61 protein-coding genes and 1 riboswitch (2 of these 62 only partly in view) are annotated in these 57,671 nt (G+C 39.5%); of the genes, 48 read left to right on the top strand and 13 right to left on the bottom strand.

What is annotated here, in order from left to right; translation table 11 throughout:
- From U5921_RS06170 to putP, 6 genes are all read left to right on the top strand, one after another.
- Positions 1-936: the 3' portion of a phosphoenolpyruvate carboxykinase (ATP) gene (locus U5921_RS06170; protein ID WP_324825588.1), read on the top strand. 714 nt of this gene lie to the left of the window's left edge; only the last 936 of its 1,650 coding nucleotides appear in the window; the start codon falls outside the window, past its left edge; it ends in the stop codon at positions 934-936.
- 21 nt (positions 937-957) lie between these two features.
- Positions 958-3,867: a UPF0182 family protein gene (locus U5921_RS06165; protein WP_324825587.1), complete on the top strand. Its 2,910-nt coding sequence runs from the start codon at positions 958-960 to the stop codon at positions 3,865-3,867.
- A gap of 188 nt (positions 3,868-4,055) precedes the next feature.
- On the top strand, positions 4,056-5,963 hold the full coding sequence (locus tag U5921_RS06160) for a glutamine synthetase (protein WP_324825586.1): 1,908 nt from the start codon (positions 4,056-4,058) through the stop codon (positions 5,961-5,963).
- Positions 5,964-6,023: 60 nt separating this feature from the next.
- Entirely contained in the window at positions 6,024-7,301 is a 1,278-nt protein-coding gene (gene serS, locus U5921_RS06155) for a serine--tRNA ligase (RefSeq protein WP_324825585.1), read from the top strand.
- 36 nt (positions 7,302-7,337) lie between these two features.
- Positions 7,338-7,541 (top strand): DUF951 domain-containing protein, encoded by a 204-nt coding sequence (locus U5921_RS06150; protein WP_324825584.1) that lies wholly within the window; start codon positions 7,338-7,340, stop codon positions 7,539-7,541.
- Positions 7,542-7,561: 20 nt separating this feature from the next.
- Positions 7,562-9,031 (top strand): sodium/proline symporter PutP, encoded by a 1,470-nt coding sequence (gene putP / locus U5921_RS06145; protein WP_324825583.1) that lies wholly within the window; start codon positions 7,562-7,564, stop codon positions 9,029-9,031.
- A gap of 118 nt (positions 9,032-9,149) precedes the next feature.
- Here the strand turns inward: putP and U5921_RS06140 are convergent, their stop codons facing one another.
- The gene (locus tag U5921_RS06140; protein WP_324825582.1) at positions 9,150-9,608 is read right to left on the bottom strand and encodes an Lrp/AsnC family transcriptional regulator; all 459 of its coding nucleotides are present in this window, start codon (positions 9,606-9,608) and stop codon (positions 9,150-9,152) included.
- A 211-nt stretch (positions 9,609-9,819) separates the two neighbouring features.
- Between U5921_RS06140 and U5921_RS06135 the strand changes: the two genes are divergently transcribed.
- Both U5921_RS06135 and U5921_RS06130 read left to right on the top strand, forming a co-directional pair.
- Positions 9,820-10,374 carry a chromate transporter gene (locus U5921_RS06135; RefSeq protein WP_324825581.1) on the top strand — a complete coding sequence of 185 codons (555 nt, stop codon included), beginning with the start codon at positions 9,820-9,822 and terminating at the stop codon, positions 10,372-10,374.
- The gene (locus U5921_RS06130; RefSeq protein ID WP_324825580.1) at positions 10,374-10,925 is read left to right on the top strand and encodes a chromate transporter; all 552 of its coding nucleotides are present in this window, start codon (positions 10,374-10,376) and stop codon (positions 10,923-10,925) included. Before U5921_RS06135 ends, U5921_RS06130 begins: the two co-directional genes overlap by 1 nt.
- A gap of 86 nt (positions 10,926-11,011) precedes the next feature.
- Here U5921_RS06130 and U5921_RS06125 read toward each other — a convergent pair whose 3' ends face one another.
- Both U5921_RS06125 and U5921_RS06120 read right to left on the bottom strand, forming a co-directional pair.
- Positions 11,012-11,668 (bottom strand): nitroreductase family protein, encoded by a 657-nt coding sequence (locus tag U5921_RS06125; protein WP_324825579.1) that lies wholly within the window; start codon positions 11,666-11,668, stop codon positions 11,012-11,014.
- A gap of 65 nt (positions 11,669-11,733) precedes the next feature.
- Complete coding sequence (locus tag U5921_RS06120; protein WP_324825578.1) at positions 11,734-13,179, bottom strand: PLP-dependent aminotransferase family protein; 1,446 nt, start codon at positions 13,177-13,179, stop codon at positions 11,734-11,736.
- Positions 13,180-13,335: 156 nt separating this feature from the next.
- Between U5921_RS06120 and U5921_RS06115 the strand changes: the two genes are divergently transcribed.
- The 28 genes from U5921_RS06115 to cobS all read left to right on the top strand — a co-directional run bounded on the left by U5921_RS06115 (position 13,336) and on the right by cobS (position 42,060).
- Positions 13,336-14,139, top strand: a complete 804-nt coding sequence (locus U5921_RS06115; RefSeq protein WP_324825577.1) for an ECF transporter S component — start codon at positions 13,336-13,338, stop codon at positions 14,137-14,139.
- A 224-nt stretch (positions 14,140-14,363) separates the two neighbouring features.
- On the top strand, positions 14,364-15,494 hold the full coding sequence (locus tag U5921_RS06110) for an MGDG synthase family glycosyltransferase (protein ID WP_324825576.1): 1,131 nt from the start codon (positions 14,364-14,366) through the stop codon (positions 15,492-15,494).
- Entirely contained in the window at positions 15,484-16,578 is a 1,095-nt protein-coding gene (gene cbiG / locus U5921_RS06105) for a cobalt-precorrin 5A hydrolase (RefSeq protein WP_324825575.1), read from the top strand. Before U5921_RS06110 ends, cbiG begins: the two co-directional genes overlap by 11 nt.
- A 95-nt stretch (positions 16,579-16,673) precedes the next feature.
- A complete protein-coding gene (gene hemB, locus U5921_RS06100) occupies positions 16,674-17,651 on the top strand; it encodes a porphobilinogen synthase (protein WP_324825574.1) in 978 nt (325 codons plus the stop codon).
- The gene (gene hemL, locus U5921_RS06095; protein ID WP_324825573.1) at positions 17,651-18,958 is read left to right on the top strand and encodes a glutamate-1-semialdehyde 2,1-aminomutase; all 1,308 of its coding nucleotides are present in this window, start codon (positions 17,651-17,653) and stop codon (positions 18,956-18,958) included. Before hemB ends, hemL begins: the two co-directional genes overlap by 1 nt.
- Positions 18,959-18,995: 37 nt before the next feature.
- Positions 18,996-20,243 (top strand): precorrin-6y C5,15-methyltransferase (decarboxylating) subunit CbiE, encoded by a 1,248-nt coding sequence (cbiE, locus tag U5921_RS06090; protein WP_324825572.1) that lies wholly within the window; start codon positions 18,996-18,998, stop codon positions 20,241-20,243.
- 1 nt (position 20,244) lies between these two features.
- Positions 20,245-21,666, top strand: a complete 1,422-nt coding sequence (locus U5921_RS06085; protein WP_324825571.1) for a cobyrinate a,c-diamide synthase — start codon at positions 20,245-20,247, stop codon at positions 21,664-21,666.
- Positions 21,653-22,735, top strand: a complete 1,083-nt coding sequence (locus U5921_RS06080) for a DMT family transporter (protein WP_324825570.1) — start codon at positions 21,653-21,655, stop codon at positions 22,733-22,735. Before U5921_RS06085 ends, U5921_RS06080 begins: the two co-directional genes overlap by 14 nt.
- A 68-nt stretch (positions 22,736-22,803) precedes the next feature.
- A riboswitch (cobalamin riboswitch) is annotated at positions 22,804-22,991 on the top strand.
- Between the two features lie 140 nt (positions 22,992-23,131).
- Positions 23,132-23,881, top strand: a complete 750-nt coding sequence (locus U5921_RS06075) for an energy-coupling factor ABC transporter permease (protein ID WP_324825569.1) — start codon at positions 23,132-23,134, stop codon at positions 23,879-23,881.
- Between the two features lie 2 nt (positions 23,882-23,883).
- Positions 23,884-24,183, top strand: coding sequence for an energy-coupling factor ABC transporter substrate-binding protein (locus U5921_RS06070; RefSeq protein ID WP_324825568.1), 300 nt, complete (start codon positions 23,884-23,886; stop codon positions 24,181-24,183).
- A gap of 30 nt (positions 24,184-24,213) precedes the next feature.
- Positions 24,214-24,996 (top strand): cobalt ECF transporter T component CbiQ, encoded by a 783-nt coding sequence (gene cbiQ, locus U5921_RS06065; protein WP_324825567.1) that lies wholly within the window; start codon positions 24,214-24,216, stop codon positions 24,994-24,996.
- The gene (locus tag U5921_RS06060) at positions 24,996-25,835 is read left to right on the top strand and encodes an energy-coupling factor ABC transporter ATP-binding protein (RefSeq protein ID WP_324825566.1); all 840 of its coding nucleotides are present in this window, start codon (positions 24,996-24,998) and stop codon (positions 25,833-25,835) included. Before cbiQ ends, U5921_RS06060 begins: the two co-directional genes overlap by 1 nt.
- A 12-nt stretch (positions 25,836-25,847) precedes the next feature.
- Entirely contained in the window at positions 25,848-26,636 is a 789-nt protein-coding gene (locus U5921_RS06055; RefSeq protein WP_324825565.1) for a sirohydrochlorin cobaltochelatase, read from the top strand.
- 31 nt (positions 26,637-26,667) lie between these two features.
- Positions 26,668-27,825 carry a cobalt-precorrin-5B (C(1))-methyltransferase CbiD gene (cbiD, locus tag U5921_RS06050; protein WP_324825564.1) on the top strand — a complete coding sequence of 386 codons (1,158 nt, stop codon included), beginning with the start codon at positions 26,668-26,670 and terminating at the stop codon, positions 27,823-27,825.
- A gap of 16 nt (positions 27,826-27,841) precedes the next feature.
- The gene (gene cobI / locus U5921_RS06045) at positions 27,842-28,552 is read left to right on the top strand and encodes a precorrin-2 C(20)-methyltransferase (RefSeq protein WP_324825563.1); all 711 of its coding nucleotides are present in this window, start codon (positions 27,842-27,844) and stop codon (positions 28,550-28,552) included.
- 1 nt (position 28,553) lies between these two features.
- Positions 28,554-29,309 carry a precorrin-4 C(11)-methyltransferase gene (gene cobM / locus U5921_RS06040; protein ID WP_324825562.1) on the top strand — a complete coding sequence of 252 codons (756 nt, stop codon included), beginning with the start codon at positions 28,554-28,556 and terminating at the stop codon, positions 29,307-29,309.
- The gene (gene hemA, locus U5921_RS06035) at positions 29,310-30,605 is read left to right on the top strand and encodes a glutamyl-tRNA reductase (RefSeq protein WP_324825561.1); all 1,296 of its coding nucleotides are present in this window, start codon (positions 29,310-29,312) and stop codon (positions 30,603-30,605) included.
- Positions 30,602-31,327, top strand: a complete 726-nt coding sequence (gene cobJ, locus U5921_RS06030) for a precorrin-3B C(17)-methyltransferase (protein ID WP_324825560.1) — start codon at positions 30,602-30,604, stop codon at positions 31,325-31,327. Before hemA ends, cobJ begins: the two co-directional genes overlap by 4 nt.
- A gap of 21 nt (positions 31,328-31,348) precedes the next feature.
- Positions 31,349-32,746: a precorrin-6A reductase gene (gene cobK / locus U5921_RS06025; RefSeq protein WP_324825559.1), complete on the top strand. Its 1,398-nt coding sequence runs from the start codon at positions 31,349-31,351 to the stop codon at positions 32,744-32,746.
- Positions 32,727-33,629: a hydroxymethylbilane synthase gene (gene hemC, locus U5921_RS06020; protein ID WP_324825558.1), complete on the top strand. Its 903-nt coding sequence runs from the start codon at positions 32,727-32,729 to the stop codon at positions 33,627-33,629. Before cobK ends, hemC begins: the two co-directional genes overlap by 20 nt.
- Entirely contained in the window at positions 33,614-35,176 is a 1,563-nt protein-coding gene (gene cobA / locus U5921_RS06015) for a uroporphyrinogen-III C-methyltransferase (protein ID WP_324825557.1), read from the top strand. The genes hemC and cobA overlap by 16 nt, the downstream gene beginning before the upstream one ends.
- Complete coding sequence (gene cbiB / locus U5921_RS06010) at positions 35,173-36,153, top strand: adenosylcobinamide-phosphate synthase CbiB (RefSeq protein WP_324825556.1); 981 nt, start codon at positions 35,173-35,175, stop codon at positions 36,151-36,153. Before cobA ends, cbiB begins: the two co-directional genes overlap by 4 nt.
- The gene (locus tag U5921_RS06005; protein WP_324825555.1) at positions 36,141-37,244 is read left to right on the top strand and encodes a threonine-phosphate decarboxylase; all 1,104 of its coding nucleotides are present in this window, start codon (positions 36,141-36,143) and stop codon (positions 37,242-37,244) included. Before cbiB ends, U5921_RS06005 begins: the two co-directional genes overlap by 13 nt.
- Positions 37,245-37,255: 11 nt before the next feature.
- Positions 37,256-38,788, top strand: a complete 1,533-nt coding sequence (locus tag U5921_RS06000) for a cobyric acid synthase (RefSeq protein ID WP_324825554.1) — start codon at positions 37,256-37,258, stop codon at positions 38,786-38,788.
- Between the two features lie 84 nt (positions 38,789-38,872).
- Positions 38,873-39,532: a precorrin-8X methylmutase gene (locus U5921_RS05995; protein WP_324825553.1), complete on the top strand. Its 660-nt coding sequence runs from the start codon at positions 38,873-38,875 to the stop codon at positions 39,530-39,532.
- A 40-nt stretch (positions 39,533-39,572) separates the two neighbouring features.
- On the top strand, positions 39,573-40,652 hold the full coding sequence (cobT, locus tag U5921_RS05990) for a nicotinate-nucleotide--dimethylbenzimidazole phosphoribosyltransferase (protein ID WP_324825552.1): 1,080 nt from the start codon (positions 39,573-39,575) through the stop codon (positions 40,650-40,652).
- 15 nt (positions 40,653-40,667) lie between these two features.
- Entirely contained in the window at positions 40,668-41,237 is a 570-nt protein-coding gene (gene cobU / locus U5921_RS05985) for a bifunctional adenosylcobinamide kinase/adenosylcobinamide-phosphate guanylyltransferase (protein ID WP_324825551.1), read from the top strand.
- A 100-nt stretch (positions 41,238-41,337) separates the two neighbouring features.
- Positions 41,338-42,060, top strand: coding sequence for an adenosylcobinamide-GDP ribazoletransferase (gene cobS / locus U5921_RS05980; protein WP_324825550.1), 723 nt, complete (start codon positions 41,338-41,340; stop codon positions 42,058-42,060).
- Here the strand turns inward: cobS and dapD are convergent.
- The 4 genes from dapD to U5921_RS05960 form a co-directional block, all read right to left on the bottom strand.
- The gene (gene dapD, locus U5921_RS05975) at positions 42,057-42,761 is read right to left on the bottom strand and encodes a 2,3,4,5-tetrahydropyridine-2,6-dicarboxylate N-acetyltransferase (RefSeq protein ID WP_324825549.1); all 705 of its coding nucleotides are present in this window, start codon (positions 42,759-42,761) and stop codon (positions 42,057-42,059) included. The two genes, cobS and dapD, sit on opposite strands and share 4 nt — an antisense overlap.
- Before the next feature lie 65 nt (positions 42,762-42,826).
- Positions 42,827-43,549 (bottom strand): 4-hydroxy-tetrahydrodipicolinate reductase, encoded by a 723-nt coding sequence (gene dapB, locus U5921_RS05970; RefSeq protein ID WP_324825548.1) that lies wholly within the window; start codon positions 43,547-43,549, stop codon positions 42,827-42,829.
- 284 nt (positions 43,550-43,833) lie between these two features.
- Positions 43,834-45,021: a class I SAM-dependent methyltransferase gene (locus U5921_RS05965; RefSeq protein WP_417765053.1), complete on the bottom strand. Its 1,188-nt coding sequence runs from the start codon at positions 45,019-45,021 to the stop codon at positions 43,834-43,836.
- A 67-nt stretch (positions 45,022-45,088) separates the two neighbouring features.
- The gene (locus U5921_RS05960; protein WP_324825546.1) at positions 45,089-45,676 is read right to left on the bottom strand and encodes a TetR/AcrR family transcriptional regulator; all 588 of its coding nucleotides are present in this window, start codon (positions 45,674-45,676) and stop codon (positions 45,089-45,091) included.
- A gap of 485 nt (positions 45,677-46,161) precedes the next feature.
- Here U5921_RS05960 and U5921_RS05955 point away from each other — a divergent pair, with 485 nt between their 5' ends.
- From U5921_RS05955 to U5921_RS05925, 7 genes are all read left to right on the top strand, one after another.
- On the top strand, positions 46,162-46,416 hold the full coding sequence (locus U5921_RS05955) for a hypothetical protein (protein ID WP_324825545.1): 255 nt from the start codon (positions 46,162-46,164) through the stop codon (positions 46,414-46,416).
- The gene (locus U5921_RS05950; RefSeq protein WP_324825544.1) at positions 46,410-47,108 is read left to right on the top strand and encodes a hypothetical protein; all 699 of its coding nucleotides are present in this window, start codon (positions 46,410-46,412) and stop codon (positions 47,106-47,108) included. Before U5921_RS05955 ends, U5921_RS05950 begins: the two co-directional genes overlap by 7 nt.
- A 40-nt stretch (positions 47,109-47,148) precedes the next feature.
- Positions 47,149-47,310 (top strand): hypothetical protein, encoded by a 162-nt coding sequence (locus U5921_RS05945; protein WP_324825543.1) that lies wholly within the window; start codon positions 47,149-47,151, stop codon positions 47,308-47,310.
- Entirely contained in the window at positions 47,307-47,798 is a 492-nt protein-coding gene (locus U5921_RS05940; protein ID WP_324825963.1) for an amidase domain-containing protein, read from the top strand. Before U5921_RS05945 ends, U5921_RS05940 begins: the two co-directional genes overlap by 4 nt.
- Positions 47,799-47,876: 78 nt before the next feature.
- The gene (locus U5921_RS05935) at positions 47,877-48,767 is read left to right on the top strand and encodes a copper amine oxidase N-terminal domain-containing protein (protein WP_324825542.1); all 891 of its coding nucleotides are present in this window, start codon (positions 47,877-47,879) and stop codon (positions 48,765-48,767) included.
- Positions 48,757-49,011, top strand: coding sequence for a hypothetical protein (locus U5921_RS05930; RefSeq protein WP_324825541.1), 255 nt, complete (start codon positions 48,757-48,759; stop codon positions 49,009-49,011). The genes U5921_RS05935 and U5921_RS05930 overlap by 11 nt, the downstream gene beginning before the upstream one ends.
- On the top strand, positions 48,999-49,730 hold the full coding sequence (locus U5921_RS05925; RefSeq protein WP_324825540.1) for a hypothetical protein: 732 nt from the start codon (positions 48,999-49,001) through the stop codon (positions 49,728-49,730). Before U5921_RS05930 ends, U5921_RS05925 begins: the two co-directional genes overlap by 13 nt.
- Before the next feature lie 134 nt (positions 49,731-49,864).
- Here U5921_RS05925 and U5921_RS05920 read toward each other — a convergent pair whose 3' ends face one another.
- From U5921_RS05920 to U5921_RS05910, 3 genes are read right to left on the bottom strand one after another with little or no spacing between them, the layout of a single operon-like run.
- The gene (locus U5921_RS05920) at positions 49,865-50,335 is read right to left on the bottom strand and encodes a hypothetical protein (RefSeq protein WP_324825539.1); all 471 of its coding nucleotides are present in this window, start codon (positions 50,333-50,335) and stop codon (positions 49,865-49,867) included.
- On the bottom strand, positions 50,328-50,756 hold the full coding sequence (locus tag U5921_RS05915) for a DUF6120 family protein (RefSeq protein WP_324825538.1): 429 nt from the start codon (positions 50,754-50,756) through the stop codon (positions 50,328-50,330). The genes U5921_RS05920 and U5921_RS05915 overlap by 8 nt, the downstream gene beginning before the upstream one ends.
- Before the next feature lie 24 nt (positions 50,757-50,780).
- The gene (locus U5921_RS05910) at positions 50,781-51,167 is read right to left on the bottom strand and encodes a PadR family transcriptional regulator (RefSeq protein WP_324825537.1); all 387 of its coding nucleotides are present in this window, start codon (positions 51,165-51,167) and stop codon (positions 50,781-50,783) included.
- Positions 51,168-51,455: 288 nt separating this feature from the next.
- On the opposite strand from U5921_RS05910, the gene U5921_RS05905 reads away from it, so the two are divergent.
- From U5921_RS05905 to U5921_RS05895, 3 genes are all read left to right on the top strand, one after another.
- Positions 51,456-51,650, top strand: a complete 195-nt coding sequence (locus U5921_RS05905) for a hypothetical protein (protein WP_324825536.1) — start codon at positions 51,456-51,458, stop codon at positions 51,648-51,650.
- A gap of 309 nt (positions 51,651-51,959) precedes the next feature.
- Positions 51,960-52,340, top strand: coding sequence for a BlaI/MecI/CopY family transcriptional regulator (locus tag U5921_RS05900; RefSeq protein WP_324825535.1), 381 nt, complete (start codon positions 51,960-51,962; stop codon positions 52,338-52,340).
- Positions 52,333-54,003 (top strand): M56 family metallopeptidase, encoded by a 1,671-nt coding sequence (locus tag U5921_RS05895; RefSeq protein ID WP_324825534.1) that lies wholly within the window; start codon positions 52,333-52,335, stop codon positions 54,001-54,003. Before U5921_RS05900 ends, U5921_RS05895 begins: the two co-directional genes overlap by 8 nt.
- Positions 54,004-54,081: 78 nt before the next feature.
- Here the strand turns inward: U5921_RS05895 and U5921_RS05890 are convergent, their stop codons facing one another.
- Complete coding sequence (locus U5921_RS05890; protein ID WP_324825533.1) at positions 54,082-54,564, bottom strand: methylated-DNA--[protein]-cysteine S-methyltransferase; 483 nt, start codon at positions 54,562-54,564, stop codon at positions 54,082-54,084.
- Between the two features lie 149 nt (positions 54,565-54,713).
- Positions 54,714-55,847 (bottom strand): alanine racemase, encoded by a 1,134-nt coding sequence (alr, locus tag U5921_RS05885; protein WP_324825532.1) that lies wholly within the window; start codon positions 55,845-55,847, stop codon positions 54,714-54,716.
- 219 nt (positions 55,848-56,066) lie between these two features.
- Between alr and ymfI the strand changes: the two genes are divergently transcribed.
- Positions 56,067-56,813: an elongation factor P 5-aminopentanone reductase gene (ymfI, locus tag U5921_RS05880; protein ID WP_324825531.1), complete on the top strand. Its 747-nt coding sequence runs from the start codon at positions 56,067-56,069 to the stop codon at positions 56,811-56,813.
- Positions 56,814-56,958: 145 nt separating this feature from the next.
- Entirely contained in the window at positions 56,959-57,342 is a 384-nt protein-coding gene (locus U5921_RS05875; RefSeq protein WP_324825530.1) for a putative ABC transporter permease, read from the top strand.
- 1 nt (position 57,343) lies between these two features.
- Here the strand turns inward: U5921_RS05875 and U5921_RS05870 are convergent, their stop codons facing one another.
- Positions 57,344-57,671 carry the 3' portion of a hypothetical protein gene (locus U5921_RS05870; protein ID WP_324825529.1) on the bottom strand. Its footprint extends 350 nt past the window's final position, so only the last 328 of its 678 coding nucleotides appear in the window; its start codon lies off the right edge, out of view — the gene reads right to left on this strand; its stop codon occupies positions 57,344-57,346.

Raw genomic sequence — 57,671 nt, 5'->3', positions numbered from 1 at the left:
GGCGGGCTGAAGCGCATGATTCGAAAGGATGGGAGAACACATGTTATGGGAGTTTTCGGCCTTTCTGGTTCTGGGAAATCCACACTGACTCATGCAAAACACAATGGGAAATACGAAGTAACAGTATTGCATGACGATGCTTATATCATTTCTACTGAAAATGGTTCAACCGTCGCATTAGAACCATCCTATTTTGATAAGACACAGGATTATCCTTTGACTTCAAAGGATAATAAATTTTTAATTACTATGCAAAATTGCGGGGCGACGATTGATGAAGATGGAAAACTCGTACCTGTGACGGAAGATATTCGAAACGGAAATGGACGAGCAATCAAATCAAAACTCTGGGCAACAAATCGAGTGGACAAATTAGAAGAGCCAATTAATACCATTATTTGGCTTATGAAGGATAATTCTCTGCCACCCGTTTTAAAGCTGGAAGACCCAACATTAGCGTCAGTTATGGGTGCTTGCTTAGCAACAAAGAGAAGCACGGCAGAAAAAATTCTACGAGGTATAGATCGAAATAAATTAGTTTTTGAACCCTATGCAAACCCGTTTCGGACCTATGCATTAAAAGAGGATTACCATAAATTTAAGGCTTTATTTGAAAAAAGAGGAGTTGAATGCTATATTTTGAATACAGGTTACTTCTTAGACAAAAAGATTCCAAAAGAAGTTACGATCAGCATTATTGAAAAAATTGTGGATGAAAATGTTCAAATGAAGCCATTTGGACGCTTTGAGGGAATGTGTACAATGGAAGTAGAAGGCTTTGAACTGAATTTTTCCAGTAGAGCCTACAAAGAGTTGCTGAGAGGAAGTATTGAAAACCGTATTAAATATCTGGATTCATTAAGGGAATTGAAAGGGGGAAGAGATGCGCTTCCGGAGGAAGCAGTTGATTCTTTACAGAAACTATTATTAATGTAATGAAACAAAAGAGGTGATGATTTGAAAAAGAACAGGATGGGACTTGGAATTTTTATTATTATTTTAATGATATTAATTACCGGATTTGGAACCTTAATCCGCTTTGCGGTGGACTATTTATGGTTCAGTGAAATGGGTTATACCAGCGTATTTTTCACGCAATTATTTACACAAATGAAAATAGGTGTTCCTACATTTATTGTCTTAACGATTCTAACGTATTTGTATCTCCAGTCTCTTAAAAAAGGTTATTACAAAAAAGTTAAGATTGGAGGATATACTGCCAAAGAAGAAAAGACGCTCAATCATATTTCATTGGGATTGAGTGCGTTGTTTGGTCTGATTGTTACTCTATCTACAGTTACAAAGCTATGGTTCCAAATTTTGCAGTATCAAAATAGTACGAACTTTGGCTTGGCAGACCCGATTTTTAATCACGATATTTCATTCTATGTTTTTAAAATGGAATTCCTTTCACAGTTAAACCAAATTGCTTTAGGCCTAGTCGTTGCATTTTTCATTGTTACACTGTTATTTTACTTTATTCTTTTAGGAATGCGTAAACCTACAATGTTTGAAGAAGAAGAGCCGCAGCCATTTACACAGGAAGATGATGGGACACGCAGATTCACTGGTAACTTTAACAATTTCGGCCCATTTGGTGATATGTTTGGACAGATGGCCAATGGGAAATTTGGTAATCGGAAAGCAAAAAAGCAATTTGATAAGAATAACTTTAACCAGCTTTTATCTATTGCGTCCAAGCAAATTGCAATTATGGGTGTTGTTTTCTTTCTAATGATAGGTACAAATTTATTCATTAAACAATTTAGCTTGCTGTACTCACAGACTGGTTTACTCTATGGAGCTGGGTTCACAGATATTAACGTAACTCTATGGATTTATCGTGTGCTGATGGGACTTGCGCTGTTTGCAGCAATATTCTTTGTTATCGGACTGAGAAAACGAAGTTATAAGACCATGCTTTCTGTACCGGTTCTCATGATTTTAATTTCAATTGGCGGTACGGTTGCAGCAGGTTTGGTGCAAAGTTTGATCGTTTCTCCGGACGAAATCAGTAAGGAAAGTAAATATCTGGAGAATAATATTGCATTTACGCAAAAAGCATACGATTTACAAGACATTGAAATTAAAAATTTCCCAGCAACGAATACTTTGACAAAGGATGATATCCTAAATAACATGGGGACAATTTCAAATATTCGAATTAATGACTTTACCCCTGTAGAGCAATTTTATAATCAAACACAAAGTATTCGATCTTATTATACGTTTAACGATGTTGATGTAGATCGTTATATGGTAAATGGAGAGTATACACAAACATTTTTGTCAGCGCGTGAGATTGATGAATCTAAAATTACAGAACAGTGGTTGACAAGGCATATAAAATATACCCATGGTTATGGCATTACGTTATCCCGCGTTGATAAAGTAACGGCCAGTGGGCAGCCTGATATGATGATTAACAGCATTCCTCCGGTTTCAGAGATCGAAGAAATTAATATTGCAAGACCGGAAATCTATTTTGGTGAAAAAACAAATAATTATATCATTACAAATACAACAGAAAAGGAATTTGATTATCCATCCGGTACAAAAAATAAATATACTACCTATGAGGGGAATGCGGGAATTAAATTAAATATGCTCAATCGCATTTTATTTGCAATACGGGAGCAAAACTTGAAGATATTAGTTTCGGGCAACATTGACAGTAATTCAAAGGTTATCATTAATCGAAACATTAAGGAACGTGTTCAAAAAATTGCACCATTCCTTGCGTATGATAAAGACCCTTACATCGTAACTGTGGATGGGAGGCTCTATTGGATTTTAGATGCATACACAGCAAGTCAATATTACCCATATTCTGAACCGTTTTCTGAAGATTCTAAGGCGAATTACATCCGGAACTCTGTTAAAGTGGTAGTGGATGCTTATAATGGAGATGCGACCTTCTATCTTGTGGATGATAAGGACCCAATTGCAAACACTTTAGCTAAGATCTATCCGAAGCTGTTTAAGGACTTTAGCCAGATGCCAGAAAGCTTACAGTCCCATATTCGATATCCGAATTTCTTGTTCAATATACAGGCAAACGTCTATAAAAAATATCATATGAGTGACGTCAATGTCTTTTATCAAAGTGAAGACTTGTGGGCGATTGCAAATGAGGTATTCGGAACCGAAGAAATTGCTATGGAGCCAACCTATTATGTTATGAAGATGCCAGGTGAAGAGAATGTTGAGTTTATTAACTCTATCCCATATACACCGAATGGAAAACAAAACATGACAGGGCTGCTGGTTGCTAGGAATGACGGAGAGTATTACGGAGACCTGGTTTTGTATCAATTGCCGAAGGATCGTGTTATTTACGGACCGCGTCAAATTGAAGCGCAGATTGACCAAGATACTACAATTTCAAAAGAATTTTCTTTGTGGAGTACAGCAGGTTCCAAATACAGCCGTGGTAATATGTTTGTAATACCAATTGAGAATTCGATCATGTATGTAGAACCGGTTTATTTGGAAGCTTCCAATAATAGTTTGCCGGAAGTAAAACGTGTGATTGTCTACTACGGAGACCGCATTGCTTATGAACCGACATTGGCGCAAGCATTGGATAAGATGTTTGGAGAAGGAGCAGGAGCGCCTTTGAATTCCGCTAAACCGAGCTCGGAAGGAACCGATAGCAGCAGCGGCGTAGACAGCAATGTTCTATCGAATACAGAGCTTGCAATTTATGCAAATGATGCCTTTAATAATGCACTTGCCGCACAGAAAAATGGTGATTGGGGAGCATACGGTGAATATTTAAAGGAATTAGAAAAATATCTGACATTACTCAATCCGACTGGAGAAACAGCAGAACAAGCACAGAAGAATGATTCAACGATTGATTAATTTCGAAAAAACAGTAAAAGGACAAAAGCACTGGTTTCTACAGTGCTTTTATCTTATACAAAAGACTTATGATGAATTAGATTTTTCATATAAAAAGCTTGGCAAGAACTGTGTTTTCAAGGTATAATAATGTTTTAGAATTAATAATTGAATAAAAATACAAAGAGCAATATAGGAGGGAGCGATTTATGGAACTAGATAAAATGTTGTTTAACATACCGGCTGAAAAGCACAGTGTGAAAGAAATCACAAATATATTAAAGGCACATCCGGAAATATACTTTGTATCATTGGTGGGATTAGATATCGGAGGTCATGATACAGATGAAAAGATTCCGGTGGATTTATTTATTGAGGATATGGAAAAATACTTGTCACAAGGTGTACAGACAGATGGTTCCAGTGTAGTTCTGCCAAAGATCGCGGCTTTGAATAATGCAAAAGTAGATATCATTCCAGATGTAAATATAAATTGGTATGTAGATTATAATTTCTACCATTTAGATAAAAAAACGGGTATGCCGGTAGGAACCTTACGGATTCCATCATTTTTGATCCACAATGATACTGCGGAGGTTGGCTCTCGTGTGATACTAAGAGATGCGGTAAATACCTTTAAAAAAGAAATTCTAGAATTACTGAAGCAAAATCCATATGTTTTTGAATATCTACCACTAGATAGCGTAGATGAGATTGATGAGATATTATTGACGGCTGCAACTGAATTGGAATTTTGGGTAAAAACGCCGGATGACAAGGCGGATCGAGAACAGCTTTCTACATCACAGGTATTGAAGGAACAATATTGGAAACGGACCATTGGTCCAGTAAGAACCGCTTTAGAGAAATCCTTATTGCTTTTAGATAAATATGGTTTTGAAGTAGAGATGGGCCATAAGGAAGTTGGTGGTGTTAAAGCAAAGCTTGGAAGCTCCGGAGAATTTGACCACGTTATGGAACAGCTTGAAATTGATTGGAAGTACAGCTCCGCCTTACAAGCTGCAGACAATGAAAATCAAGTAAAATATGTGGTTCGAGACATCTTTCGCTTATACGGCTTAGAGGTCACCTTTATGGCAAAGCCGATCGACGGAGTAGCGGGTAGCGGAGAACATACACATATGGGAGTTGCAGCAAGATTAAAGAACGGGAAAATAATTAACTTGTTTGCGCCGCTTGATATGCAACAAGATTTTATGAGCCCAATTGGGTTTGGCGGCCTAATGGGTATTTTGAAAAACTATGAAATTATAAATCCTTTTGTTACATCATCCAATGATGCATTAAACCGTTTGAAGCCTGGGTTTGAAGCTCCTATTTGCATCGTAACGTCTCTTGGTCATACAGCGAAGAATCCATCCAGAAATCGTACCGTTTTAATCGGTTTAGTTCGAGATGAGAAAAATCCGCTTTCCACTCGCTTTGAGCTTCGGGCACCGAATCCAAAGAGCAATACATACTTAGTGCTTGCATCTGGGTTTATGACGATGCTTGATGGCATCAAAGAGGTTCTTTTAGCAGGGAAAACACCAAAGGAATTAGAGAAAGCGATTTCAAAAGAACATGATGAAGAAGCCTTTTATTTAGAGAAGGAAAGAGTTTATCGCAGCGAAAAGGATGTATTTGAAGATTATACAAAGGAAGAAAGAAACAAATATTTTGGTAAAGCACCGGCTACCGTCTGGGAAAATATTTGTGCATTTGATCAGTACCCAGACAAATTAAAGGTTTTGATGAGAAATGGAGTCATGACGCCTCTAAGCTTGGAGTCCTATAAAGAGGCTACGATTGCACAGTGGGCAACGGAGCTTCATAATCGAATTATTTTAAATACCATGGAGCTCGTTCGGGAGTGCAAAAAGTGTCATAGCCCGGAAGATTCCACAGATTTAGATGATAAAAATTGGCAGGAAATTCAATTGATGCGGACGTATTTAGCAAAAGATAGTATTCGGGAAAAATCTTTGCTTACCCGTATTAAAAATGCTTTAGATGAGGGTGACTATCAGCTGGCTTCCGATTTGCAATTAGAAATGCAGGAGAAGGAGCAGGCATTAATCGATGCTTACATTACGTATAAGAAAAATTTGTTTTAAATATTAACTGCATAAAAAATGAAAAAATAGGACAGATTTTGCCCTGAGAGGAGAACCGAAATGTTAGATATTAAACGTATCAGAGAAGAATATGAATCGATTAAAAAGGCAGTGGAATCCAGAGGCCATGGAGACTTTGGATTGAGTACGGTACTGGAATTGGATGACAAAAGAAAAAGTATACTTGCTGAAGTAGAAGCGATGAAAAATAAACAAAATCAGGATTCAAAGCAGATTCCGAAGCTGAAAAAAGAGGGTGTTGATACGACGCAGCTGATGGCAGAGATGAAAACTCTTTCTGAGAAGATTAAAGGTTTGGATGCGCAAGTCAGCGAAGTCGAAGTAAATTTAAGAAATGCACTTTTAAATATTCCAAACGCACCGTGTGAACTCTGTCCGGTCGGAGCGGATGATTCAGCAAACCTTGAAGTTAAAAAGTGGGGAGAACCGAAAAAATTTGATTTTGAACAAAAAGCACATTGGGATATTGGAAGCGATTTAGATATTTTAGATTTTGAGAGAGCTGCTAAAATTTCGGGAACTCGTTTTACAGTCTATAAAGGATTAGGAGCACGTTTAGAACGTTCTGTAATAAATTTTATGTTGAACTTACACACCAGTGAACATGGATATACGGAAATACTACCTCCATTTATGGTGAATCGTGATGCGATGACCGGCACAGGACAGCTTCCGAAATTTGAAGATGATATGTTCCATATTCCGGCCAAAGATTTCTTCCTAGTGCCGACTGCCGAAGTTCCTCTTACTAATCTTCGTGCACAGGAGATTTTAGATCCAGAAGAACTTCCCGTTTATTATACGGCTTATACACCTTGCTTTCGTAAAGAAGCCGGCTCTGCGGGAAGAGATACGCGCGGATTGATTCGTCAGCACCAATTTAACAAGGTTGAACTGGTAAAGTTCTGTAAACCAGAGGAATCTTATAAAGAATTAGATTCTTTGCTTGCAGCAGCAGAAAGTGTGCTTCAAAAGCTGGAAATTCCTTATCGCGTGGTACGTTTGTCTACAGGCGATCTGGGCTTTTCTTCTGCAGAGACTTATGACATTGAAGTTTGGATGCCAAGCTATGGAAGATATGTCGAGATTTCTTCCTGCAGTAATTTTGAAAGCTACCAGGCAAGGAGAGCAAATGTCCGTTTCCGAAGGGGACCAAAAGAAAAGCCGGAATTTGTTCATACCTTAAATGGTTCAGGTTTAGCTGTTGGGAGAACTGTAGCCGCAATTTTGGAAAATTATCAGCAGGCAGATGGGTCTGTCTTAATTCCGAAAGCATTGCAAGACTACATGGGGACAGATAAGATAGAAAAGAAATAGACATAGAGTATTCACTCAATCTATGGAGGTGAGATAATGCCGCTAAAGATAAATGTAGGAGATCGGCTGGAATTAAAAAAAACTCACCCTTGTGGTGGAAATACATTTGAGGTTATGCGGACAGGCATGGATTTTCGTTTGAAATGCCTGACTTGCCAAGCCCAGATCTGGCTGGATCGCCCACATTTGGAAAAAAGGGTGAAAAAAATCAACTCAGAGGCGATCAGGCGTTCTGAATAGAAAAAGGAGTGAATTTTTTAATGACCATAGCAGTGATCTTTGCTATTTACTTAATCAGCCAGGCATTCATTGGTGTCATATTCTATAACAAAACGAAAAATATGTCAGACTTTGCTTTGGGAGGAAGAAAGCTGAATAGCTGGGTAACAGCAATGTCAGCACAGGCATCCGATATGAGCGGATGGCTTTTGATTGGACTTCCAGGACTTGCCTATATTGTTTACCAGGGTACCTCGGAAGCTTTGTGGATTGCAATTGGATTAGCACTGGGAACTTATTTGAATTGGCTGTTTGTAGCAAAAAAATTGAGAAAGTATACGGAAATATCAAATGATTCCCTTACTCTTCCTGATTTTTTTGAAAATCGTTTTCAAGATAAAAAGCACATCCTACGTGGAATATCAGCTATATTTACTGTTATATTTTTCTTGATTTATACAGCAGCACAGTTTTCGGCAGGTGCAAAATTGTTTTCTACCATATTTGGATTGCCATATACAGTGGGTCTGATTATAGGAACGTTGATTATTTTGTCTTATACTGCATTTGGAGGATTCTCTGCCGTATGCTGGGCAGATACTGTACAAGGAACAATTATGTTTTTTGCATTGATTATTGTTCCGATTATCGCCTGCTCGGATATGGGCGGCTTTTCACAGGTTGCAGCCCGCCTTTCTGAGATCGCAACAGATTCTTGGAGCCTGCTACCGATGAAACAGGGAAACTTGGATACGCTGTTACTCGCGTCTGCTTTGGGATGGGGGCTCGGTTATTTTGGACAACCGCACATTTTAGTACGATTTATGGCAATTGAATCACCGGATCAAATAAAAAAATCTCGAGTCGTTGCAATGGTCTGGGTTTTGATTACATTAAGTGCAGCAGTGTCCATCGGATTGATTGGGAAAGCCTATATGCCGAATTTAGCGGATGGAGAAACTATTTATATGGATATGATCCACTTTATGTTTAATGATGTGGTTTCAGGACTCTTGCTTATTGCGATCTTAGCGGCTATCATGAGTACAGCGAGTTCGCAGTTATTGGTAACTGCATCGTCTGTATCTACTGATCTTTATGGATTGATATCGAAAAAGAAAATGGATGAAATGACTATGGTCTGGATGAGTCGCTTCACCGTTATCGTGGTCGCAGCCGTCGCAATTTTACTAGCACTAAATCCGAATAGCTCCGTATTTAGTTTGGTATCCTGTGCGTGGGGAGGCTTTGGTGCTGCATTTGGCCCGCTCATTTTATTTTCTCTTTTCTGGAGACGTGCAACAGTACAGGGCGCAATTGCTGGTATGGTTGCAGGAGGTATCAGCGACTTATTGTGGTATTATTTAAAAAATATTGCAAAGCTAGGCGGCATATTTAACATTTATGAGATTATACCAGGATTTATCATTGCTTCTCTTGGTATTGTAATTGTCAGTCTAATCACGACACCGAATGAAAAAGTATTAGCTGAATTTGATAGTGTAAAATAATTTATAACAAAAAATGGCCGTCTCTTGGATTATTTTCTTTGAAAAGAAAAGACTAAGAGAGGGTCATTTTATTATTTAAACGAGAAATGTATGATTCTTTTTTAGTGAAATAATACAGCTAAACACGGATACCTTTTCGTGTTTTAAGCCTTGAGATAATCAGCTCACTTTCAATATGCTCAATACCAGGAAGCTTATAAATTTTATCTAAAAGAAAGGTTTCTAAATTTTCATTGATACCTAAAACTGCATGAACATGAAGATTTGAGGAGCCTGTCATTAAATACATATCCGTTATAGATTCTTCTCCACTAAGCGTGTCAATAATAGAGTAAAGAGCTTCCGGCTTTGCTTGTATACTGAAAAATACAGATACATTTCTTCCTATTTTTTCTGGGTTTAAAATGACGGTATAGCGTTCAATGACACCTGAATTTTCTAAAGACTCTATGCGATTTTTCACAGAGATACGAGATAAGCCGACTTTCTCAGCAATTTCAATGTAGGACATACGGGAATTTTCAATTAATAAATTAAGAATCCTTTCATCTGTTTGGTCATAATTTTTAATTTTCATAGAATCACCTTCTTTCATTATGACTGGTTGATAGAGTGAAAATTAACTTGCAATAAACATATTGTATAATAAAAATTACATAAAATCAATATTTAAACTGTATTATATATAATTTGTATAATCAAATGTATCATATTGATAATTTTATATAAAAAGTATATAATGTAATTAAATAAGTAGAGGATGCAAAATAATAGAAAGGAAGTAAGAGATGCTGCTTGAAATATTTATGGTATTTTTTAAAATAGGAATGTTTACGATAGGTGGCGGGTATGCAATGCTGCCTATTATTCAGAAAGAAATTGTAGAATCAAAAGGCTGGATGAGTGATCAGGAATTTTTAGATGCAATTTCATTGACGAATAGTTTACCGGGACCTTTAGCCCCAAATGCAGCTACATTTGTAGGCTACAGTATAAAAAAAGTGCCAGGTGCACTAGCTGCGGTGCTTGGAGCAGTTAGCCCTTCGATATTGATTATTTTGTTCATTGCTATGATTTTTAAAAATGCGATGCAGTATTCTATCGTGGAATCCATCTTTAATGGAATCCGTCCCGCAGTTGTTGCTTTGATTTTGTATTCTGTCATTAAGCTTGGAAAATCTGCAAAAATAAAAGAAGAAAAAAAATGGATATTAGCATTAGCTGCTTTTATTGCAGTTTCTATTTTAAATATACATCCAATTCTAGTGATTGTAACTGCGGCACTGATCGGAATTTTTTTCAAAAAAACGAAACAGCAGGGCAGAGAAGGAGAAAATGAGTAATGGAGCTTTGGTTAAAAGTTTGTTTATCATTCATAAAAATCGGTGCATTTTCATTTGGAGGAGGCTATGCAGTATTATCTTTCATTCAACAAGAAGTAGTAGAAGGGAACAACTGGATTCTTCCGGAAGACTTTGTAGATATTGTGGCGATTGCTGGAATGACGCCCGGACCAATTGCTGTCAATTCATCTACTTTTGTAGGATATAATTTGTTTGGACCTGTTGGCGGACTTGTTTGTACACTGTGTGTCATATTAGTTCCATTTTCACTTGCCTTGCTGGTTTCCGTGTATTTTACAAAGTTTAAAGAAAATAGAATCGTAAAAAATGCATTAAATGGGATTCGTCCAGCAGTGATTGGCTTGATTGCGACATCCTGTTTTAGTATTGGAAAAATATCCTTTGTAGATGGATACAGTATCCTCTTCTTTGCGATTGCCTTTTTCTTAGTTTATAAGATAAAAGTGAACCCAATCATTACATTAATGCTTTCAGGAATGTTGGGCGCTGTGCTGTTTGAGGTCGTTCTACCAATATTAGAAACCGCATAAAAAATATTAAAAAATTCAAAATGAAAAATAAAGCCTTTGTGAGATTAGAAATTTTCTATACCAAAGGCTCTTTTTATGTTGTAATTTTATTTAATTAAAGTATAGATGTCTTCTGCATCCTTTTTTCTTGGGCTCTTTAAATCGCTTTCCGGTACGCCTAAGGCCAGCATTGTTGTTAAGTAGTAGTTTTCCTTCTCTAAGGCAGTCTCTTCTTTTACAAGAGCTTCAATCTCATCTGCGGCATAGTTTTGGCTTGTAAGCCAGCAGACTCCGTAACCTAAATCAATAGCACGAAGTGTTAAATTTTCTAATGCAGCACCGATGCCCTGCATTCCCGGGTTTTTTTGAAACAGATTGTCCCCAAGCTGCTTTGGAGCTTGAATTAAATGATATTCGTCGTACCCGCTTGGAACATAGTCTTTCGCATAGGTTAAAATTAACACAGGGGCATTTAGATAAAATACGGTAAAGTTTTTTGCAAATTTACGAAAACGAGATGCTTTTTCTTCATCGACTTTTTCCAATTTTAATGCAATTTTTTCATTTTTTTCTAAAATCGTATCCGCAATTTTTTGCATTAACTGACGATTTTTAATGACGACAAAATGCCAATTTTGACAATTCTTACCGGAAGGAGCAAGACCTGCAGCTTCAATCAGCTTTCGGATGTCTTCGTCCGGTATATCCTGTGCTTTAAACTTTCTGACACTTTGCCGTTTTTGTATCGCTTGTAATACTTCCATCGTTTTTCTCCTTAAAAATATGATACTTTTTATTAACAGATAAGGAAAAGTTTTTTTCCCTCCCTTTATCTTATCATTTTAAAATCATGAATCAAGACATCTGCAAAGGTTTTAATTGCTGCATCCAATTCTTCAAGAGGAACTCTTGTGTAGTAAAAGATAAGAAGTGCATGATTTTTATCCGCTTTTTCAGTTTGTTTTGTCAAAATAGGTGTAATAGGAAGCCGTTTTTTTACTGCTGTTTCACAAATCATATCGACGGTTAGATGCGCAGAAAGGGGAATTTCTAAAAGCATATGAAGTCCTGACGTATTGCTCAGAAGCTTTACCTGATCTTTAAAATATTTTTTCAAGCTCTGTGTTGCAATCTGTATTTTTTGTGAATAAAGACTTCTAAGTTTTTTTATATTCGTTTGATAAAACCCTTTTTCCATGTAAAGTGCAAGTGTGAGCTGCTCTGTTTTTGAGCAAGTTTGGTTATAACCGCCGAGTATTTCTTCAAAGAGCTTAAGCATGGGCTCGGGAAGGACCATATAACTTATTTTAATGGAAGGGAACAAAGTAGAAGAAAAAGAGCTTAAGTAAATCACTCTCTTTTCTTCATCCAATCCTTGTAGGGAAGGAACGGCTTTTCCAAAATATCGAAGCTCACTGTTATAATCGTCTTCAATGATGATGCTATTATTTTGAGAGGCCCATTCTAATAAACCATAGCGACGGCCGATCGGCATGATAGAGCCAGTAGGAAATTGATTGGAAGGACTGACATAAGCGACCGACTTTATATTTGCAGGAAGCTTTTCGATTTGAATCCCTTCTTTTGAAACAGGAACCAGCGACATTTTAAAACCTCTTGTTTGGAAGATATCCTGGATCGGGACGTAACCGGGTGCTTCAAAGGCAACATACTCAATCCCTAAACGATTTAAGATAATACATAAAAGACCAGTCAATTGCTGTGTTCCTGCGCCGATTACAATTTGATCCGGTGTACAGCGGACACCTCTAGCTTGATAAATATATTTTGAAATTTCATAACGTAAAGGCGCCTCACCCCGCGGGTCGCCTTCCAATAAAAGAAAATTTGAATAATCGGTAAGAACTTTATTGGTGCATTTTTTCCACTTAATAAAATCAAATGTAGCAGGATCATAAGATGCAGCTTTCAGTACAGAGTGGTCAAAATAAGAAAGACTTTCGAAATCAGTTCCGTAACTTTTGAAAATAGAAGTTTTTAACACCCTGCTTTTATCCGTATCGGATGGAATGCTGCAAACGTAATAACCAGATTGTGGTTTGCTGAAAATATAGCCCTCGGTCAATAATTGATTATATGCAAGATCAATGGTTGTGACGCTTAGGCCAAGCTGTTTTGCCATCATGCGGAGAGATGGAAGTTTTTCTCCGGGAAGAATACCTTCGGATAAGATGGCGTTTCTAAGATAAAGATAGAGCTGTAAATATAAAGGAGCCGTACTTTCATAATCGAAATTTGGTGCTATCAGCTGCATAAAAAAATCCTTTCATAACAAAACTGTTATTATATTTGAAATTTATTTGCGTTTTTTCTTAGTATATCACAAACTGTATATAAATAAATAGTTTAGACTGATCATTTTAATGACTACAATAATTGGTTAAGATAAAAAAGAACAAGGAGGTACGGTATGGCTGTAGATAATAAAATAAATAAGATGATTTTAACAGGGCTCATGATGGCCTTGATTACAGTTGCAACGCTGATAGTACAAATTCCGATTCCGTTTACCAATGGATACATTCACTTGGGTGACAGCATGATCTTTCTTTCCGTATTGATTTTAGGGTGGCGTTACGGCGCACTCGCTGCTGCTTTCGGCTCGGCACTTGGCGATTTGATACCCGGCTATATTCACTGGGTTCCGTGGACCTTTTGTATCAAAGGGCTGATGGCAATTTTTATGGGAATAGCAATTGAGAAATGTATGAATAGTAGAAAAAATACAGCGATTCTAGCGATAATCACTGCTTTTGTATGGATGGGATTTCAAGTAGCGGTTCAATGGATTTTGAAGGGGACAGCAGTAAATGAGCCACATTCCTTATTGGGGGATGAAGTCGAAAACCTGAGTGAATTAGGTACTTTTTTAACAGGTGTGCAGGGAAAACTAATGTTTACGACCGTTTTGATTCCCGTTTTCCTGATTATCATAGCAATTTATGTACGAAAAAAAGAACATCTGGTTATCCCTGTTTATGAAATATTAGCCATGACAATTTCTGGATTGTGGATGGTAATGGGGTATTATGCGGCGGCTGGAATCATGTACGGAAATTTTGCAGTTTCGGCCTTTAGTATTCCGTGGAATGTCGTTCAATTTGCATTGGGATTTTTCCTTGCAATGGTGATCGCGGCAGCCTTGTTGAGAACCTCGGCATCCAAGTATTTTACGTATGGATTGGTAAGAAAAAATAAAAGCGAACGGAATTGATTTTCAGAAAAAAAAATGGTATCGTATACATAAGTATGATTCACTGTATACGATACCATTTTTTTATAGAAGAGTATTATAAAATAGAGAGACTTGTCCCAATTTGTAGAACAAATTGATGGAAAGTCCTCCGTCAGCAATTCATGTGCTTTAGCGCATAGAATTGTACGGCGAAATAAAGGAGAAGAGAAAAAATTGCTTTTAATGAAAAGAGGGAAAAGAGCATGAAGGCATTAATATTAAGCATATCTACAGGTCAGGGGCATCATGCGACGGGACAAGCGATCGAAGAGCAATTTGAAAGCATGGGAGTAGAATGCCGTACTTTGGATGCTTATGAGTATATTGAACCGCTATTGAAAACTTTCATCTCAAAGGGTTATTTAATATCTACGACGTATATACCTAAGATTGCATCAAAGTTTTACGAAATAGCCGTGAAAAAAACGAAACCTGCCGCAGAATTTTCAGTAACAAAACTAACGAATACTTTTATGGCAACAGAACTTCGCAGCTACTTAGACGAATACCAGCCGGACATCATTATATGTACACACGTGCTGTCGTCTGCAATGATAAGCATATTAAAAGAGCGCAGGGAATGCAAGAGCCTTACGGTCGGAGTAGTGACAGACTTTACGGTTCACCCTCTTTGGGAAGAAACACGTTGCTTGGATTACTACGTAACGCCGAGTGAACTGCTTGAATATCAGATGGCGCATAAGGGATTGGATGTAAGTAAAATGCTGCCTTTTGGGATACCGATTAAACCGGAGTTTTCAAAGAGTATAAAACAATTGGAAGCCAGAGAAAAGCTGGGTCTGGATTTGTATAAGCCAACCATACTTTTGATGAGTGGAAGCATGGGTTACGGAAAAATTGATGTTTCACTTAAAAAAATAGATAATTTGTATTTTGATTTTCAGATTATCGTAGTATGCGGAAATAATAAAAAGATGTATAAAAAAATATGTAAAATGCAATCCCAGATGAAAAAGAAGATTCAAGTATACGGATATGTGGATAATGTTTATTTGATGATGGATGCAGTTGATTGTATTATCACAAAACCCGGAGGGATTACCTCGTCAGAGGCCTTAGCAAAGGAGCTGCCTATGATCATGGTAAATCCGATTCCCGGGCATGAGCAGAGAAATGCCGAATTTATGTTAAATAATGGATTGGCTCTCTATGCAACAAAATCCTTTCCGATTGACGAAGCACTTTTTTCTTTGTTTAAGCATCCAGAAAGAGTAGAGGATTTACGCCATACGATTAGTTTGTACGGAAAAAAACACGCTGCAAAAAGATTGTGTGAGTTCTTACTCGAGGAAATAGGAAAAGATGCATCCTGATTCATGGTCTGGATGCATTTTCGTTATAGGAAAGGAAACAGTTGTGAGAGAAAAAGAGATTGCATTGGTGTCTTTTACGAAGAATGGCGCCCTAACTGCACAAAAGATAGCATGTTTTATAAAGAGTATTGGGTATATACCGGAAGCTTATGCAAAAAAGATAGACCAGAATGAGGATGCGGTTCTTCCATTGGAGCAAAGCTTAAGTGAGTGGACAGAAGCGCACTTCTCAAAAGATGCCTTGATTTTTATCGGGGCGACAGGTATTGCCGTTCGAGCTATCGCTCCCTTTATAAAAGGAAAAACAGTTGATCCTGCAGTTATTGTTGTAGATGAAAAAGGGAGATTTGTGATTTCTTTGTTGTCTGGACACATCGGTGGTGCAAATCGTCTTTCGGAGCAGATTGCCGTGGGAATAGGTGCTGTGCCGGTGATTACAACTGCAACGGATATCAACGGGAAGTTTGCAGTCGATCAGTGGGCAAACGAGCAGAATCTTTTTATCAGTGATATGAAGCTGGCAAAAAAGATAGCATCGGCTCTTTTGGAAGAAAAAAAGGTTGGATTTTTTAGTGAAATTCCTATTTTGGGAAAAATTCCTTCGGAGTTGACGCAAGTTGAACCATGTAGTCTCGGTATCGCAGTGACCACCAAGGAAAAGGTAAATTTATATGAAGAAACGTTATATTTGGTTCCACGCCGCCTTACGTTAGGAATTGGATGCCGAAAAGATACTTCCTTTGAAAAATTAGAACGATTTACGAATGAAGTGCTAGAAAGAGAAAATATTCGCTGGTCTGCCATTGACAGGATTGCTACAATTGATATAAAACAAGAAGAGAAGGGCCTGATTACCCTTTGCGAAAAACACAACCTGCCTTTTGAAACGTATAATGCAGAGGTTCTTTCTTCTCTTGCAGGTGACTTTACTCCATCAAAATTTGTCCGTTCGATCACCGGAGTCGATAATGTTTGTGAACGTGCAGCTGTGCATGCTTCCAAAGGTAAGTTGATTTTAAAAAAAGAAGCAAGAGACGGGATGACAATTGCGATCGCCGAAAAGGAATTATCGATACGATTTTAGGTAGAAAATAGTAAAAAATAAAAGACGCTATATAAAAATATTTTTACATGCTTGTGATAGATACAATGGAATTAGAAGGAAAGGAACGAAGGAATATGTTAAAAAGAGCTAGAAGATTGCGCATGGACGAGAGCGTCCGAACGATGGTACGAGAAACAAGAATGAGCCAATCCAGTTTGATCTACCCTATTTTTGTAGAAGAGGGCAAGGGGATTATAAAAGAGATTGAAGCGATGCCGGGACAAAACCGTTACAGCTTGGACACCTTGCCGCGTGCATTAGAGGAAGTTGTAGACTCCGGTGTTGAAAGTGTCATGTTTTTCGGTATTCCAAAAGAAAAGGATGCATGCGGAAGCCAGGCTTATGCGGAAAACGGGATTGTGCAGGAAGCGTTTCGCATTGCCCGAAAAGAGGTTCCCGAGCTTTATTACGTTGGTGATGTCTGCATGTGTGAGTATACATCACATGGGCATTGCGGCATTATAAATGGCGATTCGGTAGACAATGATAAAACCTTGCCGCTACTTGCTAAAACTGCGGTTTCTCAGGTAAAAGCCGGAGCCGATATGGTTGCTCCGTCAGATATGATGGACGGAAGAGTCCGTGCCATTCGAGATGCACTTGATGAAGCGGGCTATATCGATACGCCAATTATGTCTTATGCTGCAAAATATGCTTCTGCTTTTTACGGTCCATTTCGAGAGGCAGCTGGATCAGATAACTTTAAGGGAAATCGAAGGACCTACCAAATGGATTACCATAACCGAAGAGAAGCATTAAAGGAAGTGGATTTGGACTTAGGAGAAGGGGCTGATATCATTATGGTAAAACCGGCCATGTCCTATCTGGATATTATCCGGGAAATACGAGATCGTGTAGATGTTCCGGTGGCTGCGTACAGTGTCAGCGGAGAATACGCGATGATAAAAGCAGCAGCACAGGCAGGGATGGTAGATGAAGCTGGGATTGTGGCAGAGACTGCAACGAGTATTTTTCGAGCAGGTGCAGATATTCTAATCACTTATTATGCGAAAGAAATTGCCGCAATGATAAAAGAAGGGAGAATCGGGTGATGAATCAAAATAAAACAGAACGCTCCGTAGCTTTTTTTGAAGAAGCAAAAAAATATATTCCGGGCGGGGTTAACAGTCCTTGCCGTGCATATCTTGCTGTTCAGGACACACCTCGTTTTATTGAAAAAGCGAATGGATCGTATATTTACGATGTTGATGGAAATGCGTATATTGATTATATTGGCTCTTGGGGGCCTATGATTCTAGGAAATAATCATCCGATTGTGCTGGATGCGGTGAAAGAAGTCATCGAAAGCGGACTGAGCTTTGGTGCAGCAACAGAGCGGGAAATTCAAATGGCAAAATTAGTTTGCGGATTGGTGCCTTCCATGGATATGGTTCGCATGGTCAATTCCGGAACCGAAGCAACCATGAGTGCTTTACGTACAGCAAGGGGGTACACTGGAAGGGATAAGTTCATTAAGTTTGAGGGCTGTTACCACGGACATAGTGATGCCCTTTTAGTAAAAGCAGGTTCCGGGTTGATTGCAAACGGTGGGGCGCCGGACAGTGCTGGTGTGACGGAGGGCTGTGCAAAAGACACATTAACAGCAGTCTATAATGACTTTGAAAGTGTGCAAAAATTATTTGAAGAAAATAAAGGTGAGATTGCTGCGATTATCATTGAGCCGGTTGCGGCAAATATGGGCGTAGTACCTCCTAATCCAAGATTTTTAAAGCAGCTGAGAGAAATCTGTGATGTGAATAAAACTGTATTGATCTTTGATGAAGTCATCACCGGATTTCGTTTGGCCTTAGGCGGTGCGCAGGAATTATTTGATGTAAAGCCGGATATGACGACATTCGGAAAGATTATCGGCGGCGGAATGCCGGTCGGTGCCTATGGCGGGAAGCGGGAAATCATGGAGATGGTAGCACCGTGCGGCACTGTGTATCAGGCAGGCACGCTGAGCGGAAATCCGGTAGCAATGGCAGCAGGTATTGCACAGCTCTCTTATTTAAAAGAGCATCCGGAAGTTTATACGCACATTAATAAACTGGGGAAGCTCTTGTATGGCGGTCTTCGCAAACTTGCTGAAAAGGCGGATGTGCCTTGCAGTGTCAATGACATCGGTTCCATTGGTTCTTTGTTTTTTACCGGACAAGAAGTAAAGAATTATCTGTCTGCCAAAACCGCCGATATCACTGCTTACGGAACTTATTTCCGTCAGATGCTCCTAAAGGGTATTTACCTTGCTCCGGCACAGTTTGAGGCAATGTTTATTTCCTATGCACACACGGAGACGCAAATAAAAGAAACCTTAGAAGCGGCGGAAGATTGCCTGACAAATCTAAAACGCGTCTAAGTCAAGCTGCATTTAAAATGAGGAAGACGGAGGCCATATGAAACAAATATATGTAGTTGGGATCGGGATGGGAAATCCAGAAACTTTGACGCTTGGCGGGAAAAAATGTATTGAAACGAGTCAGGCGTTGATAGGTGCTAGGCGGATGGTAGACAGCTTTCCACAGGGAAACAAGAAAAAACATTATGCAATTGCACCCGAAGAAATCACGGCATGGATTTATGAACAAACAGATATAGATTGCATTTCTGTTCTGATGTCCGGCGATGTTGGTTTTTTCAGCGGCACGAAAAAATTATGTACACTTTTAGAGGAAAAAAATAAAGAAAGATGCGCAGAAGGAAAATCTCCTTTTTGTAAGGTGGAGTGCGTCGCAGGAATCAGCTCCCTTCAATATTTCTGTTCGAAGTTGAATACCTCCTGGGAGGATGCTAAAATTGTCAGTCTGCATGGACGGGAGGCAAATGTAGCCGGTACGGTGCAGACAAATGAAAAAACGTTTTTTTTAACGGGAAGCGACCATCCGGCACAGGAGATTTGCAAACGGCTGATCGAAGCCGGATTAGGACAGGTTGAGGTTGCCGTTGGAGAACGCCTTTCTTATGAAACGGAGCGGATTGTGCTTGGGAGTGCAGAGGAACTGGGAAGGCAAAGCTTTGATTCTCTCAGTGTGGTTTTAGTACAAAACAATAAGATACAAAGACGCCAAAAACAATCCTATGGATTTTCAGACGAGGATTTTTTACGTGGTGATGTGCCGATGACAAAGGAAGAGGTACGCAGTGTCAGCCTTTCAAAATTACAGATATTAAAAACGGATGTTATTTACGATGTGGGTGCCGGCACCGGTTCGGTATCCGTTGAAATGGCACTGTTGGCGGAAGAAGGACAAGTCTATGCTGTAGAGACCAACCCGGAGGCGGTAGAACTTATTCGTTCCAATCGAGAAAAATTTGGTGCTTGGAACTTACAGATCTGTGCAGGGAAAGCACCGGAAGCATTGAACGATCTGCCGAAGCCGGATAAAGCCTTTCTTGGAGGAACGAAAGGAAATATGGAAGAGATCATTTCTTTACTTGTCCAAAAAAATCCACAGATACGTATTGTTATTAATGCGATTGCCTTGGAATCCATGTGGGAAGCGATGCAAGTGTTAAAAAAGTATGGATTTGAACACGTAGAAATCGTACAGCTGTCTTTGGCTAAGGCGAGAGAGGTAGGAAGCTTGCATATGATGACAGGGCAGAACCCCATTTTTATAATTAGTTCACAGAAAGGACAATAACATGCAGCGTAATATTCCGAGACTGATGATTGCAGCTACATCGAGCGGGGGCGGTAAAACAACAATTACCTGTGGTTTGCTGCAAGCTTTTATAAATCGTGGGATAGAAACCATTTCATTTAAATGCGGGCCGGATTATATTGATCCGATGTTTCATACAGAGGTGCTAGGGTTAAAGTCGAGAAACTTGGATCTTTTTTTCACAGATGCACAAACGACGAAAAATTTGTTTTGTAAAAATGCAAAGGGATTTGAGCTGGCAGTAATAGAAGGTGTTATGGGCTATTATGATGGGCTTGCGGGCATATCAACAGAAGCAAGTTCTTATGATTTAGCAAGAACGATGCAAACGCCAGTGATCTTACTAATTGACTGTAAAGGCAAATCTGTTTCCATCTTGGCTGAGATCAAGGGATTTCTGGAGCTTTGCCCAGACAGCAATATCAAGGGAGTTCTGTTAAATCGCTGCAATGCAATGCTGTATCCTGACCTTAAGAAACAGATTGAAAAAGAATTGGAAATTGAAGTTTACGGCTATGTACCCCAAAGGAATGATATTTCTTTGGAAAGCCGCCATTTGGGATTAGTCACCGCAAAAGAAATCGGAAACTTAAAACAAATCCTTAACCGCATTGCTGAACAAATGGAAGCAACCGTTGATTTAGATCGTTTATTGGTACTTGCTAATTCGGTAAAGCCGATTGTTTGTGAGGTAAAGGAATGCGTTCCGGGTAACTGGAGGATTGATGAGCTGTCACACGTGCAAGAAGATAAGGCGCGTATTGGTGTTGCAATGGATCAAGCCTTTTGCTTTTATTATCAGGATAATCTGGATTTACTTGCTGAACTGGGAGCGGAAATTGTACCGTTCAGTCCACTGAAGGAAGAAACACTTCCTGAAAATCTACACGGGCTTATTTTTGGAGGAGGCTATCCCGAGCTTTATCTTGAAACGCTTTCTTCGAATAAAAACTTGTTAAAAGAAATTAAGGAAACCATATCCAATGGAATTCCGTGTCTTGCTGAGTGCGGCGGATTTATGTATCTGCATGAGTGGATTCAGGATGAAGAAGGTAAACGAGTGCCTATGGTGGGAACGATTGAAGGAGGAAGCTATCCGACAGAAAAACTGGGGCGATTCGGCTACATTACGTTAACGGCGAATCAAGATAATCTTCTCTGCAAAAAAGGGAAAAGTATACGGGGCCATGAGTTTCATTACTGGGACAGCACGAATACAGGAGACTGTTTTCATGCGCAAAAACCGCTTCGAAAAACAGAGTGGAACTGCATGATTGCAGAAGGAAATTTAATTGCCGGTTATCCGCATTTACATTACTATTCCAATCCCCATTTTGCACACAATTACATAAAATCCTGTATGAAATATAAGAAGGAGGTTGAATGCATTGCAAAAAGATGAAAAAATTGCAGTTGGAAAAGCAATTTTAGCAGCGGCGCTTTTTGGAATCAGTGCACCTTTTTCAAAGATATTGTTGGAAGAAATTCCGGCGGCTTTAATGGCTGCTTTGCTTTATTTGGGAGCCGGTATTGGAATGTCCTTTGTGCAGGGTGCCGCTTACTTATATAAAAAAGAACCGTTAGAAGCAAAATTGGTGAGAAAAGATTTGCCCTACACCGTGGCGATGGTACTTCTAGACGTTTTGGCACCTGTTTTTCTCATGCTTGGGCTGAGTACTACCAGTGCAGCCAGCGTATCGCTTTTAAACAATTTTGAGATTGTTGCGACTGCACTAATTGCCGGTATTTTTTTTCGGGAGCCGCTTGGAAAGCGTATGTGGGGAGCGATTGCGGTAATTACTGCGGCAAGTATGCTTTTGTCATTTGAGGATGTTTCAAAACTTTCTTTTTCACTAGGAAGTATTTTTGTATTGCTAGCTTGCCTTTGCTGGGGGATGGAAAATAACTGTACACGCATGCTTTCATTAAAAAACCCGCTCGAGATCGTGATTATAAAAGGCTTTGGATCGGGGTTTGGCGCTCTGCTGCTCTTTCTCTTTATCGAAAATAGAGAAGGTATCCCTTATTTGACTGGATTTTCATCCGTCTATTACTGTATAGCGGCAATGCTGTTAGGCTTTGTAGCTTATGGCCTGAGTATTTTCTTTTACATTTCAGCGCAGAGATATTTAGGAGCGGCGAGGACGAGTGCCTATTATGCAGTCGCGCCTTTTATTGGGGTAGCTTTATCCATAGCCTTTTTCTCAGAACATCTGCCACAGCGTTTTTGGGTTGCAGTTCTTCTTATGATAGTAGGGACCTATTTAACGACAGTAGAAAAGCATACACATATACACAAGCACCAAACGATGGGACATACGCATAAGCATACGCATACCGATGGGCACCATAACCACGTTCATGAAGGGGATGGTGAGCTTGTTCACAGCCATTATCATATGCACGAGGCAATGGAGCATACACATAAACATAAGCCTGACATGCATCATCGGCATGCGCATGAATGCTAGCCTGAAATAATATAAAATAAAAAGGACAACTTCTTGAAAACGAAAAAATCACATGATATAATGAGATGACAATTAAGATATTATTAGGTGTTCGGTATTTTCCTGCCGAAAGAATAGGGAAGATGGGTGAAAGTCCCACGCGGTCACGCCGCTGTAATGGTCGAGTTGTATACAACAGCATCACTGTGGAAATGGGAAGATGGTATACAATGCTGAAGCCAAAGCCAGAAGACCTGCCTGATGATAGGTTCTGATTTTATTAAAAATCAGTAATTACATTTTCTTACGGACGATAGGAGGGTGTAATTCAGGGGAACATGAGATACATGATGTTTCCTAGTATTACGCTATTCTGATTTGTTTTAGAGTGGCGATTTTTTATTGGAGGGAAAAATTATGACAAGAACAAAAACAGAAAGACGGATTTTTTCATTAGGGGTTATCCTTGCTTTTGTGTTTGGAACGGCAACGATATCCAATGCAATGCACATTATGGAAGGATATTTGCCATTGAACTATTGCATTATATGGGGAGCGGTTTGTATTCCATTTTTAGTGGCAGGCTTTTTTTCAATCAAGAAAACACTTGCAAAACATAGAAAGACCATGCTGATTTTAGTGATGGCAGGTGCGTATGCGTTTGTACTATCCGCATTAAAAATTCCATCCGTTACCGGAAGCAGTTCTCATCCGACAGGAACCGGACTCGGCGCAATTTTATTCGGGCCTTCTGCTATGGCAATTATCGGAATTATTGTTTTATTATTTCAGGCTATTTTACTTGCGCATGGAGGCCTGACAACTTTAGGTGCAAATACTTTTTCCATGGCAATTGCAGGACCATTCGTATCCTATGCAATTTATAAACTATGTAGAAGCGTAAAGCTCCCAAAATCAGTTGGTGTATTTTTGGCGGCTTGCTTAGGCGATTTATTTACTTATTGTGTGACTGCTGTTCAGCTCGCAATGGCACATCCATCCGAGGTGGGAGGCTTCCGCGCATCTTTAATTGAATTTTTAGGAATCTTTGCAATGACACAGGTGCCGCTTGCACTCATTGAGGGATTAGTGGCCGTTGTAGTAATGCTGGGATTAGAAAGTTATGCTAAGCCTGAGTTGACTGAGCTTGGATACATGGAGGTGTAAAGATGACAAAGAACGCTAAGATAGTAATTGTACTGCTGCTTCTCGTAGTGGTCATTGCGGTAATTCCGCTTTTATTCATTCACGATTCTGAATTCGGTGGCGCAGATGGTGCTGCAGAAGATGCAATCACAGCGATTAATCCAAACTATGTCGCATGGGCAGAGCCTATTTTAGAACCGCCGGGCGGTGAAACCGAATCCCTTTTGTTCTGCTTACAGGCAGGACTGGGTGCCAGTGTATTTGGTTATGGGTTTGGATATTTAGTAGCTAGAAAAAAATACAAGAAAAAAGATGAAAAATAAAGTCTGGATTGGACCGGGAGGAAAGAAACAATGATGATTATCGACAAACTAGCGTATTCGTCCCAACTACGATATAAAAGTCCATTTTTAAAATCTGCCTTTGCGGTCGGAACACTTTTCATATGCGTGGGTGCCCGCTCCTTTGTCGTATCAGCTATTGTATTGATTCTAATGGGATGTTTGACTGTGTTTTACAGTCGAACATCTTTTTCCCATTATATGAAACTTATGACAGCACCTTTTGCCTTTCTCGCATTAGGTACAGTCGCCATTGCCGTAAATTTTACGGATGCACCTATGGACTTGCTATCAATTCCCGTAGGTACTCATTATTTGGCTGTGAGTGTCACATCTTTCACTTATGCCATTCGATTAATTCTTGTTTCCCTGGCTTCTGTTTCCTGTCTGTATTTTCTTACGCTTACGACTCCGCTTTTAGATCTGCTTACTGTTTTGAGGCGCCTGCACTGTCCTTGGATCATTGTTGAATTAATGATGTTGATTTATCGGTATATCTTTGTGCTTCTTGATATGGCAGTTGCGATCACAACCGCTCAAAATTGTCGTTTGGGTAACCGCGATGCGAAGACCGCCGTTCAAGCTATGGGACTCATGCTGTCTGTGCTTTTAGTCCGAGCTTTAAATAAATCCTCATTGCTCTATGATGCGATGGAATCTCGTTGTTACGACGGAGAAATCAGGGTATTGATGCAAAGCAGTTCTTCGGGCATGAAAGAAAAGGCAGGAGTCACTTTATTTTTAATCGCATTATTGATGATTTCAGCTGTCTGCAAATGGAACGGAGGCATTTAATGAAGGAGACGATTGTAAAAGCAGAGAAGGTATGCTATACGTACGAGGATGGTACCGAAGCACTGAAAGGAATCAATTTAGAGATAAAACGAGGCGAAAAGATTGCGATTATGGGAGCCAATGGTTCTGGGAAGTCTACCTTTTTTCTTCACTTAAATGGTGTGATGAAGCCAAAATCAGGGACTATTTATATAGATGGAACGCCGATTAATTATTCCCGAAAGGGCCTTCTTGAGGTAAGAAAAAAAGTGGGAATTGTGTTTCAGGACCCAGATAATCAGTTGTTTTCAGCAAATGTAATACAGGAGATTTCCTTTGGTATTTTGAATTTGGGAGTCGGTGAAGAAGAAGCAAAGGAAAGAGTCGAGCAAGTAATCAAAGAATTAAATATTACGGAATTTAAAGAAAAGCCAACTCATTTTTTAAGCGGTGGACAAAAAAAACGAGTCGCGATTGCCGATATTTTAGTCATGGACCCTGAGGTTATGATTTTAGATGAACCTGCTTCAGCACTTGATCCAAAGCATGCACGTTTGATTGACGGGATTGTGGATCAATTGAGTGAAAAAGGGATTACGGTGATCCTTTCCACGCATGATGTGGAACGTGCACTGATCTGGGCTGATCGAGTTATTTTGTTTCACGAAGGGTCGGTCGTTGGACAAGGTGTTCCGGAAGACGTTTTTTTAAATCAAGAACTTTTAACGAAAACAAACCTTGAAAAACCTACTGTACTTCGCATTTTTGAACGACTCTGCGAGGTTGGTATTTTAGATAAAACACTGCCAATGCCCCGTAAAGCGGAGGAATTGGAACGATATATTATGCAAAGAAGATAATTGGAGGATTTCATGAACCAGAAAAAAGCAATGCTTGTGGTCAGCTTTGGGACCAGCTATGAAGAAACCAGAAATAAGACCATTGGAGCAATTGAAAAAGAGATTGCTGAAAGTTACCCGGATTGGGAAATCCGGCGGGCATTTACCAGTGGAATGATTTTAAGAGTATTGGAAAAACGTGATGGACTGCATATTGATAATGTGACAGAAGCGATGGAAGGTTTAGTTCAAGATGGATTTCGAACCGTTTTGATACAGCCGACGCATATTATCAACGGAGATGAATATGACAAGATGGTCGATGCAGTCAAGCCGTATATGGAACAATTTGAAACAATAAAAATCGGAGAACCTTTATTGAGTTCCTCTGAGGACTATGAGGAAGTGGTAAAAGGAGTCATGGCACAACTGCCGCAGCTTCAAGCTGAGGAAGCCTTGGTACTGATGGGACATGGAACCACTCACCATACAGATGCCGTTTACGCCGCTTTAGATTATCGCTTTAAGGCAATGGGTTACAAAAATGTTTTTGTAGGAACGGTAGAAGGCTATCCGGATTTTGAACAAGTAAGCAGTATGGTAGACACTTACCGCCCGAAAAAAGTAATTCTGATGCCGTTCATGGTTGTTGCCGGAGATCATGCGCAAAATGACATGGCAGGAGAGGAAGAGGATGCATGGAAGACTCTTTTTGAGGAAAGCGGCTATGAAGTAGAGTGCATTTTAAAAGGGCTTGGAGAATTTAGCGAAATTCGCAGACTATACCTTAAACATGTTGCAGATATGCTTACAGAAGAATAAAAGGGAACAACCCATCTTCGGGAAAGTGAGAATGCCAATGGATATTCAAAAAAAGAACGTTGGAGAAAAGAATAAGAAATTAAGAGAAGGCTATACGACGGGAACCTGTGCAGCGGCAGCAGCACAGGGTGCCGTCATTTTTGCTTTTTCAGAAGCATTGCCAAAATCAGCCAAAATTCTTACGCCAAAGGGCAAATATCTGGAAATCACGCTTTTGGAAAGTAATCGTGGCTGTACAGACAACGGCGACGTATATGCGGTATGTGCAGTCAAAAAAGACAGCGGAGATGATCCAGATGTAACGAATGGCGTTTTGGTTTATGCAAAAGTAACTTTAGAACCGAAAGAGGAAAAAGGAATTGTTCTCATGGCTGGTCTGGGAGTTGGAACTGTTACAAAACCGGGACTGGCTTGTGCAGTAGGACAGCCTGCGATTAATCCGACACCCCGACGCATGATCGAGCAAGAGATCGAAAAGGTTGTAGAAGAATTTGAATATAGCGGCCGTATATCCGTTGAGATTTCAATTCCAAAAGGCGTTGAAATCGCGAAACGCACTTATAACCCCAGACTGGGAATCGTAGGAGGTATTTCCGTCCTCGGTACAAGCGGCATCGTAGAGCCGATGAGCGAGCAGGCCTTGATTGATACTATTAAGGTAGAAATGAATATGCAAAAAGCAGCCGGAGCAAGGTATTTGGTGATTACACCGGGGAATTACGGAGAAACTTTTTTAAAAAATACCATGAAGCAGGGAGAGCTTTATACAGTAAAATGCAGCAACTTTTTGGGAGACGCTCTGGATTATGCAGAAGAATCCGGGTTTGACGGACTTCTACTTGTCGGGCATATCGGAAAATTTGTTAAGGTTGCCGGCGGAATTTTCAATACACATTCTAAATATGGAGATGCACGCTTGGAAATAATGTCAGCACATGCAGCACTAAAGGGAGCATCACAGAAAACAATTGAAAGGCTGATGAATTGTCTAACAACAGATGATGCAATTTCAGTGCTTGATGAGGTACAATTAAGAGAAAAGACAATCGAGTCCATTTTGGAAAAGCTGGATTATCACATCAAAGAACGCACTCACAAATCCATACAGATTGGTGCAGTCACCTTTTCAAACCAATATGGATATTTGGGACAAACAAAAGACGCAGCAAAGCTTATAGAGAGGCTTTAGAAATGGAGGTAAAAATATGGCAAAATTATATGGTCTTGGAGTAGGGCCGGGAGATCCAGAGTTAATGACCTTAAAATCAGTTCGGATGATTCGTGAAAGTGACATCATAGTCCTTCCGAAATCAGGTCAAAAAATCAATGCAGCATATACCATTGCAAAAGGGAGTGTGCCGGAAATTGACCAAAAGGTACGGATGGAGGTTTCCATGCCTATGACTCGGGATCAGGAAAAATTAAGGCAGAGTCATGACGCGGCTGCAGATCAAATCATTGAAAAGTTGAAAGAAGGAAAAAATGTTGCATTCTTGACATTAGGAGATCCTTCTATCTATTCGACGTACATTTATGTTCATGAGCGAGTGCTGGAAAAAGGATTTGAAGCCGAAATCATACCAGGCATCCCTTCTTTTTGTGCGGTCTCTGCAAGATTGAATGAAGGATTGACAGAAGCGGCGCAGCCTCTCCATATCATACCTGCTTCTTATGATGGAATTGAAGAGGCACTGCGGTTAAACGGCACCAAGGTATTAATGAAAAGTGGAAAAGCAATTGGAAAGGTAAAAGAAGAGCTGTTAAAGATGGAACCATCTCCAACCGTTAAAATGGTTGAACGCTGTGGGATGCAGGGAGAACGGATTTTTAACAATGTTGATGAAATAGATGAAGATGCGAGCTATTTTTCCATATTAGTCGTAAAAGACAAAGAAGAAAGTACAGGAGGTTTTTAGTATGGTACATTTTGTTGGAGCAGGTCCGGGAGCAGCCGATTTAATTACAGTCAGAGGGCAGCGTCTTTTACAAGAAGCAGACGTAATCATATATGCTGGTTCCTTAGTAAATCCGGAACATTTAAAGCTGGCGAAGGATGGTTGTAAAATTTACGACAGCGCATCGATGACTCTAGAAGAAGTAATCAGCGTGATGCAGGGGGCGGAAAACGAAGGGAAGACAACGGTTCGTCTTCATACGGGAGACCCAAGCATTTACGGTGCGATTCGAGAGCAGATGGATTTGCTGGAGCCCAAAGAAATTGAATTTGACGTGACTCCGGGTGTCAGCTCCTTCTTTGGTGCAGCGGCAGCGTTAAAGGCAGAATATACTCTGCCTGATGTGTCTCAGACTGTAATCATTACACGTATGGCAGGTAGGACTCCGGTTCCGGAAAAAGAAGAAATATCAAAATTAGCTTCACACAATGCAACTATGGCTATTTTCTTAAGCACAGGATTATTAGAGCCACTAAGAGAACGCTTGCTTGTCGGCGGGTACAGTAAGGAAACTCCGGCAGCTATTGTTTATAAAGCAACCTGGCCGGAAGAAAAAGTTTTTTATGGGACAGTAGATACCTTGCCGCAAATAGCAAAGGAAAATAATATTACAAAGACAGCGTTGATTTTGGTAGGAAATTTTTTGGGTGATAAATATGAACGGTCTAAGCTGTATGATCCTACCTTTACGCATGAATTTAGAGAGGCGATTAAATAAATGCAGATTACCATGATAGGAATTGATCACAGCAAGGCTAGCATTGCTTACCGTGAGCTTTTCTCTTTTACCAAAGCGGGTGCTATGGAAGCGATGAAATACATGAAGGAGAAATTCGAACTTTCCGGCTGTGTACTGCTGTCTACCTGCAATCGTACAGAGCTTTGGATCAGCAGCGGAGAAAAAGCCCATATACCGCCTTATGAAATGCTGTGTGAAGTCAAAAAAATTAATCGCAAGCAATATGGCGAATTTTTTGTTGAGCGAGAAGGGAAAGAAGCAGTCGACCACTTATTGAGACTGACTTGCGGATTGAATTCTAAAATTTTCGGTGAAGATCAGATCATTTCACAGGTAAGAGAGGCTTTAGCTCTATCCAGAAAATGCGGATGTGAAGATATGGTTTTGGAAAAGGTGTTTCAAACCGCAATTGCAGCAGCAAAGAAAGTAAAATCAACCGTTCGGCTGACAGCAGTTGATCAGTCGATTGCGTATAAGGGTGTACAGCTCCTGAAAGAGGAACTGGGTGGCTTAAAAGGCGTTCGCTGCTTGATTATCGGAAATGGGCAGATGGGAAAATTGATTGCAAATGCATTGACCTCGCATGGAGCAGATGTAACAATGACGTTGCGTAAGCGCATGCATGGTCAGGAAGAACAGGGCTCGATTGTACCAGAGCATTGCAGCATGCTGCCTTATGAGGAGCGACATTCAGCGTTGGAGGAATCAAAAGTTGTAATCAGTGCGACTTTGAGCCCGCATTTTACACTGAAAAAAGAGGAAGTCCAAAGCGTTCTTTCTGAAGAGAAGAAACGGGTATGGATGGATTTGGCAGTGCCAAGAGACATCGACCCTACCTTGAACCATACGTTTGGCATTTCCATTTACGATATTGATACCATGGGACAGACTGCTTGCGACAGTGAAAATGATTTACAGGTAAAAGAAGCTTTAAATATCTTAAATCAATATGCAGAGTGCGTTGCAAGATGGTTTGCATTTCGTAAACAGGTGCCGCAGGTAAAACGGATTACGGCACTTGCTGCAGAGGACACAAAATGTCGGATTGGTGAGCCGATTGAGACACTTGTGCTTGATCAAAAAGATGGGAAGGAACTGACAAAAGCAATCGAGGCAGCCGCTGAGAAATCAGTCGGTAAGCTGCTTTACGGACTTCGGGATACGTTGTCACCGGATTTGTGGCAGACGTGTATGAATGCGTTAGAAGATGCAGCTAAAAAAGATACATTAAAGACAGGATCAAGAAAAGATCGATATGAGGGGAAACGAAAATGAAAATATATGTAGTAGGATTGGGTCCGGGTGGATTGGAACAAATGACGCAAAGAGCAGTTACTGCGCTTGAAGAGAGCCAGGCTATTATCGGATATGACGTGTACATTGACTTAATTCGAGATCAGTTTAGTCACAAAAAATTATTATCTACTCCGATGAAAAAAGAGGTAGACCGATGTCATCTAGCCATTCAGGAGGCCTTAAAGGGACAAGTGGTTTCCATGGTTTGCAGCGGAGATGCCGGTGTTTACGGAATGGCAGGGCTGATGTTTGAAGTAGCACAGGAATACGATCCGATTGAGATTGAAATCGTATCAGGAATTACGGCAGCATGCAGCGGAGCAGCTGTTTTGGGTGCACCGCTCATTCATGATTTTGCAGTTATCAGCTTGAGCGATCTTCTCACTCCGTGGGAATTGATAGAAAAACGCTTGGATTGTGCAGCCGCTGCTGATTTTGTATTATGTCTTTACAATCCGTCCAGCAAGAAACGGTACGATTATTTACAGAAAGCATGTGATATCATATTGCGACATAGAAAGGCGGACACGGTAGCCGGATTTGTTCAGAACATTGGAAGAGATGGCGAAAAAGGTACGATTTTGAGCTTGCAGGAGCTGCGTGATACGCAGGTTGATATGTTCACCACCGTATATATCGGAAACTCGAAAACGAAAGAGCTTGCAGGCAGAATGGTTACACCAAGAGGGTATCGCCTTTAAGAAATAAGATTGGAGGACACTATGCCGAAATTATTAATATTTGCAGGAACCACAGAGGGACGGCATTTGGTAGAAATCCTATCTAAAACAAAAGGCCTTCAAGTTTTTGCTTCTGTTGCCACAGAATACGGTAGAGCTTTGCTGCCTGGCGGCATCCCTAATGTCATTGTTAAATCGGGGCGTATGCTGCCCGAGGAAATGGAACAATTTCTGAGAAAAGAGCAGTTTGACTTTGTAATTGATACGACACATCCCTATGCGGTTTTAGCTACTGAGAACATTAGAGAGGCTTGCACAAAAACAGATACTGCGTATATTCGATTGCTGCGTGCGTCAACTGACCTCGTCAAGACAAAATATCACGAGCGGGAGAGCAGTAAAAGTCAGACGGCGATGGATTGTGAAGAATTCATCTTTGCAGAGGATGTAACTGAGGCTGCCGAGTATTTGAATCAGACGCAGGGAGCCGTTTTGTTAACGATAGGAAGCAAAGAATTAGAAGCGTTTACAAGGGTAGAGAACTATGCGCAGAGATTGCACCCTAGAGTATTGCCAATGCCGGAGGTTCTAAAAAAATGCGCTGATTTGGGCTATGAAGGAAAAAACTTGATTTGCATGCAGGGGCCGTTTTCTTATGAGATGAATTGCGCCTTACTGAAGAAAACGAAAGCATCGTATATGGTGACCAAGGATTCGGGAAAAGCCGGAGGCTTCGATGAAAAATATCGAGCAGCGATGGACATGGGAGTTAAAGTGCTTTTGATTGGGAGAAAAAAGGAAGAGCAGGGACTTTCGCTGCAAGAAGTATTGCTGTTTCTAGAGAAAACCTATCATTTGAATTTGCAAGCTGCGCAGATGGTACCTGGAGAGCTCGAAGCGGAAAGCATAGGGAATGCAGCAGGCGAAGAAGAAAAAAGCGGATGGTTCCCGTTATTTATAAATTTAGCAGAGCAAGCCGTTACCGTAATCGGAGCAGGAAAAATTGCAAAGAGGCGAGTAAAGGTACTAGAAGAATTTTCCTGTAAAATAACCGTCATTGCAAAAGAAGCAGATTCCTTTTTCACAACGAGACAAGATGAGAAACGTTTGACGCTGCTCACAAAAGAATTTGAAGAAGAAGACATCAGGGAGGCAATGCTGGTCATCGCTGCGACCAACGACCGTTTTATAAATCATACTGTAGCAGAAATTTGCAAACGAGAGCATATACTGGTTAATGTGGCAGACTGCAAAGAGGAATGTGATTTCTATTTTCCGGGTGTCGTACGGAAAGGGGATTTGACAATCGGTGTGACTGCGGGAGGAAAAGACCATGCTTTGGCGAAATCTGCTACCGCAGCATTAAAGGCCTATCTGGAGAATCACCATCATTTGTCAGTTAAACGGGAGGAAAGTGAAAATGGAACGAAGAAAGATTAGAATCGGGAGCCGAGAGAGCAAGCTGGCAGTGATACAGTCTCAAATGGTTATGGATTTGATCCATCAGTATCATCCGGAAATCGAATTGGAGTTGGTTACAATGAAGACCACCGGAGATATCATATTGGATAAGACATTGGATAAAATCGGAGGGAAAGGCCTTTTTGTAAAGGAATTAGATAAAGCCCTTTTGGAAGGAAAAATTGACTTGTCCGTACACAGTTTGAAGGATATGCCGATGGAAGTCCCAGAGGAGATTCCTTTGATCGGGTTTTCAAAGAGAGAAAATCCTTCCGATGTACTGGTGTTACCAGAGGGGGTAAAGGAACTCGACCCTGCAAAACCAATTGGAAGCTCAAGCCGGCGAAGAAATTTGCAGCTTTCAACGCTTTATCCAGGTCATGAGACAAAAAGCGTAAGAGGAAATGTGCTTACCAGACTTTCCAAGCTGGACAGTGGTGAATATAGTGCATTGGTATTAGCCTATGCGGGTTTGGAACGACTGGGGCTGTCTGGGAGAATCAGCAGAGCCTTTTCTCCACAGGAGATGGTTCCGTCTGCCGGGCAGGGCATTTTAGCAATCCAGGGAAGAGCCGGAGAGAATTATGATTTCTTAGATTGCGTTCGAGATAAAGATGCAGAGTCTGAGGCCTTGGCAGAAAGAGCTTTTGTGCGCTATTTAGATGGCGGATGCAGTTCACCGATCGGTGCATTTGCGCAGGCTAGCGATTCTAAAATAACAATACGTGGTCTTTATTATGATGAAGAAAGCGGCGAATATTGCATCGAAGAGACCTCAGGTGAAAGAAAAGACGGGATACGATTGGCAGAAGCATTGGCAAAACGTTTGAAGGAAGAAGGTGCAAGATGCAAAAGGAAATAAATAGACAACATACAAAGGAGAATGAAAGCGTTAAAAGCGGAAAAGTGTGGCTGGTAGGTGCGGGACCGTCCGATGCCGGGTTGTTTACTCTGCGAGGTAAGGCAGTTTTGGAGCAGGCAGATGTAGTTGTGTACGATAAGCTCGTTGGGCAAGGCGTTTTGGGACTGATTCCTTCCGGTACTGAATTGATTCCGGTTGGAAAAGTTTCCGGATATCATCCGATTCCACAGCATCAAATCAATGAAATCCTATTGGAAGAAGCATTGAAGGGCAAAAAAGTAGTTCGTCTGAAAGGCGGAGATCCTTTTGTATTTGGACGTGGCGGAGAAGAATTGGAATTGCTGTGTGAACGAGGTGTGCCATTTGAAATCGTACCAGGAATTACGTCAGCAATTTCAGTACCTGCATATAACGGAATTCCAGTTACACATAGAGATTTTTGTTCCTCGCTTCATATCATTACAGGACATACGAAAAAATCAGAGGAAGCTGAAGTTGATTATGAAGCATTGGTTAAGGTTGGCGGAACGATGATCTTCCTTATGGGTGTCAGTGCAATGCCGAAAATATGCAAGGGACTCTTGGAAGCAGGAATGAGAAAAGATATGCCGGCCGCTATTTTAGAGCGTGGAACAACAGCGCATCAGCGTCGTGTGGTATCCGATTTGACAAATTTACCGAGAGATGCAGAAAAAGCAGGAATTCAAACGCCGGCGATCATCGTTGTTGGGGAAGTGTGCAGTTTAGCAGATCAATTTCATTGGGCGGAAGATCGCCCGCTTGGCGGATTGAAAATAGCAGTGACAAGACCAAGAGATCGCAATTCCACGCTGGCTTCTATGCTGTCCGATCAGGGCGCAGAGGTTGTCCTTTTACCAACCATCGAAACAGAGGCCATTTTAGAGAATACAGGACTCAGAGAGAATCTAAAAGAGATACAAAAGTATCAATGGATTGCGTTTACCAGCCCGGCAGGGGTAAAAGTGTTTTATGACGAAATGCAGAAAATGCGTATGGATATTCGCAGCTTGAATGGCTTAAAATTTGCGGCGATTGGAACCGGAACAAAAAAAGCAATTGAAGAAAAAGGTATCTTTGTGGATTTGATGCCCGATGTGTACAGTGGCGAAGCTTTGGGACATGCACTGGCAGAGCGGCTGAAAAAAGAAGAGAAAGAAGGGGACAGGCCATTCCTGCTGCTGCCAAGAGCGAAAATCGGAACACAGGAAGTGACACGCCCTTTAGATGAGGCAGGAATTTCCTATGTTGACCTTCCGGTATATGAGACCATTGACTTGGAACCGAATGATATGGTTTTTTATGACGAAACAGTAGATTATGTTGCCTTTACCAGCGCATCAACGGTAAGGGGATTCACAAAAATGTATCCGAATATCGATTATTCTAAAATTGAGGCAGTATGTATTGGCGAACAAACAGCAGCACAGGCGAGGGTCTTTGATATGAAAATAAGCATTGCGGAAAGAGCGACGATGGAAAGCATGGTTGATTGCTTGCTTTACAAGAAGGAAGGGGAAAGAGCATGATTCCTTTCCTCACACAATCAATGATTGCTTTAGGTGTGGGATTTTTAATGGATTTAATCTTAGGTGATCCGTATTTTCTACCTCATCCGATTCGGTGGATCGGGAAGGGAATTGAAATTGGTGAAGCATTGATACGCAGCTGTTTCCGGAAAACACCACAGGGAGAACTGGCGGGCGGAGTGTTGCTTGCATGCTGTATCATGTTTTTTTCCTTTGGAATACCATTTGGAATCATATGGGCCTTAGGTAAAATCAGCCCTTTCCTTTCCCTTGTAGCGGAAAGCATCATGTGCTATCAAATACTGGCAATTAAGGCTCTGAAAACGGAAAGCACGAAGGTTTATAAGAAATTAGCAGAAGATGATATTGAAGGAGCGAGATATCAGGTTTCCATGATTGTCGGAAGAGATACAGAGAGCTTGAGCATGCAGCAGATTGCAAAAGCTACGGTGGAGACCATTGCGGAAAATACTTCAGATGGAACCGTTGCACCTTTGCTTTTCATAGCGATCGGCGGCGCACCCCTTGGGTTCTTATATAAATCCATAAATACGATGGATTCCATGATCGGCTATAAAAATGATCGCTATTTATATTTTGGACGTTTTGCTGCAAAGCTGGATGATGTGGCAAATTATATACCGGCGAGGGTTTCCGCACTTCTTATGATTCTGGCAGCCCTTTTCTTAGGAATGGACTATAAAAATGCATTTCATATTTTTTTAAGAGATCGTTATAATCATGCCAGTCCGAACAGCGCACAGACAGAGTCCGTTTGTGCAGGAGCATTGCAGATACAGCTAGCAGGAGATGCTTACTACTTTAGCAAGCTTTATAAAAAGAAGACCATTGGTGATGCTGTTCGCTCCATTGAGTATGAGGATATTGCAAGAGCGAACCAACTTTTATACGGCACGGCATGGATCGGTATAGTACTATGTTTAATTGGAATGGGAGTAATACAATGGCTGATTTAATTCACGGCGGTGATATATATTCCGTAAGAGAAAAAGGAAATAACGGCAAACTTCTTGATTTTTCCGCAAACATTAACCCTCTCGGTCTGCCGGATTCGGTAAAGGAAGCAGTGATTTCGGGCTTGGAAAGCTGCATTCATTATCCTGATCCGCTTTGCAGAGAGTTGCTGCGGGATTTGGCTCACTATGAAAAGGTAAAGGAGGAGCATCTGATTTGCGGAAATGGTGCTGCTGATTTGATCTTTCGCCTCGTAGTTGCAAAAATGCCTTATAAGGCAATGGTGCTTGCACCTACCTTTGCAGAATATGAGAAATCCTTAGAATCCATCGGGTGTATCGTAAAGCATCATTATCTAAAAGCAGAGAATCAGTTCCGACTGGGAGAAGATATTTTATTTTTATTGAACGAGTCCATTGAAATGTTGTTTTTATGTAACCCAAACAATCCTACGGGGCAGATTATGGACCCGGCCTTGCTTCGTCAAATTTTAGTACGTTGTAAGGAATTTAATATTTTATTGGTTTTGGATGAATGTTTTGTCGATTTTCTGGAAAACCCGGAAGGAAATACGATGAAAGAGTTTATAGAAGAGTATGATAATCTATTTATATTGAAAGCATTTACAAAGAATTTCGCTATGCCTGGACTTCGTCTTGGATATGGGATATGCAGCAACCGGGGCCTGCTTGATACACTTTCTGAGACTGGGCAGCCTTGGGCAGTTTCGCTGCCTGCACAGCTGGCAGGTGTGCAAGCATTGAAAGAAACCGAATATCTGGAAAAAGCCAGAACTTTAATTTTTCAGGAAAAGGCGTATTTGCAAGCCGAATTGCAGAGACTTGGATTTCACGTTTTTTCTTCTGCTGCCAATTATATATTTTTCCAACTTCCAATAGAAAAGGATGCATATGACCGCAAAGACTTTAAAGCATTGCTGCAAGAAAAAAATATTATGGTGCGGAGCTGTGGCAATTATAAAGGCTTGACTCCAGATTATTTTCGAATTGCAGTGAAACTGCACGAAGAAAACGAACAGCTGGTAAAAGCATTGGAAGAAATCAGAAAAGTCAGCTCTGATAAAAAGGAATAGGGGGATACAAAATGGCAAAGGCAATTATGGTGCAAGGTACGATGTCCAATGCAGGAAAAAGCTTATTGGTGGCTGGATTATGTCGTATTTTTAAACAAGACGGCTATCGTGTCGCACCCTTTAAATCACAAAATATGGCTTTGAATTCCTTCATTACAAAAGAAGGTCTTGAAATGGGACGAGCACAGGTTGTGCAGGCAGAAGCTGCCGGCATTGAACCTTCGGTTCTGATGAATCCGATTTTGCTGAAGCCGACGAATGATACAAGTTCGCAGGTCATTATCAATGGTGAAGTGGCAAGCAATATGAGCGCAACGGAGTATTATAGACGGAAAAGAGAAATTGTTCCGGAAATTGAAAAGGCTTACGAAGCTCTGGCAAAGGATTATGATATTATTGTAATTGAGGGCGCAGGAAGTCCCGCGGAAATCAACTTGCAGGAAAACGATATTGTAAATATGTTTATGGCAAGGCTTGCAAAGGCACCCGTCCTTTTGGCAGGTGACATTGACCGTGGCGGCGTCTTTGCCTCCATCGTGGGGACGATGGTGCTTTTCTCTGACGATGACCGTGCCAGGGTGAAAGGGACTCTGATTAATAAATTCAGAGGAGATCGTAAAATTTTACAGCCGGGGTTGGATATGCTGGAGGAAAAGATCAATGTTCCTACTGTAGGGGTTATCCCTTATTTGGATGTAGACATTGATGATGAGGACAGCTTGACAGAACGTTTTAGCCGAAAAGACAGCGTAGGTCTGATTGATATTGCAGTGATTCGTGTGCCGCGTATATCGAATTTTACGGATTTTAACGTACTGGAATACGCTCCGGGTGTGACTTTGCGTTATGTGGGAGCAGTCGGTGAACTTGGCAATCCGGATATGATTATTTTACCCGGGACCAAAAATACAATGGAAGATTTGCTCTGGATGCGTCAAAGCGGTTTAGAAGCTGCCGTATTAAAGCATGCTTCGGCGGGAAAAGCTGTTTTTGGGGTTTGCGGAGGATTTCAAATGATGGGAAAGGTGCTGTCAGATCCACACGGCGTGGAAGCTGGAGGAAGCATTTCCGGTATGGGATTGCTTCCGGCGGAGACTATATTTGAAGAAGAAAAAACAAGAACGCAGGCAAAAGGCAAATTTACCAATCAGGTGAGGGGCATTTTTTCAGATTTATCCGGTGTTGAACTAGAAGGATATGAGATTCATATGGGGCAGACCGAGCTGATTGCAGATGCAGAGAATACACAAGAGGTAGGTCTTCTTACGCATATTACGGAGCTTTCCGGTAAAGCCTGCGATAAGGTCGTAGGTATGTGCTGCGGAAATATTTATGGTTCATATATCCATGGTATCTTTGACAAAGAGGATGTAGCAAAGACGATTGTATCTGCGCTTTATCGCAGCAAGGGCTTGGATGAGAGTGAAGTATCGAGCTTGAATGTTGCTGCTTATAAAGAAATGCAGTATGATAAGCTGGCAGAGCAGATGAGAGCAAATATGGATATGAATGCGATTTATCGTATATTAGAGGAAGGTATTTGATATAAAAGAATGAATCAATCAGAAGTTTTTTTATTTTATAAAGAAGAACATGCCATAAAAGATTAAACAAGTAAAGGAGGAAATATGAAGGTAAAATTACAAAATGTATTACCCAAAGAGATTGAAAAACGAAGTTTTGAAATCATTTCGGAAGAACTTGGGGAACGTAAAATTGATCCGCAAAATGAGCCGGTTGTAAAGCGTGTGATTCATACATCCGCAGATTTTGACTACTATGAAAATCTGAAATTCTCTCAAGAGGCAATGAAAAAAGGAATCGAAGCAATTAAAAACGGAGCTTATATTGTGACAGATACAAAAATGGCCTATTCTGGTGTAAATAAAGCGGTTTTAGAATCGTTCGGCGGCGAGGCACTCTGTTTTATGGCAGACGACGATGTCGCACAGACTGCTAAAAAAAATGGATCGACAAGGGCAACTGCAAGCATGGATAAAGCAGCTGAGCTTGTCAAAGAAGGAAAGCCGATTATTTTCGCAATCGGAAATGCACCGACCGCTTTGGTTCGGTTATATGAATTGATTGAGGAAGGAAAGCTTTCTCCTTCACTCATCATTGGCGTTCCGGTAGGATTTGTCAATGTAGTGGAATCAAAGGAATTGATTATGGAATTGGAGGTTCCTTATATTGTTGCGCAGGGGAGAAAAGGTGGAAGCAATGTAGCAGCCGCCATTTGTAATGCCATGCTTTATATGGCGAGAGATCAGAGAGACCAATCCAAATAAGATAAAAAGAATCAGAAGAAGCAGGAAAAGAGGCGAAAGCATGAAGAGTTATTTGGAAGTTATAAATGAGATTAAGCCGGCTGATGAAAAAGCTATGCAGGAAGCCAAGGAGCATAACGATCATTTGATTAAACCGCTTGGCAGTTTGGGTAAGCTGGAGAGTATAGCAATTAAAATGGCAGGTATCACTGGGAAACTGAAGAACAATCCGCAAAAGTGTTGCAGTATTGTTATGGTAGCGGATAACGGTATTTGTGAGGAAGGTGTCGCAGGTACACCGCAGGATATTACCTTGATTCAGGGCATGAATATGACTAAGGGAATTTGTGGAATGGGTGTATTATCCGCTTATGCCGGTGCAGATATTAAGGTTGTCGATGTTGGGATTTTATCGGATTATAAGAATGATAAGGTGTACAACCGTAAGATAAAATACGGTACCGATAATTTTGCCAAAGGGCCGGCAATGAGCAGAGAAGAAGCGATACGTGGTATTGAAACTGGAATTGATATGGTCCGCATTGCCGTGGAAGAAGGCTATGAAATTTTAGGTACTGGCGAGATGGGAATTGGAAATACCAGCAGCACAAGTGCAGTTTTGATGGCATTTACCGGAGCTTCTTCGGAGATTGCAGTCGGAAAGGGTGGTGGTTTGACAGATGAAGCTTTGGTACATAAAAAAGAAGTCATTACGAAAGCTTTGGAGTTCAATGCACCGAATCCAAAAGACCCAATCGACGTGATCGCAAAAGTAGGAGGACTTGATATTGCGGGCATGACAGGCTGCTTCTTAGGTGCTGCTTATTACCGGGTTCCGATTCTCATTGATGGAGTAATTTCTGCTTTAGCCGCTTTTGCAGCTTGCAAGCTCAATTCTGACGTGAAGGATTTCATTTTTACTTCTCACCGTTCCAAGGAGCCGGCATATGATCTGATCTCTAAAGAGCTTGGCATGGAAGCGATGTTGGATATGGATATGAGATTAGGTGAGGGAACTGGATGTACTTTAGCATTTCCGATTATCGGAGCGGCTTGTGCGATGCTCAGCAATATGGCAACCTTTGAGGATATTGCTTACGATCATTCTTACCGAATCGATATTCGAGAAGAAGAGAATTAAGCGGAGGAAATAAAAATGGCGGAAGTGACTTTGATGACGGGAGGAGCACGAAGCGGGAAAAGTTTATATGGAGAGCGTCTTGCAAAAGAAGCAGGAAAAGATAAGGTGCTTTATATAGCGACGGCTGCCGTTTGTGATGACGAGATGAAAGAACGTGTAAAAAAGCACCGTGCGCAGCGTCCGTCTGAATGGATTACTTTAGAGAAATTTTGGGAATTTGACCAATTGGAAAAGAATCGGGATTTTTTAAATGCAGAGGCGGTATTAATTGACTGCCTGGGTTTTATGTTAAATAACATCATGTACTATTGTGAGATTGACTGGGATCATTGCCCTGCGGAAGATATGCAACGTGTTGAAGAAAGAATGCTCTTTGAAGTGAAACGTTTAATTTCAATCTGCCGTAAGCATGATAAAAGTTTAATTGGCGTAACAAATGAGGTGGGAATGGGCTTAGTTCCGGCGGAACGTTCGAGCCGATATTATAGAGATATTTTGGGAAGAGCAAATCGGTGTTTTGCCGAGCTTGCAGACCGAGTTATCTTCATGGTTTCAGGGGTTCCGGTGCAGGTAAAACCGCAATAAAATAAAACAAGAAGATCGCTTTATTTTGCTTAAGATAGGAGATGAAATAAAGCGTTCCGATACGTGTTTCAATTTAAAAAACGAAATAATGGTGAGAAGTATGAAAACAATTTGGTTAATGATGGCTTTTTTTACAAGGTTACCGGTTCCTTATGTAGAATATACAGAAGAGAGGTACTTGAAAGGATTAAAAATAATTCCTTTACTTGGAATTTTAATGGGAGGAATTTTATATGGTCTGTCCTTTTTTCACTTGATTTTTGATAAAGAAGTGGTTTCTATGATTCTGCTGGGTGGATACATTGTTCTTACCGGGGGCCTTCACTTAGATGGTCTTGCCGATACCTGCGATGGAATTTTCAGCGGAAGGGACCGACCGCGCATGTTGGAAATCATGAAGGACAGTCATGTAGGTTCCTTTGGTGTCCTCTCTATGATATTTTTTGTCGCATTTTATATGGTAATGTATGGTAAAATACCGTATGATTCACTGATTATTCTGCCGGTTGTAGGGAAAAGTGCACCGCTTGTTTCTGCTTTTTTTGCTGATTATATACGTCCCTCCGGCATGGGGAAATTATTAGTGGACAACTGCGGAAAAATCGAATTGTTTATGGCGATCTTTGTGCCGGTTGTCGTAGCTGTATTGCTAAATCCGTGGTACTTAATTGCTGTGGGAGCGGCAATTCTTTCGGTAATACTTTTTACAAATTATTTAAAAACGATACTAGGGGGAATCACTGGGGACACAATGGGAATGGCTTGTGAGCTTTCACAGATGGTTTTTGTATTTATTATTTATGCGACGGAGAAGTTCTTTTAGGTATCAATATTCCTTAGTACATCAATCAACTGTGTAGAGCGTAAGGATTTCTGATCTTTTTTCTTTATGATACGTGCCGGAACTCCGGCAACTACCATATTAGGAGGAACTTCTTTGATGACCACAGACCCGGCGGCGACGATCGAGCCTTTACCAACTCGTATCCCTTCTATAATCACTGCATTTGCACCGATTAAAACATCGTCTTCTATGATGACAGGGGATGCACTTGGCGGTTCAATGACCCCAGCTAATACAGAGCCGGCTCCAATGTGACAATGATTTCCGACGATAACGCGCCCTCCAATGATTGTACCCATATCAATCATTGTGCCTTCTCCGATTTTTGCACCGATATTTATGATTGCACCCATCATGATAATTGCATGTTTACCTATTTCCACTTGCTCACGAATGATCGCACCCGGTTCGATGCGTGCGTGAAGGTTTTTTATATCGATAAGGGGAATTGCACTGTTTCGCATATCATTTTCAATAACCATGTCGATGATTTCATTTTTATGGACTTCTAGGATAGGAGAAATATCTTTCCAGTCTCCAAATATAATTTTAGTATCGCTGCCCGTAGGAAAACTTTTGGATTCTGGAAATACAATCTCAGAAGAAGCACGTAAATACACCTTTACGGGTGTTTTTTTTTCTGATTTACGGATATATTCGATGATGTCATAGGCGTCCATAGCAATTTCTCCTTGTATCATAAGTTTGAAGTGTCAAGGTTTTGAGCAAGTGGGCAGCCGCTTGCTTATTTCTTATCGGCAAACAGTACTTGATCTAAAGTGTAAAACCCTTTCCCTTTTTCAGTTAACGCATAGGCAGCTTTCAGTGCACCTTTTGCAAAGATTCGACGGCTTGCAGCAGAGTGCGTAATGGATAATATCTCATCTTCCCCGAAATAATAAACAGTATGTTCACCAGCAACCGTGCCACCTCGGAGTGCAAAGATACCAATTTCCTCCTTTTTTCGTTCGCCACATTGTCCATTTCTCTCATTGATTATGGTTTTTTCGTGTTCTGGATCAATGGCATCCAGAAGCAGCTTGGCTGTGCCGCTTGGTGCATCAACTTTTTTATTGTGATGTGTCTCTATCATTTCTATATCAAAATCGTCTTTTAAAATAGGTGAAATTTGTTGAAGTATGTTGCGAAATACAGCAATACCAAGGCTATAGTTGGCGCTGTAGAGCACAGGAGCATAATCTCCGAGCGATCTTAATGTTTCCTTTTCCTCAGCTTGAAAGCCTGTAGTGCCACAGCAAAGAGCGGTTTTAGTACGGTGCACATACTCAACTAGGTGAGGCAGCATAGCGGGATGTGAAAAGTCAATCACAACATCAGCTTTTTGCATTTGCGATAAAATATGGGGATTATTAATATCCGCGAAGCCCATAATTTCATGATCTGCATTCCGTGCTAGCTCTTCAATGTGTGTTCCCATACGCCCGTGACCAGATAGTAAAATTTTCATAGTGATCCTTCCTTCTATGTACTGTTTAAACATGTATTCTTTTCTATGATATGATGAAATATGTTAGGAAATACTATGGAATTTACAGTTTAATTCTTGACCTACTGCAACCGGTCAAGTTCGAAAGAATATGTGGAGGGAAATAAGAAGTAACGACAAAATACCTGAGCGTACTTATTCGCTCAGGTATTTTTTACTATATTTAAACTGCCTTATGAGGAGGAATTTATTCTTGTGACTTTCGTCTTTTTTAAATTATAAAGATTTCATTTATAGTATTTATATTAAGATTGGTACAGATAGTCCCTTGTCATAGGTAAACCATTATTTACGCCTTTTGTGAAGACCAGCTGATGTAGATCTACCACACCGTTATTAAATCCGGCGGCACAGCCGCAAAGATATAGCTGCCACATCCGAATGAACGAATCACTGAATTTACCCTTTAATTTTTCTTTATTTTTTTGAAAATTTTCATTCCAGCAAAGAAGGGTTTTATTATAGTGGCGGCGAAGGCTTTCCACATCAACGGTATAGTAATCAAAATCGCTGCAGATATTGATAATTTCTCTTAAGCTGGGGATGACACCGCCGGGAAAGATATATTTCTTAATCCACGGATCTCCATCGTTTTCTATTCTCCCGCTGATATAGTGGAGAAGAAGTACACCGCCTGGTTTTAAAACAGAATTTACATTTTTAATAAAAAGATTATAGTTTTTACGACCAACATGTTCCAACATTCCAATGCTTACAACCCGGTCAAATTCTCTGCCTAATTTGTGAAGCTCTCGGTAATCCATCAATTTTACTTCAAGGTAATCCTCAAGATGTTCTTCTTTAATGCGCTCTTCGAATTTTTTTGCCTGCTCTTCACTTAATGTGATTCCAAGCCCATGAACTTTATATTTTTTTGCAGCTTCAATGAGAAGAAAACCCCAGCCGCATCCGATATCCAGCAGAGTCATATTTTCCTGCAAATTGAGTTTTGAAAGTGTTAGATGAATCTTATTCATTTGCGCTTGATACAAAGAGTCTTCTTCTGTTTTAAAATAACCGCAGGAATAGCTCATTGTTTCATCAAGCCAGAGACTGTAGAAATCGTTCCCAATGTCATAATGAGATTGCACTTCTTTTTTTTGTATTTTTGCTGAAGTAGAAGGATGGATCAGGTTTTTTAGAAGCTTGTTATCCACACAAAATTTTGTCATTTGACCTAAAAAATAGTTAAGCGTTTTATAGAGATCGCCTTTAATTTGCAGGTCACCCCGCATATAGGCTTCCCCTAAGGCAAGAGAAGTGCTGCATAAAAGATCAGATTTGGGAATGGGTTCATTGAGTAGAATTTCGAATTTTGGCTCACCTTCCCCAATGATAAAGCTTTCTCCATCTTTTAAATTAACCAAAAAAGGATTTTGATCAAATTTACTGAGATACTTTTTTAAAAAATCATGTTCTATACTTTTCAAAATATCGCCTCCAATATAATTTTTACTTAAAATTTAAGCTAAATTATAATTGTCGCTGCTTTGGTACCTATTACTTACGAAGAATTTGGCGGATTGCAAAGAAGAGATCTTGTTTCAGGTTATCTATTGTATCCGGTTGATTTTCAATAATTGATGTATAGCAGATCGTACCTACAAGCTCGATAATTATAAACATAATGTGGTAAGATCGGGACATGGAATAAGAGCTCATATATGGATGGTTGATCCAATAATCTATAAGTATTTGGAAATTCCCATTTTCTTCTTGATTGATTTTCTGGTGTATTAGACTCCACGAAAGATTTTTTTCAATCAAGGTCAGAAGCTCTTTGTTTTGTTTGAAAAATGTAATAATGTAATTGGTAATTAGTATAATTTCGTCGACAAAATCATCGGTATTTTGTATACGAGCGGCTTCAATGGCTTGTTCAAGAAGAGTAATGCTGCGCTTTATCACGATGTTGCTTAATAGATCCTTTTTATCGTTAAAATAAAGATAAAAGGTTCCCTTTGCGACATCTGCGGCTCTAGCAATTTCATCAACGGTTGTATGAGAGACCCCCTTTTCTGTAAAGAGTTTACAGGCGGCCTCTTCAAGACGATTTTTCTTATCTAATTTTTTCTTGCTTGCTTCCATCTAGTCCCCCGGTCATTAGTACATAGTATTATTCTTTTAATGTTGCTTTCAAGAGTTCGTTTTTAAGAAGAATTTCTGTTATTTGTTTTCTAAGACGTTGCTATAATGACTGACCGTCAGTCGTTAATATTACTATAGCATAAATGTAATTTAAAAAGCAATGAACAAATGGAAAATATATGTAAAATTATATTGAAGGCTCAAGAAAGGCTAAAAAATTACTTATTAAATAATCATATTTATCATTGACAAATATAAAAATGATGCTATCATTTAAGCAAGCAGAATCTATAGAATATTAAATAAAGATTCATAATAAAGGCTTTTCTATACATGGAAGGCGATTATTTAAATTTAATATAGAAAGGAGGTAAATTAGTTAAATTAGTTATGTCGATTTATGAATGGAGGAATTTAAATGATGAAATATATAATTCAACATTTTTCGCATGTAATAATGTCATTATAAAATTAAGGAGATAATTATGGAAAAGTTAGGGTTTATCATGGCGTCTATTTTATCTATAATTGGATGTAATTTTCTTTTCATTACACTTTTGATAGATAAAACACTTCCTATAATTGGGAAGATGGCCAGCCAACTATCCACAACAAAGGAATATAGTGATGTAATGTATCAGGCTAATTATGAATTGGCTTATATCTTTAGTATTTTAATAATTACGGTTGGAATAGTATGTGCTCTTTATTTTTTTTTCAAGGGGGAAAAACAATGTTAAAGAAAAGTTTATCTATTATAATGTGCTTAGCCATGTTATTTGTTTTTGGAACAAGTAGTGCATTAGCGGAAAATAAATCTACAGAGACTATGTTAAATATGGATTCTATAGAGATTGAAGTAGATTATGAATCTGCACAAATAAATGATGATGGGACAACTACTTATGATGTATCAAATGCAAAAGATGTGGCATTATCTTATGGTATTGATGATGCTAAGTCTGTCAAAGTAACAATTTTTAATGAAAATCAAAACGAGCTAAACTTTATGCCACAAGCGGCTTCTTATAACTCGATTTATATTGATAACGTCATAAAATCAGGAGAAGGTTGTGGTACCGAAGAAATAACTAGAAACACGGCGATAAACCGCAAAAATAAAAAAATTGATAAAGAAATAACTTTAATTGGAACAGTTTCGAACGAATACTCGCTTAATGTTGAAGCTGGGACCAATGTAGAAGTTGCTTCAATTTCATCCGCAGTGGGGTTTAATGTATCAAAAACTTGGAGTATGTCTGATAATACAATAGTATCTTTAGAACCAAATGAGAGTGTAACGGTATATGCATATCCCTTATATAACTTTTATCAATTTGATGTCATGAAAAATCCTTTATGGGGCAGTGCTAAAAATGTAGGATCTGGATCTGCTTATAAATGCAAAGGGTTTTGTACAGTAATACAATAATTTTTAATATTAATTAGGCCGGACAGAAAATTAAGCATCTTTGTATTATAACAAGCCACACCGCAGTATGTTTGCATACACCATTAAATTAAATCAAACGCAAATGTTAAAAGCAGAAGCTGCCGATTCTGATTATCAATTGTTTTATCGCATGGATATTTCAGATGACGAAGTGATTTTAGAGCCGACACATCAACTCTGACAGCAAAAGCAACTGTTTCTTATGATAGAATTGAAGCCAGAGATTATGCATTAGATCATGCTACTGACACTCCGGAATTTTCAAAAGCAAATAAGCAAGGAAGTGATTGTGCGAATTTTGTTTCTAAGTCAATTAACGCCGGAGGCATTCCTGTTGACAAATCAGGAAAGTGGTATCCAAGCAGTGACGGAACAATAAACACTTGTGGGGATAATTGGATGCGAACAGGCTACTATCAAAATGGCGGGGTCGTTCCGTATATGACGGATAAGGGATATTTTTACGAACAATCCAATACAGGCAAAGTTTTTGCAGGAAGTATCATGTATTGGAATAAAACCAGCCATGTTGCATTGGTTACATATGGTGACGGCAGTAAGATTGAATATACACAGCATTCGAATAAAAAGCTTTTCAGTAGTGCGGCAACCGTGGTATATGAGGCGGAAAATGCAACATTTTATATGCCAAGCTCTTCGATATTATAATATTATAAATCATCTTTAAATCTTTTATGGTTTAAACATCTCACGAAAAAGAAAGGTGGATATTTAAAAGGTTCATATATGAAAAAAACAGCAGTAATTCTTTGTGCACTATTAATGATGTTAATTGGTATTTGTGGTTGTTCAAACTCCGAACCTCCCTCTTTAATCGGATCGACCAATGTTGATGGTTTGGAGATTCAGCCAAATACGATTGGAACGGATGAAGCACATATAACATACAGTGACGGAGTCACCGAAAATATCCCAGAGGAATATGTAGCTCTATTTATAAATGGTTCGATTATGAAACATGAAGGGATTCAAATTCAAGATGGAGTACCGATGCTACCAATCAAATTGATTTCAGAGGAATTGAATCAGAAAGTTTCATCAGATGGTGAAAGTATTCTTATCAGCGGAGATTCGAACGAAATAAAATTATTGCCAGAAGAGAAAAAGGCAATCTTAGATGATGAAGAATATACCCTCGAAATTGCTCCTAAGTTTTTTGGGAAGACTTTGCTGGTAGGGCTAAATGACCTATCTAAATTATTGAATGTCGATACGGTGTACTATGATGGAACGGATGAATCGGAGACACATATTATACAGAACTTACCACAGGTTATGATTAGTACATATCCAGATGAGATAAATTCTATAACCAAGGAAGAAGCGCTTGAGATATTGAAAGAACAATTAATTACTGCATATGAAAATCAATTTGGTGAATTTACCGAGCAGAAAACAAAACCAGCACTCACAAATGAGAATAATGAAATGCTGCGGTATATCATTTCGAACTTAAGTGTTACTTCAGAGAATGACAGATATTATGTGATTCCGGTTGTGTTTGATTTTTGGATAGACAAATATACCGGCGAGGTGTATGTATACTACAATGGATTAGTAATGACCGTTCACTTATTTGATCCAAATAGTGAAAATGCATTAGTATTTGCGGGGTAATACAAATAAAAATGATGTCATTGGAATAGATTATTATCGCAAAATTCGACAGGCATGTTTGATTTATGCCGACCATGTGGGCGGATACGGCATGTTTATGGAAATTACAGATGGCTCTGCAAAATCACTGTCGATTCCAAATTTAGACCAAGAGGAAGAGCGGGAACGTTTTCTTGATTTCCTTGAAAAATATACAATGAAGCTGATTGAGAAAGGATTTAAGTTTAGAAAATGGAAACGCTGAATATACGAAAGCTAATTGACTATTTTATGGTTGTTGTTGCGGCAATCATTGCCATTGTATTTTATTTAAATTTTGATTTAGAGCAAATTCTTTGGGAGAAACATGAACAAATTATTATGACCGCTGATGATATAAAAGCTGATACTACGATTGATTATGCCGGGCTTGTAGCCGGAGACGACATCTTGTCGCTGACCACCGCTAAAGAATGGGAAGTTCTAGAGTACTATGACTATGCGACAGCAGTTCCGGTGAGCATTGATAAAACCTCTGTGTACAGCCTGGCAAAATGGATTGGGTATTATGAAAAGAGTCCTTCGGGAGCGGCAAGACGTAAACTAAAAGAAACGGAAAAAAGGATCGTTGATTTGACCGCAACCCATTGCCCCTACTACATAATGGAATTGCAGGATGGCTCTCGAATACTGGTGCAAATGAACCGTGGCCTTGCAAGGCAGATTGAAAAAGGTAAAAACATAGAATTGCCATTAGGACAAAAAATCGGTATGACAAAAACAGCGAAGAATTTATTAGAACCTATATGTAAAGAACTGAATGTTTCGATGAATGGTGTCCTTTATACAATTGATAATTATTGGTCAGCTAAAAATGCAAATATAATCACATACGGGAAGTATGCTGCTGCGTTTGTGGTGTGGCTTGTTTTGTCAGTGGCTTTACAAAGTGTAATAGAGAAAATATTGTTAAGACATAAATAATTAAAAAAATTAACTGATAGAGATTAGGTTTGATATAAAATGTTTTATAAATGAAGTCAGGGGTTATCAAATTGATAACCCCTGATTTACAGATGCACTTTGGCTTAATCATTTTAATATATGTGGATGTAGAATCAAGAAATGCTTCCATTAGCAGAGCAGGTTAGCTTAATCGTAGCTTTTTTTGAAACTCCATTTAAGCGAAAGGTTGCATTACCTGTTACCGTTGCACCAGAGCACTTGCTTGTTTTTTTAGTGCATTCCCATCCGGAATTCGCAGATGCAGAGCACGAGGAGCGAATTGCTCTTGCTGTTGTGCCATCATAAGTAAAAGTTCCGCTTACAGTAAATGTCCAAACTTTACTGTTTGATTTATCATAATAATCATATGTTTTACTAGAGGATTTCGTTAGGCTATTGGTAGCCTTATTTAATACGTTTGTCATAAGGGGAACGTGCGTGGTGGTTGTGACAACTGCATAACTACCATCGTTATAACAGATAGTATTTACAGATGAGTCAGTTCTTGTAGTTCCAAAACAAGGAACTGCAGAGATCGCTATAACAAGAAGAGCTGTTAACATAAATATAATTCTTCTACTCATTTTTATTTTCCTCCTGACGTATCATCTCTTCAATTTCTTCATCGGTAAGATGATAAGGTTGAGATTCCTTTATTGTAACTTCAACTTTGCTTGGATTTATCTGAATTTGTTTATGTAAATAAATCACTAAAGAAAAAATAATTAGAAGCAATAAAAAAATCAATCCAATTAGTATAATTTTTCTTTTTCTTTGAAATTTGCTCACTTCGGCAGGGTCTAACGTATCTAAAAATTGTGCTGCCATATTTTGTGGTGCGCCAAAGGTTGCGTATAAAGAAATTAAGTCACAATCAGATTGAAGGGTCACATAATCCTGAATCTCCTGCTTTAAACCATTTAAAAATTTTTTTCGGTCTTGGCAGAAAAAAGGAAGATATTTTTTAACTCTTTTTACGTATATATCAATTACATTTTTTTCCATAATAGAATCCCCCTGATAGTCCTGTTAATCATGATATCCCTTCATAATCTTTTCAACTGATAAAACAAGTTGTTGATATTCTTTTGATAACGCTTCTAAGTGTTCCTGTCCCATTTGTGTAATGGCATAATAATTTCGAACACGGTTATCTTCGGAAATTTGTTTTCCCGATTCTTCTACATACCCCAATTTTTGAAGACGGTAAAGTACAGGGTATAAAAAAGACACCGTACATTCGCTGTCACCCCGTTGTTTCAGTTCCTGCGTCATTTGGTAAACGTACATTGGTTTTTCAGACAGCAGGCGTAAAACCAACATAGGATTTACGGCACGCTTAAAATAGTCTCCAAAAGAATGACCGCTTTCCTTTAAATTTGGTTTTTGTTCTAGTTTTTCGCTTTTTCTAGCCATAATCATCACCTTATCGATAAGATAGATATAGTATATAACAGATTGATGCAAAGTTCAATATTTAGTATTGACAAATATATAAAATTATATTACATTATGGGTAAGGACTTTTTAAAATTAATTAGATAGCAAGGGTGCTAAGATTTCAGTTTCTAAATTCATATAGTAGAAAATAATGTAACTGACACACATGAAGCTCAAAATAAATGCAAGTAGTATTATGAAGTTAGACATAGAACCTTCCCACATATAGCAGAGACGTGTGAAGGTCAGAAGAAGGAGAAAAGAATGAGTAAAGGAAACGTTTTTTTATTGGTGTTCAGTGTTATTATTTTAAGCTTCACGGTTTTTTCTTCTGCACAAGATCAGGATAAAATGCGCATTGTGCAAGGAAGCGGAGGGCATAAATATTTAATTGACTCGACGAATGCTGAGACAATACATATCCCAGAGCGTCTAAAAAATGCACAAAGCAGTGATTGAAGCGACAGGGGTAAATTCTAAATAATAGAGCCTTTTCATCTAACCTACAATATAAATTTAAAAGAAGAAAGAAAAAAGTAACGAGTAATGACCCGTTACTTTTTTCTAATGCCAGTGATGCTTTTTATAGTCTGTTCCATTTCACCTGTATTGCTGATCGAGTTATTCTTTGTAAAAAGTATATTAACGAGTTTTAAAATCAGAGGATGCCAATATAAAATAAATCAATATTGCAGTTGACACCAATATACTACTAATGTAGTATATAAGGAATAAAAGATAGCCTTGAGGGGGAGAAGGAGGATCATCATGCGGCATTTATCGGAAGCACAGCTAAAAGTAATGCTTGCTATTTGGGAAGAAGAAAGACCAGTGGCAAGAAACGAAATTCAAAAAAAGTTATCTGAAAATCAGTGGCAGGCAACAACTCTCAATACTTTTTTAAACCGATTGAGCCAAAGTGGATTTTTGAAGATAGAGCGTAGGGGTAAGGAATATGTATATAGCCCTCTTATTACAGAAGAAGAGTACAAAGCATTTGCAGGGAAAAGTATTCTAAAAAATCTTTATGACAATTCGATAAAAAAATTTGTCACATCGGTATGTGATAGCAATAATCTGACGGAGCAAGAAATATGCAGCTTACAGACACTTCTTGCAAAACTGAAGGAAGGTGATACGCATGATTAATATTGTATTTTACAATACTTTATTAATGGGAGGAATCATATCAATTTTAATCTTGTGCGTATTCCTCGTTTCACCATCATTAAATAAAAGGTATCAGCCCGGCTGGCGTTTAGATGTCTGGAAAGTGTTCATGGCATTTTTGATTATACCGGCAGGATTTATTCTGCGCTGGCTGATTGGTAATGAGCAAGCTCAAAGCAGCGTGACAGCGAGTATTAAAAGTAGTGTCACAGCAGTGACTACTGTTCCATATGAAATGGCCAGCTTTCAAACGATTGCAGAGAATCAGCAGGCTTCAATCTGGGAAAGATTGATTGATGCAGGCCCTCAGTGGATTCCAGCTATTTGGAGTATCGGCGCCTGCCTGGCAGCCTTTTATTTAATTGGAGTCTATTTGCACTTTGTCAGAGGTATTAAGAAGCATAGCGAGCTGATTGAAAATGTCAGCATCGATCAAATTCAGGCGGTAATTTTACTGAAACATAAAAGAAAGAAACCCTTGCCTGTATATCAATGCACTGGAATTTCATCACCTATGATTGTCGGAATTTTCAAGTCAGCGATCTTTATTCCCAAAAGGGAGTATACAACGGAAGATTTGAAAATCATTATAACCCATGAGGTAACTCATTATCTGCGTAACGATTTGCGATACAAGGCACTGTTTATAGCGACGCTTATTTTACACTGGTATAACCCTCTGATTCATCTAATGGTAAGGACTGCTGGAAAGGATATGGAAATGTGCTGTGACAGAGATGCCATCGAGGGGAAAGACCAAAAATTCAAAGCAGACTACAGCGATGTGATCATGGAGGAAATCATAAATCATATGCAAGTAAAAGGCATGCTATTCGCGTGCATGGGGAGCGATAAAAAGACGATGGAGGAGCGGTTTAAAAATATTTTCAGCAGCAAGAAAAAGAAAGGGAAAATTTATTTTTTAGGAGCCTTGGCAATTCTAGTGGCGATCAGTGCATTTGCGTATGCGAATGATCACAATGTGCCGAACTTTGAAAGTCCGGAGTATCAGCAGCTGTTAGAAAAGACAATCGCGGATAAAGCTGCCGCTAGAAAAGTACGGCTTACAGAACATAAGAATGTCCCATATAAAGATGTAGATAACTTTGATGAGTTAGCCGCTCTCGTCGCAGATGAAAATGGGGATTATGATATTTATGAAGTATATGCATTAGCAGGGATGGAACCGCCGGAGCAAGTTTTACAATCTGATTTTGACTTATCACAATTTGATTCGTATTTTAATACGGTAAATAACTGCATAGAGCCGCATGTGCTGGGAAATGGAGAAAGAGCGATCTATTCAAGTGATTCTGGTGAACCGTGGAAATTAAAGAAGGGAGATATCGTAAAGCTGCACATATATGCAGATGTAGAAAGATTTGGATCGCTTACAGATAAATTTGGAAGGAAATATTCTAACAGGGGCGTCCTTAGATTTGGATATTTGAAGGATGAAGAATGCAGTAATATTAAGATATTTGAGATAGATGATGAGCGACAGAGCGAGTTTACAATTTCAGAAGATGGGGAGAAAGAAATAGAGCTTGAAATACCGGAGAATGGAGCGTATAATTTCTATTTATTCTGCCCGGGCTCTCTAGACATTATTATAAAGTGGGTATCTATAGATATAAAATAAAGAATATATAAATAGTCTTCTACGATAATTTAATTTTATCATAGAAGACCATTGTTTTTAATTATTTACAGGTTGTATTTAAATTTCGATTATATCTCCTTTACTTTTTTCTAATGCCAGTAATGCCTTTTTTATATCCATACCGCCCCCGTATCCGACAAGTTTTCCGCTGCTTCCAATTACCCTGTGACAGGGGATAAGAATAGGAAGTGGATTTTTATTGTTAGCCATGCCTACAGCTCGGCAAGCCTTTGGCTTTCCGATCTGCTTGGCAATATCAAGATAGGTGCAGGTTTGCCCGTAAGGGATGGTTTTTAAAGCATCCCAGACACTGTGCTGGAATGGAGTACCTGCTGCGGTATAAGGCAAATCAAATAGTTCTCTTTCTTTAGCAAGATATTCGTTTAGCTGTTTTGCAGCCTCTTTCAAAAGAGGTGTTTCTACTTCCTCATAATCGGTGTTATTAAAATGCTTTCCGAAAATAACATTTGTGATGGCTCTTCCGTTCTCGGCGAAGCCAATGATTCCTAATTCCGTTTCATAGAAAAAAAGGTGTTTCATTTTTATCCTCCGTTTTCCACTGTTTCAAGTTGAAGCGAATCAAAAAGGAACTGCGTTCAAATGGATTGAGTCAGTTCCTTATTTTTCTGTCAAGATACATAAGCGTTTACAAATAATACTTTTTTATAGTCGATTGTTTCTTGCTGTTTTTATTTTACATATACTTTTGGAAGCCTCTGTCCGAACGCACAGGCTATTTCATAATTAATGGTTCCGGTTGCATTCGCAATGTCATCAGCCAAAATGGTATTGGTTCCATCTGTTCCCATAATGATGCATTCATCACCCAGCTTGACATTCGGAACATCTGTTACATCTACCATGCATTGATCCATGCAGATATTTCCTGCAATCGGTGCGAATACGCCGTTTACAATGACCTTTGCGTCCTTAGAATATGGGCGGGGATAGCCGTCTGCATAACCAAGCGCCAAAGTGGCAATCAGACTTTCCCGTTCTGATACAAAACGTCTTCCATAGCCTACAGAAAAATCATTCCCAACTCTTTTCAGATGTATAATGTTTGCCTTTACAGACATAACTGGTTTAATAGAAAGCTCTTTTCGATCCACTTCATCAGATGGATAAAGTCCGTATAGGATGATGCCGGGGCGTACTGCATCGTAATGTGCGGTCGGAACTTCCATGATGGCAGCACTATTTGCTAAAGTACGAAATGGAACTTTCAAACCGGCTTTTATCAGTGCATCATAGAAATCAGCATACTTTTTTTCCTGGGATTTTGTATAGGTTTTGTCTAAAGCATCCGCAGTTGAAAAATGAGAGAAGATACCTTTGATTTTGAAGTTGGATAGTTGATTGATTTTCACGACATCCGAAATAGCATCCTCATCATAAGGTTGATAGCCGATTCTCCCCATTCCGGTGTCTACAGCAATTAAACCTTCTACGGTTTTTCCTTTTGCAGCAGCTGCATCGGAAATTGCCTTTGCATTTTCAAAGGAACAGGTTACAGGAGTAATATCATAATCAATGATGGTATCGGCATACATGTCCGGAGTCAATCCAAGCATGATAATCGCTTCTTTGTATCCTGCTTCACGTAACGTAATGGCTTCCTGTAAAGTGGCGATGGCAAAGGTAGTCACACCATTTTCTTGAAGCACTTTTGCGACTTCAACGGAACCATGCCCATAAGCATCGGCTTTAATGACACCAATCAGATCACGGCCGTTTGCTTTTGCTTTAATTTGTTTGATATTATAATCCAAGTTACTTAAATTAATTTCTGCCCAAGCTGGTCTCAGAGCTCCCTTATACATGATATATACGTCCTTTCTTTTATAAAGCTTACACAATGACTCAATTATATACCTCTCATAGTTGAAATTCAACCCTGCAAGTACCCCTTAAATATGATATACTGAATCAAAAAAGTAAGAGGAATGAAAGATAAAAGACAGGGCAAAATGATTAAAATAAAGAGCAGAGAAGAAAACGATTGAAGCCTGTGAAATGAGAAGAAAGATGAAGGAAAATGTATGGGAGATTATAAAAATACAATAATTATTACGGGAGCAAGCAGAGGGATCGGGAAAGCCTGTGCAGAGATTTTCGCAGAAGAAGGATGGCAGGTTGTGATCGGTTATCATAAAAGTGAAGTTGAAGCAAAAAGATTGGAAGCCTCTCTTCTAGAAAAAGGCTTTTCTGTACAGGCGATTCAGGCTGATGTAACGAAGCAAGAAGAGGTAAAGCAAATGTTTTCAAAAGCGAGAGCTACTTTTGGAAAGGTTGATGCTTTAGTAAATAATGCGGGGATTTCTCAGTTTCGTCTCTTTACAGACATGACAGAACAAGAATGGGATCAGATGTTTGACATACATTGTAAAGGTGCATTCTTCTGTACACAATGCGCACTTGAGGATATGATCTCTAGTAAGAGCGGGAGCATTGTGAATGTATCCTCCATGTGGGGACAAGTTGGAGCAAGCTGTGAGGTGCATTATTCTGCAAGCAAAGCAGCATTAATCGGATTGACAAAAGCATTGGCAAAAGAACTTGGACCAAGTAACATTCGTGTCAATTGCATTGCACCGGGTGTCATTGAGACGGATATGATGAAAAGTGTTTCGGGAGAAATAAAACAGGTTCTCTGTGAAGAGACTCCGTTGATGCGCATGGGGAGTGCTCAGGAAATTGCAAAAGCTATCTTATTTCTGAGTTCTGAAAAAGCATCTTTTATAACCGGTCAGGTTCTAGGAGTAAATGGCGGTTTTGTAATCGGTTAACAATTTTAATTTTTTTCTAGAATTTTTTTAATGAACTACCACAAATACCCTGCATTTTTTTGAAGGATGCGGGGTTTTCTATTGCAAAAATGAGAGACAATAAGTATTGGATAAATTAAAAAAATTATGAAAGGAAAGAGCCGAAATGAAAAGTCAAACGCAATATGGAATCTTATTTCTAATCGGGGCAATTGGTTACAGCACACTGGAAATTGCCTTTCGAGGATATACACATTGGACGATGGTTTTAACAGGAGGAGTTTGTTTTTGCTTTTTATATAGTATCAATGAGCATTTTCAAAATATTGCACTTTGGAAACGGTGCCTGCTGGGTGCTGCTGTGATTACCGGGGTGGAATTTATTGTTGGATGCATTGTGAACCTTTGGTTCCGTTGGAATGTCTGGGACTATTCTGCATTACCTATGCATCTTTTCGGACAAATCTGTATTTTATTTTCTGCCCTGTGGTTCTTTTTATGTATTCCGATCTTCTTCCTCAGCAGAAAAATTAAAAATAATATCCATTGATCTAGTTATCTTCAAGTTCTTCCGTTTCCGAATCAGATTTAGAGCGAAGGTGGAATGTTTCTGCTAAGTCCTCATGTACAATTTGTGTTGTCTCAAAAGAAAAGAAATGAAAGACAATTTGAATGCAGATGCCTATTCCAAATGCAGTGATAACCGTGCCAAGACCTAATGGGCCGCCCAGTAGATAGCCAGCTGCGGCTGCCGAAAATTCGAGAATGAATCGACTGATCCCGACTGGCAGACCTGTGTGACGACGGATCGAGACCATGAGAGAATCCCTTGGACCGGCGCCGAAGCCAGAGCCAATGTAAAAATAACTTCCAAAAGCA

This window comes from Sinanaerobacter sp. ZZT-01, from assembly GCF_035621135.1.
GTDB lineage: Bacteria > Bacillota > Clostridia > Peptostreptococcales > Anaerovoracaceae > IOR16.
Note: the sequence above shows the minus strand (reverse complement) of the source record. Positions and strands in the feature narration are given on the sequence as shown.

Bases quoted from the DNA above. Each gene is read 5' to 3' on its own strand.
- U5921_RS06160 (WP_324825586.1), top strand. From the start codon at position 4,056: ATGGAACTAGATAAAATGTTGTTTAACATACCGGCTGAAAAGCACAGT.
- serS (WP_324825585.1), top strand. From the start codon at position 6,024: ATGTTAGATATTAAACGTATCAGAGAAGAATATGAATCGATTAAAAAG.
- U5921_RS06150 (WP_324825584.1), top strand. From the start codon at position 7,338: ATGCCGCTAAAGATAAATGTAGGAGATCGGCTGGAATTAAAAAAAACT.
- putP (WP_324825583.1), top strand. From the start codon at position 7,562: ATGACCATAGCAGTGATCTTTGCTATTTACTTAATCAGCCAGGCATTC.
- U5921_RS06140 (WP_324825582.1), bottom strand. From the start codon at position 9,608: ATGAAAATTAAAAATTATGACCAAACAGATGAAAGGATTCTTAATTTA.
- U5921_RS06135 (WP_324825581.1), top strand. From the start codon at position 9,820: ATGCTGCTTGAAATATTTATGGTATTTTTTAAAATAGGAATGTTTACG.
- U5921_RS06130 (WP_324825580.1), top strand. From the start codon at position 10,374: ATGGAGCTTTGGTTAAAAGTTTGTTTATCATTCATAAAAATCGGTGCA.
- U5921_RS06125 (WP_324825579.1), bottom strand. From the start codon at position 11,668: ATGGAAGTATTACAAGCGATACAAAAACGGCAAAGTGTCAGAAAGTTT.
- U5921_RS06120 (WP_324825578.1), bottom strand. From the start codon at position 13,179: ATGCAGCTGATAGCACCAAATTTCGATTATGAAAGTACGGCTCCTTTA.
- U5921_RS06115 (WP_324825577.1), top strand. From the start codon at position 13,336: ATGGCTGTAGATAATAAAATAAATAAGATGATTTTAACAGGGCTCATG.
- U5921_RS06110 (WP_324825576.1), top strand. From the start codon at position 14,364: ATGAAGGCATTAATATTAAGCATATCTACAGGTCAGGGGCATCATGCG.
- cbiG (WP_324825575.1), top strand. From the start codon at position 15,484: ATGCATCCTGATTCATGGTCTGGATGCATTTTCGTTATAGGAAAGGAA.
- hemB (WP_324825574.1), top strand. From the start codon at position 16,674: ATGTTAAAAAGAGCTAGAAGATTGCGCATGGACGAGAGCGTCCGAACG.
- hemL (WP_324825573.1), top strand. From the start codon at position 17,651: ATGAATCAAAATAAAACAGAACGCTCCGTAGCTTTTTTTGAAGAAGCA.
- cbiE (WP_324825572.1), top strand. From the start codon at position 18,996: ATGAAACAAATATATGTAGTTGGGATCGGGATGGGAAATCCAGAAACT.
- U5921_RS06085 (WP_324825571.1), top strand. From the start codon at position 20,245: ATGCAGCGTAATATTCCGAGACTGATGATTGCAGCTACATCGAGCGGG.
- U5921_RS06075 (WP_324825569.1), top strand. From the start codon at position 23,132: ATGACAAGAACAAAAACAGAAAGACGGATTTTTTCATTAGGGGTTATC.
- U5921_RS06070 (WP_324825568.1), top strand. From the start codon at position 23,884: ATGACAAAGAACGCTAAGATAGTAATTGTACTGCTGCTTCTCGTAGTG.
- cbiQ (WP_324825567.1), top strand. From the start codon at position 24,214: ATGATGATTATCGACAAACTAGCGTATTCGTCCCAACTACGATATAAA.
- U5921_RS06060 (WP_324825566.1), top strand. From the start codon at position 24,996: ATGAAGGAGACGATTGTAAAAGCAGAGAAGGTATGCTATACGTACGAG.
- U5921_RS06055 (WP_324825565.1), top strand. From the start codon at position 25,848: ATGAACCAGAAAAAAGCAATGCTTGTGGTCAGCTTTGGGACCAGCTAT.
- cbiD (WP_324825564.1), top strand. From the start codon at position 26,668: ATGCCAATGGATATTCAAAAAAAGAACGTTGGAGAAAAGAATAAGAAA.
- cobI (WP_324825563.1), top strand. From the start codon at position 27,842: ATGGCAAAATTATATGGTCTTGGAGTAGGGCCGGGAGATCCAGAGTTA.
- cobM (WP_324825562.1), top strand. From the start codon at position 28,554: ATGGTACATTTTGTTGGAGCAGGTCCGGGAGCAGCCGATTTAATTACA.
- hemA (WP_324825561.1), top strand. From the start codon at position 29,310: ATGCAGATTACCATGATAGGAATTGATCACAGCAAGGCTAGCATTGCT.
- cobJ (WP_324825560.1), top strand. From the start codon at position 30,602: ATGAAAATATATGTAGTAGGATTGGGTCCGGGTGGATTGGAACAAATG.
- cobK (WP_324825559.1), top strand. From the start codon at position 31,349: ATGCCGAAATTATTAATATTTGCAGGAACCACAGAGGGACGGCATTTG.
- hemC (WP_324825558.1), top strand. From the start codon at position 32,727: ATGGAACGAAGAAAGATTAGAATCGGGAGCCGAGAGAGCAAGCTGGCA.
- cobA (WP_324825557.1), top strand. From the start codon at position 33,614: ATGCAAAAGGAAATAAATAGACAACATACAAAGGAGAATGAAAGCGTT.
- cbiB (WP_324825556.1), top strand. From the start codon at position 35,173: ATGATTCCTTTCCTCACACAATCAATGATTGCTTTAGGTGTGGGATTT.
- U5921_RS06005 (WP_324825555.1), top strand. From the start codon at position 36,141: ATGGCTGATTTAATTCACGGCGGTGATATATATTCCGTAAGAGAAAAA.
- U5921_RS06000 (WP_324825554.1), top strand. From the start codon at position 37,256: ATGGCAAAGGCAATTATGGTGCAAGGTACGATGTCCAATGCAGGAAAA.
- U5921_RS05995 (WP_324825553.1), top strand. From the start codon at position 38,873: ATGAAGGTAAAATTACAAAATGTATTACCCAAAGAGATTGAAAAACGA.
- cobT (WP_324825552.1), top strand. From the start codon at position 39,573: ATGAAGAGTTATTTGGAAGTTATAAATGAGATTAAGCCGGCTGATGAA.
- cobU (WP_324825551.1), top strand. From the start codon at position 40,668: ATGGCGGAAGTGACTTTGATGACGGGAGGAGCACGAAGCGGGAAAAGT.
- cobS (WP_324825550.1), top strand. From the start codon at position 41,338: ATGAAAACAATTTGGTTAATGATGGCTTTTTTTACAAGGTTACCGGTT.
- dapD (WP_324825549.1), bottom strand. From the start codon at position 42,761: ATGGACGCCTATGACATCATCGAATATATCCGTAAATCAGAAAAAAAA.
- dapB (WP_324825548.1), bottom strand. From the start codon at position 43,549: ATGAAAATTTTACTATCTGGTCACGGGCGTATGGGAACACACATTGAA.
- U5921_RS05960 (WP_324825546.1), bottom strand. From the start codon at position 45,676: ATGGAAGCAAGCAAGAAAAAATTAGATAAGAAAAATCGTCTTGAAGAG.
- U5921_RS05955 (WP_324825545.1), top strand. From the start codon at position 46,162: ATGGAAAAGTTAGGGTTTATCATGGCGTCTATTTTATCTATAATTGGA.
- U5921_RS05950 (WP_324825544.1), top strand. From the start codon at position 46,410: ATGTTAAAGAAAAGTTTATCTATTATAATGTGCTTAGCCATGTTATTT.
- U5921_RS05935 (WP_324825542.1), top strand. From the start codon at position 47,877: ATGAAAAAAACAGCAGTAATTCTTTGTGCACTATTAATGATGTTAATT.
- U5921_RS05925 (WP_324825540.1), top strand. From the start codon at position 48,999: ATGGAAACGCTGAATATACGAAAGCTAATTGACTATTTTATGGTTGTT.
- U5921_RS05920 (WP_324825539.1), bottom strand. From the start codon at position 50,335: ATGAGTAGAAGAATTATATTTATGTTAACAGCTCTTCTTGTTATAGCG.
- U5921_RS05915 (WP_324825538.1), bottom strand. From the start codon at position 50,756: ATGGAAAAAAATGTAATTGATATATACGTAAAAAGAGTTAAAAAATAT.
- U5921_RS05910 (WP_324825537.1), bottom strand. From the start codon at position 51,167: ATGGCTAGAAAAAGCGAAAAACTAGAACAAAAACCAAATTTAAAGGAA.
- U5921_RS05905 (WP_324825536.1), top strand. From the start codon at position 51,456: ATGAGTAAAGGAAACGTTTTTTTATTGGTGTTCAGTGTTATTATTTTA.
- U5921_RS05900 (WP_324825535.1), top strand. From the start codon at position 51,960: ATGCGGCATTTATCGGAAGCACAGCTAAAAGTAATGCTTGCTATTTGG.
- U5921_RS05895 (WP_324825534.1), top strand. From the start codon at position 52,333: ATGATTAATATTGTATTTTACAATACTTTATTAATGGGAGGAATCATA.
- U5921_RS05890 (WP_324825533.1), bottom strand. From the start codon at position 54,564: ATGAAACACCTTTTTTTCTATGAAACGGAATTAGGAATCATTGGCTTC.
- alr (WP_324825532.1), bottom strand. From the start codon at position 55,847: ATGTATAAGGGAGCTCTGAGACCAGCTTGGGCAGAAATTAATTTAAGT.
- ymfI (WP_324825531.1), top strand. From the start codon at position 56,067: ATGGGAGATTATAAAAATACAATAATTATTACGGGAGCAAGCAGAGGG.
- U5921_RS05875 (WP_324825530.1), top strand. From the start codon at position 56,959: ATGAAAAGTCAAACGCAATATGGAATCTTATTTCTAATCGGGGCAATT.